Genomic DNA, 57,671 nt, shown 5'->3' on the forward strand with positions numbered 1-57,671 from the left:
AAAAAGAATTTTTATAATTAACCTACTGTTTAATTTTCAAAGTTCATTTATTTTCTCGCCCTTTTCTTAAGGACAAGTAATACTATACTACCTTTCAAACAGTAAGTCAACACTTTTTATCAAATTTTTTTATTTTTTTACAAATTCTTTTCATATTCTTTTTTTAATTTTTCAATTATCTTTCTTTCTAGCCTAGATACAGTCATTTGAGATATCTCTAATTCCTTAGCTATAATTGACTGAGTCTTATCTAAAAAGAATCTATCTTTGAAAATTTTAACTTCTAGTTCATTTAAAGTTTCTATGAATTTATTTATAAAATCCATATTTTCTATATTTCCGAAACTAGTTTCTTCTTGTCCAATTTTATCTTTAAGTGTTATTTCTTTATCATCTGAATCATCATTACTAGATGTATCTAATGACATTGGCTGATATCCATAAGAAGCTTCTATTGCTTCTAAAACATCTTCTTCACTACACTCTAGGTAATTAGCTATGTCTATAGCTTTTGGGCTTCTTTTATTTTTTTGTTCTAAAAATAATTTAGCCTCACTTATTTTTTTACTTAATTCTTGTATTCTTCTTGGTACTTTAACTGTCCATACTTTATCTCTAAAGTATTTTTTAATCTCACCTATTATTGTAGGTGTTGCAAAACTTGAGAACTCATAGCCTTTTTCAATATCATATCTATCTATTGCATATATTAATGCTAAAGATGCAACTTGATATATATCATCAAAATCTACACCCTTGTTAATGTATTTTTTAGATAGTATATTTGCTAAATACATATGTCTTTCTATAAGAATATTTCTTATTTCTACGTTTTTGTCTTTGCTATATATATTAAACAATTCTTTAGTTGTCATATCCATATAGCTTGTAGCATTAGCTACGTTCCTCATTAAATACCAACTCCTAAATATTTAGTCATTTTGATTGTTGTACCTTCATCAGTATTAGATACTGTATTAACTTCGTCCATTAGCGTTTTAATTATAAATAATCCTAGTCCGCCTTCTTTTGGATTTGCTAAATCAGGTTCTTGTAATGAATCAACATCATATCCTTTGCCTTTATCTTGTACTTCTATTGCTAATCCATTATCTAATATAGTAAATTGAACTAAAAATTTATCGTCTAAACTATGCTTTATAGCATTTGTACATGCTTCTGATACAGCTACTTTTATATCTTCTATATCGTCTAAAGAAAAGCCTACTTTATTAGCTAATCCAGATACTGTTAACCTTATGATACTTACATATTCTGGATTGGCTGTAACTTCCATTTTTATAGTTTCTCGCTCCAAAACTTATCCCTCCACTTTAAATATTTTGTCTAGTCCTGTTATCGTAAATATTTTTTTTACATTTTTTCTAGCGTTTACTATATATATATCCTTTTCATTTACTTTTAATCTTTTAAGTACACCAATAAGAGCTCCTAGACCTGTAGAATCTATGTATTCTAAATTTGTAAAATCAATCTTTAAATCCATTGGTTTCTCTTCTATTAACCCATTAAGATGTTCTTTTACCTTATCAGCTCCAGCTACATCTAGCTCTCCATTTATTCCTACATTCCAAAAATTACTATCTAATCTTGATTCAATATTTACAGACATAACTATACCTCCTTATTTACTTTCTGAAAAATTTAAATGCTTTTGTTATATTAGTTATTCCGCTAGCTAAACCTACTATATCCTCTGTGCTTTTTGTAATAGCTGCAACATTTTCTATAGTTTCGTGGATGTATCTTTCATTATAATCGACTATTTTGTATGTTTTCTCAACAACTTTAGTTGCACTATTTATTAATTTAGCTAAATATATTGCAATTATTAATGCTGATACACCAAATAAAATAGCTCCTATTTGCCATCCCACTGCATCCATTATATATTATCTCCCTCTTCTTCAAAAGTCTTACTTATTATTATTTCATCTTCAACTATATTTACATCGTTAATATCACAGTCTTCCACTATATTAGAAATTTTATTTTTTACAGTTTCTATGGTTCCATCTAAAACTTCTCTCGGATTGTCTTTTATCTCATCCATTTTTTCTTTAGCTTCTTTTCTTAACTCAGATCCTTTTTTAGGCGCTAAAAATAAACCTAGTAAAAATCCAATTATCGATCCAAATAAAAAATATTTACCTTTATTTTTGCTCATAAATGATATCTCCTTTCGTATTTATATATTTATTATATCCATAATTATGCAAAAAGAATAGGGTTTGTACACCCTATTCTTCCATCTCTATCTTAGCAATTGATACTACATTTACTTCATCATCAGTCTTCATAAGCTTAACACCACTTGTTACTCTTCCAAATAAAGATATTTCATTTACTCTTAATCTTATTAATACACCATCAGAATTTATTATCATCATCTCATCGTCTTCATTTACCATCTGAGCTCCAACAATATATCCTGTTTTATCTGCTATATTATAAGTTTTTATACCTTTACCCGCTCTTATTTGAGCTCTATATTCCTCAATTGATGTTCTCTTACCAAATCCATTTTCACTAACAACTAATAAATCTGTTCCTTCACTACAAAGGTTCATAGCTACGACTTTATCATCTTTATTTAGAGTTATTCCTTTAACTCCCATAGCTGTTCTACCCATATGTCTTATATCATTTTCATCAAATCTTATAGACATACCATCTTTTGTAACTAATATAACATCTTCACTTCCGTCAGTTACTCTAACATCAATTAATTCATCATCTTCTCTTAATCCAATTGCTATTAATCCTGATTTGTTTATATTTTTAAATTCTTCACGTTTAGTTTTCTTAACTATTCCATTTTTAGTTGCTAATAATAAGTATTGAGCATCGCTAGTGTCATCAATAGAAATCATAGTTGCAATCTTTTCATCGCTATTTAATTGTAATAAGTTAACTATAGCAGAACCTTTAGCTTGTCTCTTAGCTTCTGGTATTTCATATGCATTTAATCTATATACTCTACCTTTATTCGTGAAGAATAATAATCTACTATGAGTTTGAGTAGTTATTAATTCTTTTATAAAGTCCTCTTCTCTAGTAGTAAGTGCTGATATACCTCTTCCACCTCTATTTTGACTCTTATAAGTATCTATAGGCATTCTCTTTATATATCCAAAGTGAGTAAGAGTTACGGCTACTTCTTCATTTTCTATAAGGTCTCTCATATCTATTTCGCCTTCAGCATGTCTTATCTCAGTTCTTCTTTCATCAGCATAATTTTCTTTTATTATTGATAATTCTTGTTTTATAACATTTAAAAGTAATCTTTCATCACTTAATATTTCTCTTAATCTATTTATTTTCTTAAGAAGCTCTTCATACTCAGCTTCTATCTTGTCTCTTTCTAAACCTGTAAGTCTTTGTAATCTCATATCTAAGATAGCTTGAGCTTGTACTTCTGAAAGATTAAATCTATTCATTAGTCCTTCTTTAGCTTCTTGAGTAGTTTTAGATCCTCTTATAAGCTTTATAACTTCATCTAAGTTATCTAGCGCGATTCTTAATCCTTCTAATATATGAGCTCTTGCTTCAGCTTTATTTAAGTCGAACTTAGTTCTTCTTGTAACTACATCCTTTTGATGTTGTACATAGTGATATAAAACTTGCTTTAAGTTTAATACTTTAGGTTCACCATTAACTAAAGCTAGCATTATTATACTAAATGTATCTTCCATTTGAGAGTGTTTGTAAAGCTTATTTAATACTATATTTGCATTAGCATCTCTCTTAAGCTCTATAACTATTCTCATACCATTTCTGTTACTCTCATCTCTTAAATCTGAAATTCCTTCAAGTTTTTTATCCTTAACTAATTCAGCTATTTTTTCAACTAACTTAGCTTTATTTACTTGATATGGTATTTCAGTTACAACTATTTGTTGCTTACCTTTAGCTAGTTCTTCTATGTATGCTCTAGCTCTAACCTTAACTTTTCCTCTTCCTGTTCTATAAGCTTCAGAAATATTTTCTTTACCCATTATTATCCCAGAAGTAGGGAAGTCCGGTCCTTGTATAAATTGTATTAAATCTTCAACGCTACATTCTTCATTGTCTATAAGATGTATTGTTGCATCTATTACCTCTCCTAGGTTATGAGGTGGTATAGATGTTGCCATACCAACAGCTATACCGTTAGATCCATTTACTAAAAGGTTTGGAAATCTAGATGGTAATACTGATGGCTCCTTTAAAGATTCATCAAAGTTTGGTATAAAATCTATAGTCTCTTTATCTATATCTCTTAATAACTCAAGAGCTAACTTACTCATTCTAGCTTCAGTATAACGCATTGCAGCTGGTGAGTCACCATCTATAGAACCAAAGTTACCATGTCCATCTACTAAAAGTCCTCTAGTAGAGAAATCTTGTGCCATTCTTACCATTGCTAAATAAACTGCACTATCTCCATGTGGATGGTATTTCCCTAGAACGTCCCCAACAATACGTGCAGACTTTCTATATGGTTTATCTGGTGTTAAATTTAACTCGCTCATTGAATATAATATTCTTCTATGAACTGGTTTAAGTCCATCTCTTACATCGGGAAGGGCACGTCCAGCTATAACACTCATCGCATAATCAATATACGAATTTTTCATCTCCTTACCTATTTCAATAGGGAGTATTCTATTATTTTCTTCCATTGATATTCATCCCCTCTCTTATATATCTAAGTTTCTAACGAATCTTGCATTTTCTTCTATAAACTCTTTTCTTGGAGCTACTTTATCACCCATAAGCATTGAGAATATTTCATCTGCCATAGAAGCATCTTCTATAGATACTTGTAATAAAGTTCTAGTTTCAGGATTCATAGTTGTTTCCCAAAGCTGTTCTGCGTTCATTTCTCCAAGACCTTTGTATCTTTGAAGTTCTATTCCAGTTCTTCCAAGTTGCTCAAGTAAAACATTTAATTCTTTATCTGAATATACATAGTATTCTTTCTTTTGTTTTTTAACTTTGTATAGAGGTGGTTGTGCTATGTAAACATATCCGTTCTCTATAAGAGGTCTCATATATCTAAAGAAGAATGTAAGAAGTAATGTTCTTATGTGCGCACCATCAACATCGGCATCGGTCATTATTACAATTTTATGATATCTAACTTTTTCTAAATCAAAGTCTTCACCTACACTACATCCAAATGCAGTTATCATATTTCTTATTTCTTCTGAAGATAATATTTTATCTAGTCTAGATTTTTCAACATTAAGTATTTTACCTCTTAGTGGTAATATAGCTTGTATATGTCTATCTCTACCTTGCTTAGCAGAACCTCCTGCAGAATCCCCTTCGACTAAGAATATTTCACTTTTCTCAGGATCTTTTTCAGCACAGTCAGCTAATTTCCCTGGTAAAGATGTGCTTTCTAGTACACTTTTTCTTCTAGTTAATTCTCTTGCTTTTTTAGCTGCTTCTCTTGCTCTTTGAGCTCTTAAAGCTTTATCAACTATAATTCTAGCTGTTGTAGGATTTTCTTCTAAGAATGCTCCTATTTCTTCAACAGTTACGCTATCTACTACTCCTCTTACTGCAGTATTTCCTAATTTAGTTTTAGTTTGACCTTCAAATTGAGGTTCTGGAAGCTTAACAGATATAACAGCTGTAAGACCTTCTCTTATATCTTCACCTAAAAGGTTTGAATCTTTTTCTTTTAATATTCCATTTTTTCTAGCGTAATCATTAACTACTTTAGTCATAGCAGTTTTAAATCCACTTAAATGAGTACCACCTTCGTGAGTATTTATATTATTTGCAAAAGAATATATGTTCTCTGTATAACCATCAGTATACTGTAAAGCTACTTCAACCATGTAATCTTTTACTTTTTTCTCTATATAAACTATATCAGGATGAATTCCAGTTTTAGTCTTATTTAAGTGTTTAACAAACTCTATTAAACCACCCTCATAGTGGAATTCTTTTTTCTTTTCTCTTCCTTCTCTTTTATCTTCTAAAACTATCTTAACACCTTTATTTAAAAATGCTAATTCTCTTAATCTATGTTCTAGTGTTTCATACTTATATTCAACCTCATCAAATATAGTTGCATCTGGTTTAAACTGTATTATAGTTCCTGTTACATTAGTTTCTCCTACAACTTTTATCTCTGAAGTTGAAACACCTTTTTCATATCTTTGTCTATAAACTTTTCCATCTTTATGAACTTCTGCAACTAACCATTCTGATAATGCATTAACTACAGAAACCCCAACTCCGTGAAGACCACCAGAAACCTTATAACCTCCACCACCGAATTTACCTCCGGCATGTAATACAGTTAAAACTGTCTCTAATGTAGATTTCCCAGTCTTTGGATGAACTTCTACAGGTATACCTCTACCATTATCCTTTACTAATATGCTTCCATCTTCATTTATAGAAACATATATATCTGAACAAAATCCAGCTAGAGCTTCGTCTATACTGTTGTCCACAATTTCATAAACTAAATGATGTAAACCTCTAGGTCCTGTTGACCCAATGTACATACCAGGTCTTTTTCTTACAGGTTCTAATCCTTCTAATACCTGTATCTGACTTGCACCGTATTCTTGTTTCATCTAGTTCCCTCCATTCTCTATACTAATTACATTTCCTTTTTCAATATTGAAAATAGTAGTATTCTCAGTATTAAATATCTTTTTGTGAGAAGCTTCTGCTGTTGTTATAAACATCTGAACTTTGTCTAAATTGTCTACTAGCAACTTTTGCCTAGTTTCATCTAATTCACTAAAAATATCATCTAACAATAAAATTGGATACTCTCCAACTTCATTATTTATTAACTCTATTTCTGAAAGTTTCAATGAAATAGAAGCTGTTCTCTGCTGTCCTTGTGATCCATAAAGCCTAACATCTAAACCATTTATACAAATTAATAAATCATCTTTATGAATTCCATATCTAGTAGTTCTAGTATCTATATCATGCTGACGGCCTTCTTTAAGCTTTTTTATAAATTTTTCATATACTGTCTCTACAGTATCATCTTCGGTAATATTTATTTGATTTTTATACTTTATTGTTAACTCTTCTAATTCATTGGTAAGCTTTTTGTGCATTTTACTTGATATAGATGCTATTTTCTTTATAAAATCTCGTCTTAAAATGTATATATAACTACCATATCTAGCCAAGCTTTCATCATAAACTGTTACTAAATCCATGTCTACATAGCTACTTTTTAATAGTTTATTTCTTTGAAATAATATTTTGTTATAGTTTGTAAGATAATTGTAGTATCTAGGAATAATTTGACTTATCTCTTTGTCTATAAACACTCTTCGCTCCTTAGGACCTTCTTTTACAAGTCTTAAGTCCTCAGGCGAAAATATAACCACGTTTAAATTTCCTAATAATTCATATATCTTTTCTATATTTATTTTGTTTATTTTTATACCTTTTTTATTATTTTTACCAATTCCTATTTCTATTAGACTCTTTCTATCATGTTTTGTAAAGTTTCCACCTATGTATAAGTTTTCACTTTCAAATTTAATAAGTTCTTTGTCTTTATTTGTTCTAAAAGATTTTCCAAATGATAGTAAGTATATAGCCTCTATAATATTTGTTTTACCTTGTCCGTTTTTCCCTATAAGTAAATTTATTTTTGGATTAAACTCTAAATATAGAGCCTCATAATTTCTAAAATTAATTAAATTTAAGCCATTTAAATACACAAAGGGCACCCCTTTTATAGTATCTTTATTTTATTTCCTTCTACTTCGACAATATCATTTGATCTTAATTTTTTACCTCTTCTAGTTTCTATTTCTCCGTTAACCTTTACTAGACCTTCTTGAATTAAGAACTTTGCATGTCCACCTGTAGATGCTATATCTACTAGTTTCAAAAATTGATCTAATTTTATAAATTCAGAATCTATAGTTATTTCAATCATTGATTTTTCCTCCTTTCATTATATCAAATATATATTAAAAAATTTCTTATACTCTTAATTGTTAACATATACTTAAAAATATATTATATCATAAAAACCCAACTTTTTCAGTTGGGTTTAATTTTAATTTATATATTAGAAGATATTCTTACTGGAAGTAATAAATAAGTATATTTTGTTCCATCTGTTGGCTTTATAATGCAAGGATTTACATTTGTTGTAAACTCTATAAATATTTCTTCACTATCTATTACCTTAAGTGCATCTAAGAAATATCTAGAGTTAAAAGCTATATCTAAATAATCTCCTTCTAGTTCTATCGATACTTCTTCATAAACATTACCTCTTTCAGTATTAGAAGTTATAGCCATTGAATTATCTCTTATCGATAATTTTATTAAGTTATTCTTTTCTGATTGTGAAAGTAATGATGCTCTTTCTATACTATTTAGTAATTCTTTAGTATTTACCTTAGCTCTAACGCCATATTCTCTAGGAAGAAGTTTTTTATAATCTATAAAGTCCCCTTCTAGTAATCTAGTTATTATTTTTGTTTCGTTAATTATAAAAATAGCATTTTTCTCATCAAATCCTATTTTTATAGAATTGTCTTCTGATGAAAGTAAACCATTTACATCATGAAGTGTTTTTCCAGGAATTATAACTTTTATATTATCCATCATATTGTTTATTTCGCTTGATCTTACAGCTAGTCTGTACCCATCAATAGCAACTAAGCTTATATTTCCATCAACTATTTCTAATAATTCACCCATTAGTATCGGTTTAGTCTGATCTTGAGAAATTGCAAAAACAGTTTGTTTTATCATATTTTTTAGTAAATCTTGAGGTATATCGTATAACTCATTTTTATGTACGTCTGGTAATCTTGGATATTCATCTGCCGAATCACCTTTTATCTTAAATCTTGAATTTAAACAGTTTATATAAACATTATTGTCTGAATCTGTTTCTATTTCAACAAAAGTATCAGGTAATTTTCTTATAATATCCCCAAAAAGTCTAGAATTAATTACTATTTCTCCTTCTTCTATAACTTCTGCTTGTGCATAAGTATCTATTCCTATTTCTAAATCATATCCTGTTAGGTTAACAGTATTATCTTTTGCTGTTAATAATATTCCCTTTAAAAGCTCTAAAGTTGTTTTTCCGTTAATAGCTTTTTGAACAATTCCTATTTTATGTGCAAGTATTTTTTGATTACAAATTATCTTCATTGTGGATAACCTCCTTAAGTGATTATATACAAAAATAAATTAAAAAACTTAGTAGTAATAATAGTAGGTGATGTTGATAATGTGGATAAGTATCTGAATCAAAATAAATACAAAGATATCAACATGTGTAAAAAATGTTAATATCTTTGTGTTTTTTTGTAGGATAATCTGTATATATTTGTTGCAAAAAAATATATATACATTTAATTAAGATGATATCCACATATGTATTGTTTATAATTTACCCTTTTAAATCTAATATAATTTTATTTACCTTTTCTTTAAAGTCTTCATTGTTTTCTATATCTTTAGCTATCTTATCATGGGCATGAATAACAGTTGTATGATCTCTTCCGCCAAATTCTTCTCCTATTTTAGGTAAAGATAAGTCCGTAAGTTCACGAGATAAATACATTGCTACCTGTCTTGGATAAGAAATGGATCTTGTTCTTTTTTTAGAATTAAAATCTTCCATTTTAACCGAAAAAACAGAAGATACTTTTTCTTTTATTCTGTTTACAGTTATTTCTTCATGTTTAGAAGTTGTTATTATATCTTTTAAAGCTTCAGATGCTAATTCAAAAGATATGGTTCTATTAGTAAGTGAACTATATGCAACAACTCGTGTAAGCGCACCTTCTAGTTCTCTTATATTTGATTTTATATTTTTTGCTATGTAAACTGTAACTTCATTAGGAACATCTATATTTTCCATTTGGGCTTTCTTTCTAAGTATAGCCATTCTAGTTTCAAAATCAGGAGCTTGAATATCAGTTATAAGACCCATTTCAAATCTTGAGCGAAGTCTATCTTCTAAAGTAGGTATTTCTTTAGGTGGTCTATCGCTAGAAATAATTATTTGCTTATTAGCTTCGTGTAATGAATTGAATGTATGGAAGAACTCTTCTTGAGTTCTTTCTTTTCCTGCTATAAATTGAATGTCATCTATTAAAAGAACGTCTACATTTCTATATTTGTTTCTAAATTCTTCATTTCTATCATCTTTAATAGAGTTTATAAGCTCATTTGTAAACTTTTCAGATGATACATAAACTACTTTTGGGTCTTTTTTTTGCTCCATTATATGATGACCTATTGCATGCATAAGATGTGTTTTTCCAAGTCCAACTCCACCATATAAAAATAATGGATTATAAGCTCTAGCTGGAGCTTCTGCTACAGCAACACAAGCAGCATGTGCAAAACGATTACTATTTCCAATAACAAATGTGTCAAAAGTATATTTAGGATTTAGATTAGGATAGTTCTTTTTAGATTTATTATCTTCTTCTATATTGTGGTCTTTATCTAAACCTTTAACTTCATTTTCACTTAGGACAAATTGAATATTATATTTTTTTAAAGAAAGCTGATTTACAGAACTTTCAATTAGATTTAGATATCTATCTTCTAATATTCCTTTTGTGAAGTCATTTGGAACTAATAGTATTAGTGTATTTGATTGTATTTGTAATGGCTTAATTTGTTTGAAAAAGGCATTAAAACTAGGGGGTGATAATTCACCTTTTATAAGTTGTAATGTCTTATCCCATAAAGAAACTATATCCATAATTTAAAACCTCCGAACGAAATAATTAACATTTTCCACAAAGTTATTAACAAAATTTATAATTTATTTAAAAAATCATTTTTATGCAAAAAAAATATGGATAAATATGTGGATAAACTGTAAAAAATAAAAAAGACCTAATAATTTATAGAAAATATAAACAATATGTATATAAAGTTATAAATAATATCAATAATAATAAAAATATAGGTTATAACAAAAGTATTATCTTTTACATTAAAAGTTATGCACATTTTTATCCACAACTTGTGAATAAATTTAATATGTTAATAATTTTTATGAACATTATCAACAAGTATATTTATAATATCAGAATATATGTCAAACTTCAATGATTTATATACAATTTATCCACAAAATTAACGGTTTGTTGATAAAAAAGTCAACAAAATTAACTTAGCCGCAATCCTCAAAAAGGTTGCTAAAACTACGTCAAAAATACGTTGACAATCAGCTTAAAAGGATTTATAATTGTACGTGTTATGCTTACTTTGAGGGTAAAGTTATTATTTTTATAAACGGAAAAAACAATCTTGAAAGGCGGTGCAAAAAATGAAAAGAACTTATCAGCCAAAGAAAAGACAAAGAAAGAAAGAGCATGGATTTAGAAAGAGAATGAAAACTTCTAATGGAAAAAATGTTCTAAAAAGAAGAAGAGCTAAAGGAAGAAAGAGATTAACTCATTAATTTTAAAAAAAGGCTGCTGAAAAGTAGCCTTTTTGTGTAAAAAATTATAAATTTAAAGCTGTGTTTTAGGAGGATTTAGTATGGATTTCAAGAATACTAAAGGTATAAAAAAAGACTCTGATTTTAGAAAAGTATACAAACACGGCAAATCTTTTGCAAATAAATACTTAGTAATGTATATATTGGATAATAAATCAGACTTTAATAGAGTAGGATTTTCTGTTTCTAAGAAGGTAGGTAAAGCCAATATTAGAAATAAAGTAAAAAGAAGAATAAGAGAAAGTTTTAGGTTAAATTGTGATCAAAGTATAAAAAGTGGATATGATCTAGTATTTATAGCTAGAATATCTAGTAAAGATGCTGAGTATAGTGATATAGAGAAGTCAATTAAAAGTTTAGTAAAAAAAGCTAAGCTTAATAATGAGGGTTAGAAGATATGGGGGATTAAATTGAATCAATTATATAACTTACTAAAGAATATAAATGTTTATGCAACAAAGATTTGTATATATATAGTAAGGTTTTATCAAAAATACATATCTCCTTTAAAAGGACCTACTTGTAGGTTTTATCCTACTTGCTCTCAGTATGCAATAGAAGCTTTAAAAAAATATGGGGCACTAAAAGGGTCTTATTTAGCTATAAGAAGGATATTAAAGTGTCACCCTTTCCATCCTGGAGGATATGATCCTCTAAAATAATTTTAAGTGAAAAAGACACTTTGGGAGGTACTAAAATTGAATTTAATTAGTAACTTATTAGGACAAGTTCTTAAATTTATATTAGAATTTGTGACTAACTATGGTTTAGCGATAGTATTATTTACTGTATTTGTAAAAATATTATTATTACCACTAACAATAAAGCAAACAAAATCTATGAAGGCTATGCAAGATATACAGCCAAAGATAAAAGAAATACAAGAAAAGTATAAGAGTAAACCAGAAAAACAAAATCAAGAGATAATGAAAGTATATCAAGAAGCTAAAATAAATCCAATGGCAGGATGTTTACCATTATTAATACAATTTCCTATATTAATAGGTCTTTATAATGTATTAAGAAATCCAGTTACATATGGAGTTTTTGCTAGTAATGCTGCACAAAAAGCTGCAGATACAGGGTTTTTATGGATGCCATCTTTATCATCACCAGATAAAACATTAATAATAGCTATTTTAGCTGGTGCAACAACATTAATAACACAAATGTTAACTATACCAAAAGACCAACAACAAGGGTCTATGAAATTTATGACATATTTTATGTCAGCTATGATGGTTTGGTGGGGTATAAGTTTCCCAGCTGGTCTTGCATTATACTGGACTGTAAGTAACTTATTCCAATTAGCTCAATACTACTTAATAATGAATCCATTAAAAGCTAAGCTTGCTAATTCTGGGGAGGGTGTAGTAGATGAAACAAAGCCTAGAAATAAAAAGTAAAAATATTGATGATGCAATATCAAAAGCTTTAGGACAGTTTAGCGTAAGTAGAGAAGACATTGAAGTAGAAGTTATTAAAGAACCAACAAAAGGATTCCTAGGATTAATAGGAAGTAAAGATGGTATATACAAAATAACTATTAAGAAAAAAGAAGAAGTTATAAAAGAAGTGGATATTAACACTGATATTAAAATTGAAACAAAACAAGATCTAACAGATATCGATGTAGCTAAAGGTTTTATATTAAATATAATAAATAACCTAAATATAGATGCACAGATAGATATTAGACAAGAGAAAAACGTTATAAAGGTTAATATAACAGGAAAAGATGCAGCTTGCTTAATTGGAAGAAGAGGGGAAACTTTAGATTCTATACAATTTTTAGCAGGACTAGCATTAAATAAAGCAAATAAAGATTCACATTGTAAAATTCTTATTGATATAGAAAACTATAGATCAAAGAGAGAAGATTCTTTAATAAGATATGCAAATAAGGTAGCTAGAGAAGTAGCTAAGACTAGAAAAACTAAGAAGCTAGATTATATGAATCCATATGAGAGAAGAATAATTCACTCAACACTACAAAATGATAAGTTTGTAAAAACTTATAGTGAAGGTGTAGATCCATATAGAAGGCTTGTAATAGAATATAAAAAGCAATAATAAAAACAAACCTCCTAATATATAGGGGGTTTTATTTTTGAAAAATATTATATATAATAGTTAGATTGAGGAAATAATTTAAAATATATAAGAATAATTAGAATACATGGTATTATATTAAGAGGGTTTATATAAAATTTTAGTTATGTATTATTACAAAATAAACTTTAAAATGATAAAATAATACCTTAAGGTTTATGAATAAAATATAGGATAAAGAGGTGATAGGTTTGTTTATAGACGATACTATAGCTGCAATAGCAACAGCTCCTGGTGAAGGTGGAATCGGAATAATAAGAATAAGTGGAGAAAAGTCACTTCAAGTAGCAAATTGCATATTTAAGTCAATGTCAGGAAAAAAGATAGAAGATTATAATAAAAGAACTTTAATATATGGACATATATTAGATGGAGAAAAGATAATAGATGAAGTTTTAGTAGCTTATATGAAAGGACCAAATTCATATACTGCTGAAGATGTAATAGAAATAAACTGTCACGGTGGATTTATTTCTGTAAAAAAGATATTGGAATTAATTTTATCTAAAGATGTTAGATTAGCGGAACAAGGTGAGTTTACTAAGAGAGCTTTCTTAAATGGAAGAATAGATTTAGCTCAAGCTGAAGCAATAATTGATGTTATAAATGCAAAAACAGATATGGCACATACAGTAGCTCAATCACAATTAGAAGGGTCTTTATCTAAAAAAATTAAGGATTTAAGACATAATATAACAGAGATGCTAGCTCATATAACTGTTTCTATAGATTTTCCAGATGAGGATGTTGAGCATATAACTTACAATACTTTAAAAGAAAAATCACTAGAATTACAAAAAGAGATAAATAAATTATATGATACTGCTGAAAGTGGAAAAATTCTTAGAGATGGGCTAAAAACTGTAATAGTTGGTAAGCCAAATGTTGGTAAGTCATCATTATTAAATGCTGTACTAGGAGAAAATAGAGCTATCGTAACAGATATACCAGGTACAACTAGAGATGTAATAGAAGAATTTGTAAATATAAAAGGTATACCTTTAAAAATAGTTGATACAGCTGGAATAAGAGAAACAGAAGATGTTGTTGAAAAAATTGGTGTTGAGAAATCAAGAGAATTTTTTAATTCAGCAGATTTATCAATAGTAGTTTTAGACTCTTCAAGAAAATTAGAATCAGAAGATATAGAAATTTTAGAATCTGTTCAACCTAATAAAACTATAGTTTTATTAAATAAAACTGATTTAGATCAAGTTATAGATATAGAAAAAGTAAAAGAATATATAGACGAGGAAAATATAATAAATATATCAGCATTACAACATGAAGGTATAGAGAGGATACATGATAAAATAGAGGATATGGTATTTGCTGGATCAATTAAAAATTCATCAGATTTAGTAGTAACAAACTCTAGACATAAAGATGCACTTTATAAAGCAAAGCAATCTATAGCTGATGCTATAATGGCTATTGAATCATATATGCCACTAGATTTTATTGAAGTGGATTTTAAAAATATATGGGATTATCTAGGATATATAAATGGAGATACGGTAACAGAGGATTTATTAGATACAATATTTAGTAACTTCTGTATAGGAAAATAATCATATAATGTTTTTCGTGAAACATTAGTGTTTATCATGAAAGGAGAACATATGTTAAATTTTGATGCAGGAAATTATGACGTAATAGTAGTTGGAGCAGGACATGCAGGATGTGAAGCTGCATTAGCTACAGCAAGAATGGGACATAAAACATTAATTATAACACTTTCTTTAGATTCTATAGCACTATTACCATGCAATCCTTCTATAGGGGGAACTGGTAAAGGTCAATTAGTTAAGGAAATAGATGCCCTAGGTGGACAAATGGGTATAAATATAGACAAAACATTTATACAAAGTCGAATGTTAAATACAGCAAAAGGACCTGCTGTACATTCTCTTAGAGCTCAAGCAGATAAAGGTAGATATCATGAAGAAATGAAAAAAACTTTAGAAGATGAGCCGAATTTAGATATAGCGATGGATGAAGTTGTAGATATATTAAGTGAGGGAAATGTTGTTAAGGGTGTTATAACAAAATTAGGATGTATATATCATGCTAAAGCTGTAATATTAGCGACAGGAGTATACTTAAACTCTAAAATATATATGGGAGAAGTTTCATTTAATGAAGGACCTAATGCACTTGGATACAGTAGGTATTTAACTGATAAACTTGTTGATTTAGGATTAAGAATGAGAAGATTTAAAACAGGAACTCCTGCTAGAATACACAGAGATAGTATAGATTTCTCTGTTATGGAAATTCAAGAGGGAGATAAGCGTGTGACTCCATTCTCATTCTTAAATGATGAGTTATCTAGAAAACAAGAACCATGTTATTTAACAAGAACAAACATAAATACTCATGAAATAATAAAAGAAAATTTAGGTAGATCACCTATGTATGCAGGACAAATAGATAGTACAGGAGCTAGATATTGTCCATCTATTGAAGATAAAATAGTAAGATTTAGTGATAAAGATTCACATCAAATATTTATCGAGCCAGAAGGTGAAAGTACTAAAGAAATGTATATTCAAGGTATATCAACAAGTTTACCTTATGAAGTACAAATTCAAATGTATAAGAGTGTAAAGGGTCTTGAAAATGCTAAAATAATGAGACCAGCTTATGCTATAGAGTATGATTGTATAGATCCAACACAATTAAAAATAACTCTAGAAATAAAAGGTGTAGAAAACTTATTTAGTGCAGGACAATTCAATGGAACATCAGGTTATGAAGAGGCAGCTTCTCAAGGATTAATAGCAGGGATAAATGCAGCATTAAAGATACAAGGAAAAGAACCATTTGTTTTAGATAGATCAGAAGCTTATATAGGTGTTTTAATAGATGACTTAGTTACAAAAGGAACTAACGAACCATATAGAATGATGACATCTAGATGTGAATACAGATTATATTTAAGACAAGATAATGCAGATATGAGACTTACTCAAAAAGGTTATGAAATGGGTCTTGTAGATGAAGATAGATACAAAAAATATTTAGAGAAAAAAGAACTTATAGAAAAAGAATTAGAGAGATTAAAAACTGAAAGAATTACTCCTAAAGATATAAATCATTTACTAGAAGAAAAAGGAGCTTCTCCTATAAAAGTGGGATATTCTCTATATGAATTCTTAAAAAGACCTGAAGTTGACTATGAAATGATAGAAGCTGCAGGTAAAGGAGCTGGAGAAGATATTCCATACGCTATAAAAGAACAATGCGTAATTATGACTAAATATGAAGGTTATATAGATAAACAGTTAAAGCAAATAGATCAGTTTAAAAAACTAGAAAATAAAAAGTTAAGTGAAGACTTAAATTACTCATCTATAGATGGATTAAGAATAGAAGCTAGACAAAAACTGGATGCAATAAAACCTATATCAATAGGACAAGCGTCTCGTATATCTGGAGTATCACCAGCTGACATATCAGTTTTACTTATCTATCTTGAGCAACAAAGAAGAGGTAGAGGTGAAAGAAATGAATAATGCTGAAATACTAAAAAGTGGTATCGAAGAATTAGGAATTAACTGCAAGGATGAAACTATAGAAAAGTTTAAGATATATAGAGATATATTAGTTGAATGGAACCAAAAGATGAATTTAACTGGAATAGAGGATGAAAAAGAAGTGTATATAAAACACTTCTTAGACTCTGTTGCAGCAGTTAAAAATGGATATATAAAAGATGGAATGTCTATAATTGACGTTGGTACTGGAGCAGGATTTCCAGGGTTACCATTAAGAATTTGCTTAGAAAATACTAAAGTCACACTTTTAGACTCTTTAAATAAAAGAATAAACTTTTTAGATGAAGTATGTAAAAATATAAAAATTGATAATGTAGAATTAATACATGGAAGAGCAGAAGACTTTGGTAAGGATGAAAATTATAGAGAGCAATATGACATAGCTACAGCTAGAGCAGTTGCTGGATTACCTATTTTAATGGAATTTTGTGTACCTTTTATAAAAGTAGGTGGATATTTTGTATGCTTAAAAGGTCCAAATGCAGATACAGAATTAGAAGAATCTAAAAAAGCTATGGAAGTATTAGGACTAGAGTTTGTAGAAAAAATAGATGTTAAACTTCCTGATACAGATTTAAATCATAACATAGTTGTTTTCAAAAAAGTAAATAGTACGCCAGCAAAATATCCAAGAAAAGCTGGAAAACCAGTAAAAAGCCCAATAAAGTAGAATAGAAGTGCATTATTTCCAAAGAAATATTTTAAAATATAGAGCAAAAAAAATATTTTAGAAGGAATATGTAACTAAATGCAGAAATATTATACACATAAGTAACTGAGGTAATTTCGTGTTTTAAATATATTTAGTTTTGGATGAGAGAGGGATGTTATGGAAGATAAAAGAGTTATGGAGATACCTATAAATAATATAGTTCCAAATCCATACCAACCAAGAAGAGTATTTTCACAATCAGCATTAGAAGAATTAAGTGAATCTATAAAGGTATATGGTATTTTACAGCCTATAACTGTTAGGAGTAAAAGTAACGATGAATATGAACTAGTAGCAGGAGAAAGAAGACTTAGAGCATCTAAGTTGGCTGGACTAGAAACTATTCCTGCTATAATAAATAATATGTCTGATGAATCTTCAGCTGTATTAGCACTATTAGAGAACCTACAAAGAGAAGATTTGAATTTTATAGAGGAAGCTATGGGCTATGAAAATTTAATAAAAGAACATTGCTTCACGCAACAACAACTTGCACAAAAACTAGGAAAAAATCAATCTACAATAGCTAATAAAATTAGAATACTAAGATTACCAACAGATATAAAAATAAAGTTAGTAGAAAATAGCTTAACAGAAAGACATGCTAGAGCTTTATTAAAATTACCAGATGAAGAAATGATGAGAGAAGTTTTAGATAAGGTAATAAAATCAGACTTAAATGTTAAGAAAACAGAAAAGCTAATAGCAGATATACTAGAAGATCTTAAACAACCTAAAGGTAGTGAAGATAAAAAGCAAACTGTCAAAGGAATAATGGGAATGAGAATTTACCTAAACACTATAAAACAAGCTTATGAGGCTATAACTAATACAGGGTTAGAGGCTAAGTATAAAGAAGTTGATAAAGGTGACCATATTGAGGTTGTTGTAAAGATTCCTAAAAAATAAAAGATTACTGCTTAGCAGTAATCTTTTTTTAAAAGGTTAAAGGGGGTAAGACTTATGGGAAAGGTAATAGCAGTTTTTAATCAAAAAGGTGGAGTTGGAAAAACAACTACAAATGTTAATTTAAGTGCTAGTGTAGCTAAAATGGGAAAAAGAGTTTTAGTATTAGATTTAGACCCACAAGGAAATTCTACTAGTGGATATGGAGTAGAAAAAAATGAAGTTGAAAACACGATTTATGAAGTATTAATAAACAATGATAGTATTGAAGAAGCAATAATTAAAACTGAATTTGAAAATATAGATATAGTTGCATCAGCAACAGAATTAGCTGGAGCAGAAATAGAGTTTACAAGCATAGAAGAAAGAGAATATATATTAAAAAAGGCAATAGATAAAGTAAAAGATAACTATGATTACATATTTATAGATTGTCCACCATCTCTAGGGATGTTAACTATAAACTGTTTAACTGCCGTAGATAGTGTTTTAATACCTATACAATGTGAGTATTATGCATTAGAAGGAGTAAGTCAGCTAATGGAAACTATATCGCTTATAAAAAGAAGTCTAAATCCTAATTTAGAAATACAAGGCGTAGTTTTAAGTATGTTTGATGGAAGGGCAAACCTGTCTATTCAAGTAGTTGAGGAAGTAAAAAAATATTTTAAAGGAAGTGTATATACTACTTTAATACCTAGAAATGTAAGACTTGCGGAAGCTCCAAGTCATGGCAAACCAGCTATTTATTACGATGCTAGATGTAAAGGTGCAATAGCATACTTAGAATTAGCAGAAGAATTTATAGATTTAGAAGAGGATGTGATATAGAATGGAAAAAACGACAAGACGTTCAAATAGATTAGGAAAAGGCCTAGGAGCATTGATTCCTACTATAAAAGAAGAGTTAGATTCAAAAGATATTGTTAATATAGATATAAATAAAATTTATGCAAATCCAGATCAACCAAGAAAGGTTTTTGATGGAGAAAAGATAGAAGTTTTATCAAGTTCTATTAAAAATTATGGAGTACTTCAACCAATAGTTGTAAAACCAGATGATTCTGGAAAGTATATGATAATAGCTGGAGAAAGAAGATACAGAGCATCTAAAAAAGCTAAATTAAAAGAAATGCCAGCGGTCATAAAAGATATACCCATGAAAGATTTAATGGAAATTGCATTAATAGAAAACTTACAAAGAGAAGATTTAAATGCTATAGAAGAAGCTTTAGCTTATAAAAGTTTAATAGACCATTATAATGTTACTCAAGAAGAAATATCTGAAGCTGTAGGAAAGAGTAGACCTCATATAACAAATACATTAAGACTTTTAAATTTAAGTAAAGAAGTAATGTCAATGGTTGAAGATAATAGAATTACCCCAGGACATGGTAAAGCATTACTTAGAATACCAGATCATAATATACAATTACAAATAGCTAATAGAATAATGGAAGAAGAGTTATCTGTAAGAGAAACTGAAAAATTAGCTAAAAAAATCCTAGAAAATGAAAATATAGTTAATGAAAAAAAGATAAAGCAAAAAGATATTTATATAGTAGATGTAGAAGAAAGATTAACTAATATATTTGGAACAAAAGTAAACATCTCAAAAGGGAAGAAAAAAGGAAAGATAGAAATAGAGTATTATAATGACGAAGACCTAGATAGTATAGTATCATTATTATTAGAAGGACAAGAAGCATAAGAGAGGGGACTTAATATGATTTACTTAGATAATGCAGCAACAACATTTCCAAAGCCAAGACAAGTATATGAAGCAGTTTTAGATTGTATGGAAAACTATGGAGCAAATCCAGGAAGAGCAGGACATAAGTTAGCTATGAGAGCAGGAAGAGAAATATATGAATGCAGAGAAAATATAGCTAAGCTTTTAAATGTATCAAATCCTATGAGTATAGTATTTACTCATAATGCAACAGACTCTTTAAATCTTGCTATAAAAGGAGTTGTTAAGTCAGGGGATCATATTATAACAACGAGTATTGAACATAATTCAGTAATAAGACCTATAAAGGCATTAGAGAAAAATGGTGTAGAAAATACAATAGTTAAGTGTGATAAATATGGGCATTTAGACCCTAATGATATAAAAAAAGCAATAAAGCCTAATACAAAGCTAATTGTTACTACTCATGCATCAAATGTATGTGGGACAATAGTGGATATAGAATCTGTCGGAAACATAGCTAAGGAAAATAATATATTATATTTAGTTGATGCATCACAAACATTAGGTGTATATGATATTGATGTACAAAAAATTAATGTTGACATGATAGCAGCACCAGGACATAAATGTTTATTAGGACCACAAGGAACAGGTATGCTATACATTAGAGATGGATTAGAAGTAAATATACTTAAAGAAGGGGGAACAGGAAGTAATTCAGAAGATTTATTCCAACCTAATATGATGCCAGATAGATATGAATCTGGAACTCATAATACACCAGGTATAGCAGGGTTAAATGCTGGAGTTAAGTTTATTCTAGAAACAGGTATAGACAAAATTAGAAAACATGAAGAAGAATTATGTGAATATATGTTAACTAAGTTAACTGAAGTTCCTAATATAAAAATATATGGACCTTTAGATAGTAAAAAAAGAGCAGCAGTAATTTCTATAAATATAGGAGATATAGATTCAGGAGAAGTAACATTTATATTGGATGATATGTATGAGATTGCTACAAGATCAGGAATACATTGTTCTCCTCTTGCTCATAAAACATTAGGTACACTTAGACAAGGAACTGTAAGATTTAGCCTTGGATATTTTAACACAAAAGAAGACATAGATAAGGCTGTAGAAGCTTTAAAACATATAGAAAAAGAAATTAATATGTAGAAATTAAGAGAGATTTGCTTATAGTTAAAAACTTTAAGTGAGTCTCTTTTTTTATAAAAAAACTCATAAAAATTTGTAAAAAAACTATGATAACTTGTAAAAATATAAAAATATATTGCAGATTAAGTAAATAAATTAGTGTATTTATAATAAATATAAGTTATAATTTCATTATAAGAAAATGTTTTCTAAGGGGGACAGGTATGGAAATTCTAAGCTTAGGAGAAAAGATTAAGAAATTAAGAAAAGAAAAAAATTTAACATTAAAAGAATTAGCTGGAGAAAGAATAACTGCAGCACAAATAAGTCATATAGAAAGAGATAAATCTCATACTAGCTATGAATTATTAGAATACTTAGCAAGCCGTCTTGAAGTGAGTGTAGATTATTTACTAGAAACTAAAGAAATGCAAGCCAAGAAACTAACAGATAATTTAATAATACAAAGTGAAATATATATAAGATGTAAAGATTTAGAAAAAGCTAAAAGTGAAATAAATAAAGTAATGTCGATATGCACAGAATACCAACTTATAGAAAATTACGGTAAATGTAACTTATTGCTGGCTACTATAAATTTAAAGCAAAAAGACTATAATGCAGCTATAATTAATTTTGAAAAATCATTATATTTCTTCATACAAAATAATGATAAAGAAAATATAGCTAAGTGTTATATAAATATAGGAAAAATATACATAGAAGAAAAGTTCCATAAAGGAGCACTAAGTAACTTTAAATTTGCTGAAGATATATTAGAAGAAAATAATATAAATGATATGAACTTAAAAAAAGATTTATATAGTAATATGTCATTTTGTTATACACAGTTAAATAAGGATGATGAAGCATTAGAATATATAGATAAAATTAAAAATTTAGATATTATAGTTAACTCAAAAGAAGAAGCTCAATTAATAGTATCTAAAGCTAATAAACTAATGGGTGTAGGAAAATATGAAGAAGCAAAACAACAATTTAAGATTGCATTAGATTTATTAGATGAAGAAGATAATAAAACTGATTTGGCTAACATATACCTAAGAGTTTGTGAAGTATATGAAAATATAGGTAATAATGAAAGAGCATTAGATTATTCAAAAAGAGCATATGATATAAAAAAATATGATGAAGATGAATGTACTGTAGATATAATAATAAAAATAATACAGTCATACATAAAGTTAGAAAATTATGATGAAGCTAGAAAATATTCTAAATTAGCATTGGCAAGTGCAATAAAAAATAAGAATAAATATTTTGAATATCAAGCACTTAAGTTTTATTCTCAAATATACAAAAGTGAAAAAGACAATAAATTAGCAATAGAATATTTACTAAAATGTATAAGTATAATAAAAGATTTAAATGACAGAAAAACTCTTGCAGATTTATATATAGAGTTAGGTCAATTATACTCAGACATATCTAAAGAAAAAGAGCTTGAGTATTATCAAAGAGGTGTTTGTTTATATAAAAATCTAGAAATTATTTAAAATGACTCTTTTAAAAAGGAGTCTTTTATTTTTATATAGAAAATATTAAGTATTAAAAATGATATGGAGGAAAGCCAATGAAAAAAAAATGGATACTAGTAGTAATTTTATTACTTATAGTATTAATAAATCCCAACAAAATTGGCAACTTGAGTAATATCCTAAATAAAAAATCTGTAGAATTAGAGAATATAAAAAAGGTTAATATAAATAAAAATAGCAATTATGTAGAGTACAATAAAAACTTAGTTTATTATGATGGGAATTCATTAAAAAGTATAAATAGTAGTGGAAAAGAAATTTTTGATGTAGCATTTAGTCAAAAGAATTTAAAGTTAGATAGCAATAGATTTATAGATATATTGGATAAAGATAGAAATATAGTATATAGCGTAGATAAAGAAGGTAAAGTTGTAGTTAAAAAAAGTATGAATAAAGATGGATTGTTATATAAAAGCATAGATAATGATTCATATGTGTATGCATATAAAAAAGATAATAAAAACATAGTTAATATATATGATTATGAGTTTAAATTAGTAAAGTCTATTAATGAAAAAGGTATTGTAACAGATATAGGTTATTCGGATAAAGGGATTTATGTCGTATCTATAAATACTGAAGATAAGTTAAAAAGTACAATAAATTGTTATGATTACAATGGAAATTTAAAAAATACAAAAAGTATAGATAATTCTGTGATACTAGATCTTATTATATATAAAAATGATATATATATAATTGAAAAAGATAAGATAAGTAAAGTTAATAATGAACTAAAAACCGTAGAAGAATTTAAAGTTAAAGATATAAAACATTACAGTAATATATATAAAAATAGCATTTATATTATAGAAAATGACAATAAAATCAAATATATTGACAAAGGTATAGAAGATATAAAAATATATATTGAAAATTTAAAGGGAATAGTAAATATTAAAGATTCATTTATTATGTACAGTGACAATAAAATAATGAATAACAAAGGTACTGAATTGAAAACATTTGATGAAAATATAAAAAAAGTGCTTTTTATACCAGATAATATGTTAGTAGTAGAACTAGAATCCTGTATACAAATAATAAATTTAAAATCATAGTCTAATATGATAAGGTAGAGTTAGTTTATAGAAATAATCTATAACAAAATATATTTAATTATGTTAAAATTAAGGAAGTATCATATTTAAGGAGATGAGTATTTATGAGAATAGAGTTAGATGCAAGAGGATTAGCCTGTCCTAAACCAGTTATAAATACTAAGAAAGAACTAGATAATATTGACCAAGGGGTAGTAGTAGTAACTGTAGATAATGAAATGGCTAAAGAAAATGTGTTAAAATTAGCAAAATCAATGAACCACCAAGCTAATGTTTTAAAATCAGAAAAAGATTTAATTTGTATAGAGATTATAAAAGGTGAAAATGTTATAATAGAAGAAAAATCACAAGAGTCTTTATCAGATACATGTATATTTATAAATTCAGATAAAATAGGAAATGGAAACGATGAATTAGGACATGTTCTTATGAAAGGATATATATATACTTTAACAGAAAGTAAGCCATATCCAAAGAGTATATTATTTGTTAATAGTGCAATAAAGTTAACAACAGAAAATGAAGCAACAATAGAAAATCTTAAGTTATTACAAGATGCAGGTGTAGAGATATTATCTTGTGGAACATGTTTAGATTATTACGGATTAAAAGATGCTTTAAAAGTTGGAACAGTAACAAATATGTATACAATTGTAGAAACAATGAACAATTCATCAAAAACTATATCTATATAAATAATAAAGACTACATGACAAGTTTATGTAGTCTTTATTTATGTATAAAATTAATATATAAAGACATGGAAAGGAAGAACAAACAATGAATGAAATGTATATAGTAGCATTTAACTCAACTCATCATGCAATAAGAACAGATAAAGTTTTAAATGAAAAAGCTATAAAGGTAACAACTTTACCGACACCTAGAGAAATAAGTTCTAGTTGTGGAATATCAGTTAGGTTTTTAGAAAAAGATATGGATACAGTAGTAGAAACATTAGAAGAAAATGAAATTTTATATCATGGAATTTTCAAAGTCACTAGAGTAAGTGGAGGACAAAAAGAAATAACTAAGTTAAGATAGGAGTGATATTAATGCCAATGAAATTAAATATAGGAGATGTTGTTGAATTAAAAAAACAACATCCATGTGGTTGTAAAGATTTTAAAATAACTAGAGTAGGTATGGATTTTAAAATAAAATGTTTAAAGTGTGAAAGAGTAGTACAATTAGATAGAGAAACTTTAGAAAAAAGAATAAAAAAGGTAAAAGACTTGTAAAAATCGCCCTTTATTTGCTATAATTAAACTGGGAAAACATTTACCAAGGGGGGAAACTTAATTATGGCTATCAAATTTGCAAAAAGAATGGATGGATTAAAAGGGTCTGAAATTCGTGAACTTTTAAAGTTAACGGAAAAACCAGAAGTAATATCTTTTGCAGGTGGACTTCCGGCTCCGGAATTATTTCCAGTAGAAGAAATGAAGGAAATATCGAGGCTAGTATTAGAGGAATCAGGAAAAGAAGCTCTTCAATACACAACTACAGAAGGGTTTGGACCTTTAAGAGAACAAATAGCTGAAAGAATGAACAGAAAGTTAAAAACTGACATTTCAAAAGATGACTTACTAATAACAAGTGGATCTCAACAAGGACTAGATTTTGCAGGGAAGATATTTTTAAATGAAGGGGATGTAGTTTTAGTCGAGAGTCCATCATATTTAGGAGCATTAAATGCTTTCAAATCATACTGTCCTACATTTATAGAAGTACCAACTGACAACAATGGAATGATAATTGAAGAGTTAGAAAAGATATTAGAATCAACAGAAAATGTAAAGATGATATATGTTATACCGGATTTCCAAAATCCAACAGGTAAAACATGGTCTATGGAAAGACGTAACAAATTCATGGATGTCATAAATAAGTTTGAAATACCAGTAGTAGAGGATAATCCATATGGGGAATTGAGATTTGAAGGTGAAATATTACCATCTTTAAAATCAATGGATGAAAAGGGGTTAGTTATATTCTTAGGTTCTTTCTCTAAGATATTCTGTCCAGGATATAGAATAGGATGGGTTTGTGCATCACCACAAATACTTTCTAAATTTGTATTTGTTAAGCAAGGAGCAGATTTACAAGCATCTACAATATCTCAGAGAGAAGTAAGTAAATTTATAGAAGTTTATGATTTAGATGCACATGTTGAAAAGATAAAAACAGTTTATAAAAAGCGTAGAGATTTAATGTTATCAACAATAAAAGAATACTTCCCAGAAGGAATAGAATATACACATCCAGAAGGTGGATTATTTACATGGATAGAGTTACCAAGCCATTTGGATGCTAGAAAGATAATGGAAAAATGTTTAGAAAATAATGTAGCTTATGTTCCAGGAGGGTCATTCTTCCCTAATGGAGGTAAGGAAAATACATTTAGACTAAACTATTCTAATATGCCAGATGAGAAGATAGTTGAAGGTGTTAAGAGATTAGCTGAAGCATTAAATGAAGCTCTTTTAGAAAATGCAAATATATAGATAAAAAAAGGAGTGACCTATTAGGTCACTCTTTTTTTAGGGGAGATTGGGATGAAATATGTTTAAGTTATGGGGTCTATATTATTATATTTAACAAAAATTAAAATTTTATACGTTTATAAATTTTTATTTATATAGATTACGATATATTAAATTTTAGAAAATAGGTTTAAAATAAAATTAAATTGACAATTTGTTTTATAAGTGATAAAATGTGTAAAGTATGAGATTTTAATCTCATTTCTCTGCTCTGCGTAGCAGAGCCGTAAGTCCAAAGGGAGGTGAATCGTGTGAGAAATTATGAATTAGTTTTCGTAGTAAAGCCTAATGCAGATGAAGAAGTAAGAACAGCTGTATTAAACAAAGTTAAAGAAGTTATAGCTACTGAAGGTGAAGTTGAGAAGGTAGATGTTTGGGGTACTAAGAAATTAGCATACCCAATAGCTAAGTTCACTGAAGGTCACTATGTATTAGTTAACTTTAAGGCTGGTGTTGATGTTCCAAAGGAATTAGACAGAAACTTAAAGATAAACGAGAACGTAATAAGACATATGATAGTTGTTGCTTAATAACTACTATATAATTTTTACGTAAATAGGCGGTGTTTTAAATGAATCAAGTTGTATTAGTGGGAAGATTAACGAAGGATCCTGAGTTAAGATATATCCCAGGAACAGGAACAGCCGTTGCAACATTCACTATTGCCATTGATAGAGATTATGCTAAAAAAGATGGTAGTAGAGAAACTGATTTTATACCTGTTGAAGTTATGGGAAAATCTGCTGAATTTTGTGCCAACTATATATCAAAAGGTAGACTAGTTGCCCTTCAAGGTTCTATAAGAGTGGACAATTACCAAACTCAATCTGGCGAAAGAAGAACTTTTACTAAGGTTAGCGCGAGAAATATACAAGCCTTAGATAGCAATAAAAATAGATCGGATAATCCATATCCAAGTCAAAATCAAGGTTTTGAGCCTAGCTTTGAACCAAGTTTTGAACCTACAGGATTAGATCCTCAAGGATTCCAAGCTATAGATGATGACGATATACCATTCTAAAAAGGAGGGAAACTGATATGATAAACAAAAAGAGACGTAAGAAAAAAAGAGTTTGTCAATTCTGTGCAGATAAAAATGCTAAGATAGACTACAAAAACACTCAAAGATTACAAAAATACGTAACTGAAAGAGGTAAAATATTACCTAGAAGAATAGCTGGTACTTGTGCTAAGCATCAAAGAGAATTAACAGTTGCTATAAAGAGAGCTAGAAACTTAGCTTTATTACCATATACATTAGACTAAGAAAAGGACGAGCCTTAAGGCTCGTTTTTTTATTGGTTAAAACTACTATGATTTATGATATAATGTTTATATATTAAGGAGGGGGGAAATAGTGAGACTAGATAAAAATTCAGAGATAACAAAGAATATAAAGATAATTGAATGGATGAAAACCGAATTAATTATTAGCTTAGGAGATTTGTTTAACCTTTTATTTAAAGGAACAAGATCAGTAGATCAAATATTACAAGATACTTTAGCTAATATAATTATGGTTACATACTTACTATCAAAAAGACTTGGGATTAGTTTTAAAGAAATAGATTATAAAATTAAGGAAAAGATAAAAGAAGGAATAGAGGAAGACCATAGCGTGGAGAGATGGTATGGAGATTTATCTAATCTTAAAAATTACCTAGATAACAGGGAGTGATATTAAATTGAATGATAAAACTAAATTAACTCAAGCGGCTATATTAACAGCTGTAGCTATAATTTTTTGTATTGCTACTGCATATATTCCGTTTTTAGGGTTACTTATGGTTGTTATTCCTGTTCCATATGCAATAATAGCAACAATGACAGGACATAAATATGCATTAATATCAGCTATAGCCTCTTTTTTCATATTAATATTAACCGTGAATTTTGTATATGCTTTAAATTTAGTTTTAATGAGCATGTTACCGGGGATAGCAGTTGGATATATGATTAATAAAGATAGTAATATAGAGGATAGGAATAAAAACTTTAAACCTATATTCTTTGGGACGGTAGCTTTTTTAATATCTACAATTGTATTTTTTACAATATCTAAAGCTTTATTTAATATAGACTTAATAGAGCAATTTTCAAAGATGTTAAAAACAACTGTAGAAACTCAATTTGCTATTATGGAAAGTACTAATATTATACAAAAAGGTGATATAGCACCTAAAGATATAATTAATGTTATGCAAAATACGATACCAACTATGTTATTTGCATGTAGCATAATTGCTTCGCTAATTACATATTATGTAGAAGCTTTTATTTTAAGAAGAATAAAAAGATTGAATTATAAGTTACCAAAGTTTTCAGATTTTTATTTACCAGGAAATGCTATAATAACATCTTTATTATTATATTTGCTAACAATGTTTTTATCGATGTTAAATATAGGCTTATATACAGATGCAATAATATTAAATTTACAATTAATATTTAGTATACTGTTTTTACTACAAGGTATATCTGTATCTATATATTTTATAAAAGAATGGAGAAAAAAATCACCAAGCAAAATAGGTTTTGCAATAATGGCTGTATTTTTATTATCAGGATCAATGATTTTAAGCTTTGTAGGAATGCTAGATAGTGCAATTGACTTTAGAAAGGTGAGAAACTACAAATCCACTTAGGAGGGTAGAAATGTTTGATAAGTCGACCTTTAAATTTAATATGCCAGAGATAAATGTATATATAGTGGTAATTGGAATCCTTAGTCTTATACTAATGTATTACAACATATATATAGGATCTATTGTATTTATAGTTTTTATATATATTGTTTTTCATAATTGGAGAATAAGAGATATAAGAAGGAGAGAATGGAATAAATACATTCAAGATTTAGCTGTAGATATTGATGAAGTTACTAAAAAAGCTATACTAAATCTACCAATGCCTTTATGTATATTAGAATTTGATGGTAGTATTACATGGTATAACACTAGGTTCTATGAAATGACAGAAAAAGAAGATACCTTAGGTATGAATATAGAAAATCTTGTTAAAAATATAGATTTAAGAAAAGTTTTAAATGAAAATAAAGAATTATATACAAATATAAAGTACAAAGATAGAGATTACACTATAGTATATAATGTGATAAAAAGTGATCAAGGTGAAAAAGCTAAGTATTTAATGATGCTTTATTGGATTGATAAAACAGAATATTTAGATTTAGAAAGTAAATATAACCAAGAAAAAAATGTAATAGCAACTATACAAGTAGATGGATATGATGAAGTTTTACAAAGTGCACCAGAAGAAAGAAGACCATTAATCAATGTAGAGATTGATAAAATCCTGGCTTCTTTAGAAGTAAGCTGTAATGGAGCTCTTGAAAAAACTTCAAAAGATAAATATTTCTTAGTATTAAGTAAAAATGAACTTGATAAATTAGAAGCTGATAAATTCTCTATTTTAGATAAAATAAGAGAAATAGACCAAGAAAATAACTTACCTGTAACTATAAGTATTGGTATAGGAATAGAAGGTAAGACAATTAATGAAAACTTCAAGTTAGCTCAAGGAGCATTGGATTTGGCTTTAGGTAGAGGTGGAGATCAAGCTGTAATAAAGACAAAAGATAAATCTATTTTCTACGGTGGTAAATCAAAAGCAGTAGAAAAGAAAACTAAAGTTAAATCAAGATTAATAGGTCATGCTCTTAGAGAGATTATATTAGAAAGTAAAGAAATATATATAATGGGACATAAATATCCAGATATGGATGCTATGGGGGCAGCAGTAGGAATTTATGATATATGTAAATCATGCAATAAAAATGCCAATATAGTATTAAATGCTTCTAATGATTCTATAGATGAATTTGTCAATAGAATTAAGAACTCTAACTATTATACTAATGTCTTTATATCTAAAGATGATGCTATAAAAAACTGTACTAAGGATACATTGGTAATTGTAGTTGATACACATAGACCAAACTTTACAGAATGTCCTGAATTATTAAAGATATCTGAAAAGATAGTTGTAATAGATCATCACAGAAGAGGTGTTGAATTTATAAATGACACTGTTCTTTTATTCCATGAAACTTATGTATCATCAACTTGTGAGATGGTGACAGAATTAGTTCAGTATATGGAAGAGGATGTAAAAATAAATAAATTAACAGCTGAAGGATTACTAGCAGGAATAAGTTTAGATACAAAGAACTTTGCATTTAAGACTGGAGTTAGGACGTTTGAAGCAGCATCATATCTAAAAAAAGCAGGAGCAGATACTATAGAAGTAAAAAAATTATTTAATTCAAATCTTGAAGATTTTATAACTAAAGCTGAAATAATACAAAGTACTAAAGTTATAGACAATAAGATTTGTTTAGCTTACTGTAATGCTGATATAAATAATATAAACATAGTTGTGGCACAAGCTGCTGATGAACTTTTAAGTATAAAAGATGTAGAAGCATCATTTGTTTTGGGTAAAACAAAAAGTGGTACTATTTTTATAAGTGCTAGGTCTTTAGGATCTATCAATGTACATGTTTTAATGGAAAAGCTAGGTGGCGGTGGCCATATTGATATAGCAGGAGCTCAACTTGAAAATGTGTCCTTAGAAGAAGGTTATAAGATGGTATCAGATATCATAAAACAGTATCTAGAGGAGGAAGAAGAGTAATGAAAGTTATATTATTAAAAGACATAAAAGGAACAGGAAAAAAAGGAGATGTAAAAGAAGTTAGTGATGGATATGCTAGAAACTTTTTATTTCCTAAAAAATTAGCTGTTCAAGCAGGTAATACAGAGTTAAAAGAATTAAAAGAAAAACAAACATCTCAAAAAATAAAAGAACAAAAAGAATATGAAGCAGCAGTTGAATTAGGAAAGAAAATGGAAGAGATGAATGTAACTATATACTCTAAAGCAGGAGATGCTGGAAGATTATTTGGTTCAATAACTTCTAAAGATATAGCTGCTCAAATAAAGAAAGAACATGGAATCGAAGTAGATAAAAGAAAAGTTATGTTAGATGAGCCTATAAGAACTTTAGGATCAAGATTTGTTGAAATAAAAATACATCAAAAAGTTGTTACTAAAATGAGAGTAGATGTAAAAGAAAAACAATAAGAAGACACTAGAGGTGAGATAAATGGAGGATATAGGTAGAATTCCTCCACATAGTGTGGAGTCTGAGCAGTCTATATTAGGGTCTATACTATTAGATAAAGAGGCAATAATTACTGTTACAGAAACTATTCAGCCGGAAGATTTTTATAAAGAAGCACACAAGATAATCTATGAGTGCATGATGAAGTTAAATAATAAAAATGAACCTATAGACTTAATAACTCTTACAGAGGAATTAAGAAAACAAGGTCATTTAGAAGATGTAGGAGGAATAAGCTATATAACTAGTTTATCAACAATAGTACCTACAACTTCAAATGTAAAATATTATTCAGATATAGTAAAAGAAAAATCAGTTTTAAGAAAACTAATAAAAGTATCTAATGATATACTAAATTTAGGATATGATAGTTCTACAAAAGTAGAAGATATTTTAGAAAAAGCAGAAAAACAAATATTTGATATATCTCAAGAAAAATCTAGTGAAGATTTTCAGTCTATAAATTCAGTACTTATGGATACCTATGATATGATAGAAAGATTATATACTAATAAAGAAGAAATAACAGGTATAACAAGTGGATTTGAAGATCTAAACAAAAAGATTAATGGATTACAAAGAACAGACTTAATACTTATAGCAGCTCGTCCTGCCATGGGTAAGACTGCATTTTCACTAAATTTAGTTCAAAATGCAGCTCTTAAGGGCAATGCATCTGTAGCAGTATTTAGTTTAGAGATGTCAAAAGAACAATTAGTTCAACGTATGCTATCTGCACAATCTCATGTAGAGTTAAAAAAGATAAAAAATGGTAATTTAGATGAAAATGATTGGCCTAGAATAATAGATGCTATGTCAGTTTTATCTAATGCTAACATATATATAGATGATACTCCTGGTATAAAAATCAGTGAACTAAGATCAAAATGTAGAAAGCTAAAGATTGAAAAAGGTTTAGATTTAATACTTATAGATTACCTTCAACTTATGGAGGGTGATAATAATAATGAAAGTAGACAACAAGAAATATCTAAAATCTCAAGATCTTTAAAGATAATAGCTAAAGAACTTAACTGTCCTGTAGTAGCATTATCACAATTATCACGTGCACCAGAACAAAGATCAGATCACAGGCCTATGTTATCCGACTTAAGAGAATCTGGAGCTATAGAGCAAGATGCTGATATAGTAATGTTTTTATATAGAGATGAATATTATCATCCAGATTCAGAAAGAAAAAATATAGGTGAAGTTATTATAGCCAAAAACAGACATGGTGAAACTGGATCTGTTGAATTAGTATGGTTAGGTGAAATTCAAAAATTTGCAAACAAAGCTAGAGAAATGTAATAAGAATATCCACATGTTGATAATTTTATAAAATATATCACTTGTGGATATTTTTAAATTTATCAACAATTATACTTAGAAAAGGTTATCCACATTTTCCACAGTACAATTGTTGATAAATGTGGATAAAAAAAGCAAGCGATTTAGCTTGCTTTCTTATTAATTAGTATAAATTATTTTAACGGGGGAGAAAAAATGATAAATATAATATATATATATCCAAATACAGACTTTATAAACGGTGAAATTAATATATGTAGAATTATTGATGAAAAAATTAAGGAAACTTTGGTTATCTATGGAATAAAAAATAATAAAAATTTAAAAATATACATTACAAACACCATGACAGGAGATAATAAATTAATAAAGGAAATTGATAATTTAAATGAATTTAAAGAAAGTATATTGTCTAATGAAATTAAAATAAAAAGCCTAAAAGATTTAGTAGGAATAGAAAAATACATACTAAATAAAATAGGTCAATAAAAAAGGTTTTGAAAATAAAGCGAATGTTTGGTAAAATAAAAAAGTAAGTGTTCGAATAAAAAAATAGAGGTGAGTTAATATGAAGACTGTTGCTATAGTAGGCTCTCAATGGGGAGACGAAGGTAAAGGTAAAGTTATAGACTATTTAGCTACACAAGCTGATGTAGTAGTAAGAGGACAAGGTGGAAACAACGCAGGGCATACATTAGTTGTTGATGGAAAAAAATATGCACTACACCTAATACCATCAGGGGTTTTAAATCCTGAAACTATAAACGTAATAGGTAACGGAATAGTATTTGATCCAAAAGGATTTTTAGAAGAGTTAGCTAAACTTAATGCAGATAATATAAATACTAAAAATATAAAAATAAGTGATAGAGCACATGTTATATTCCCATATCACAAAGAATTAGATGCTTTAGCTGAAGAAGCTAGAGGAGATAACAAAATAGGTACTACTAAAAAAGGTATAGGACCTTGTTATATGGATAAAACAGAGAGATCTGGAATAAGAATATGTGACTTAATGGATAAAGATATATTTGCTAAGAAATTAAAAGCTCAAATAGAAGATAAAAATAAATTAGTTAAAAATGTATATGGAGCTGAAGGTTTTGACTTTGATGCTATATACAATGAGTACTTAGGGTATGCAGAGCAAATAAGACCTTTCGTAGATGATACTTCAGTTATAGTATATGATGCTATAAAAGCTGGAAAGAAAGTATTATTTGAAGGAGCTCAAGGTACATTACTAGATTTAGATTTAGGTACGTACCCATATGTAACATCATCTCACCCAACATCAGGAGGATTCTCTATAGGAGCAGGTGTTGGACCTAACATGATAAAAGATGTTGTAGGTATAGTTAAATCATATACAACTAGAGTTGGAGAAGGACCATTTGTTACAGAGTTAAATGATGAAACAGGTGATAGAATAAGAACTCAAGGAAGAGAGTTTGGAACAACTACTGGTAGAGCTAGAAGATGTGGATGGTTTGACGCTGTAATAGTTAGATATGCTGCTAGAGTAAACGGATTAACTAGTATATCTTTAATGTTATTAGACGTTTTAACTGGATTTGATACAGTTAAAATATGTACATCTTACAAAATGGGAGATAAAATATTAAAAGAATTCCCAGCTTCATTAGAAGACTTAGCTAAGTGTGAGCCTATATATGAAGAATTAGAAGGATGGTCAGAAGATTTAACAGGTATGGAAACTTATGAAGAACTTCCTGAAAATGCTAAGAAATATATAGCTAAGATAGAAGAATTAGTTGGAGTTAGTGTTGATATGGTTTCTGTTGGACCAAACAGAGCTCAAACTATAATAAGAAAGAATATATTCTAATTTAAAATATAAAAAATAGTTAATGCTTAGCATTAACTATTTTTTTATTAGTTTATGTATATAAAATTTTTAATATTTTTTTGAAATGTTACTTATATTATATATAAAAAAGTAATAGAAATTTCTAGGTTGAAAATAAAAATAAAATAAAAACTAATAATATTTTTTATTAATTTAACAAAAAATGCATAGAGAAAATGAGATTAAACCATTGAAAAATAGGGTATTTATATAATTTGGTTAAAAAAATAAAAAAAATTTTAAAAAAGTGTTGACGAAAGTTAATAAAGCTAATATAATAATATTTGTTGATACGGCGAACGAAAAAAGTCGAAACAACATCTCAGCAAAGATGATCCATTAGCTCAGTCGGTAGAGCACCTGACTTTTAATCAGGGTGTCCCGCGTTCGAGTCGCGGATGGATCACCATTTTTTATGGCTCATTGGTCAAGCGGTCAAGACACCGCCCTTTCACGGCGGTAACAGGGGTTCGATTCCCCTATGAGTCACCAATAATGTGGGATTATAGCTCAGCTGGGAGAGCACCTGCCTTACAAGCAGGGGGTCACAGGTTCGAGCCCTGTTAATCCCACCAATAATGCGGCCTGGTAGTTCAGCTGGTTAGAATGCCAGCCTGTCACGCTGGAGGTCGAGGGTTCGAGTCCCTTCCAGGTCGCCAAATTTTATATATGCTAGTGTGGCTCAACGGTAGAGCAGCTGACTTGTAATCAGCAGGTTGTAGGTTCGATTCCTATCACTAGCTCCATAAAAAGATGATCCATTAGCTCAGTCGGTAGAGCACCTGACTTTTAATCAGGGTGTCCCGCGTTCGAGTCGCGGATGGATCACCATTTTTTTATGTTAAAATTAAATAAGGCCCATTGGTCAAGCGGTCAAGACACCGCCCTTTCACGGCGGTAACAGGGGTTCGATTCCCCTATGGGTCACCAGCATTTGGGATTATAGCTCAGCTGGGAGAGCACCTGCCTTACAAGCAGGGGGTCACAGGTTCGAGCCCTGTTAATCCCACCAGTAAAACTCTTAGATTTTATCTAAGAGTTTTTTTATTTGTTAGGAAATTTAGTTAACTTAAAATATTGGTAAAACTTGTGTATAATAAGGATATAAATATATATGGAAAATAGGGGAGAATATGATACAAATAGTTTTATGTGAAGATCAAATTCAACATCAAAAAACAATAGAAAAGTTTCTTCAAAAAATCTTAGGGGAAAATAACACTGAGTATAATTTAAGAATCTACAAAAGCGGAGAAGAACTATTAAATGACTATCCCAAAAATGTAGATATATTTATACTTGATATTCAAATGGAAAAAATAAATGGAATGGATGTTGCTAGAAAGATAAGAGAAATAGATAAGAACAAACCTGAAATAATTTTTACAACATCACTTGTTGAATATATACAAGAGGGGTATGAAGTAAGAGCTTATAGATATTTATTAAAGCCTATAAAATATGAAAATTTAAAAAAACACATTTTAAGTTGCATAGATGAAGTTATAAATAAAAAGGATAAATTTATATTAATTGAAAATAAAAATGAAACTTACAAAATAAAAATAGAAGAAATAACATATATTGAAATTCAAAGAAAAGATATGAGTATACATACAGAAAGTAAAATATATAAAACGAAAATGACTATGGATAAAATAGAAAAAGAGTTAAAAAATTATAATTTTTATAGATGTCATAAAAGTTTTTTAGTGAACATAGATTATGTAGAAAATATAAAACAATATGTAGCTATACTTGATAATAAAGAAGAAGTACTGGTAAGTAGACATAGATTCAAAGATTTTAAACATAAATTTTTAAGTTCCTTAGGAGAAAAATTATGTTAGAAACTGAATTAATGTCAAGGTTAGTTATAGGAATATCAATATTTGTTGAATATTTTATTTTTATAAAAATATTAGATTCTCTAGAAAAAAGGAAATATGAAAAAAAATACTTAGATATTATATTTTTGCTAATTGGAATTTTAGATTCTATAATTCTATTTAATAGATCAACTCAGTATTATGATTTTATAAATAATTTAAAATGGATAGCATTTATTTTATTTACAAAGTTAAATTACAAATTGAGTAATTTTAAAGTATTATCATATTATATGATTTATACTATGGCATATTATATAACTTGGGAATTTGTATTTTCGATAGTTTTTTTTCTTGTAACAGGACAATCCATGCATGCAAGTAGTACATCAGAAAATAATTTTAATATTATATCGATTATAGAAAGTACGATTATAATTATTATAAATATAAGTTATATATATAATAAAAATATTAAAAAATATTGATAAGGAAAAAATAAATATAATGCTTATAATAGGATGTGTATTAAGTAATTTTATTATAGCATTTGTGAATAGTTTACCTAGATTTATATATAATATTAGGATTGATTATTATAATGAACTTACTGCATTTAATATAAATATAACTCCTAGATTGTCTTTTATAAATGGCATTTTACTTTTAATGATAGTTTTAAAAACTATTAAAGATATTAAAGAAAAAAGTGAAGAAAATTTATTAAAAGAAAAAGTAGATATGCAATATAATTACTATTTAAATTTACAAGAAACTCAAAATAAGGTAAAAAGACTTTATCATGATATGAGTAACCATATGATGTGCATTAAGAGTATGAGTTCTGAGAAAGAAGATGTAAATAAATATATAGATGAAGTTAGTAAAGAATTAAATGGAATTAAAGAAATATATAATACAGGGAATATGATATTAGATATTGTATTAAATGAAAAACAAGTTGATTGTAATGAAAATAATATAAATTTATTTTGTGATATTAATTTTTCAAAGTGTAATTTTATAGAAATGATAGATGTATGTAGCATATTTTCAAATATACTAGACAATGCTATAGAAGCTTGTAATAAGATAAAAAATGATGAAAAATATATAAAAATAAGAGGAACTTTTGTAAAATCATATTATGTTATAAGATGTGAAAATTCTAAAGTAAATAAAGTAAAAATAAAAAATAATAGAATAATAAGTAGTAAAAAGGATAAATTTATTCATGGAATAGGTTTAAAAAGTGTTAAATCATCATTGAAAAAGTATGATGGAGAATTAGAAATAGAGGATTTCGAAGATAAATTTTTGGTACAAATTTATATACCGATAGATAAAAACATGACAGTTGGGATTTAAAAAATACCAGTTGTACTATATATATTGAAGCAAAAAAAACAAGGTGTTATCTTTAAAACATAAAAGATAACACTTTATTTTTTACAAAAAATCATTAAAAGTGTTATATAAAGGGTGTAATTATAAAAGGGAGGTTATATTTTGAAGATTAGTTTAAAATTAGCGATTGCTTATATGAAAGAACAAAAGGGAAGAACTATTGCACTAATAACAAGTATAGCATTAGCAGTAATATTAGTACTTACGTTAAATGTCATACCAGAAACAAAAAGTAAACTAGAAATAGAACAAGCATATAAAAACTTTAGTGACTATCATGTTGAGTACAATGGATTAAAAAGTGATATAGTGAATAAATTAAAAAAAGATAAAGAAGTAACTGAAATTAATGATATTTTAGGATTGGGCGAAATCGTAGGTAAAAATGGAATATTATTACAGTTAAATTCATATAGTAAAAATTTTTTAGATTCTTATGGATATAAATTAATAAAAGGAACTGAGCCTAAGAATGCAAATGAAATAGTTTTAGAAGAGAAAGCATTAAAAGAAATGAATTTGAAGGATGATTTAAATCAAGAAATTGACTTTAAAATTGTAAAATATTATGTAGATAAAAATAATGAAAATCAAATATTCAGCAAGGATAAAAAATTTAAATTAGTGGGTATAGTAAAAAAACCAGAGGGATATTATACAAATTCAGATGGGCACACAAACGAAAATGAATATTATGTAGTAAAGGGTTTTACAAAAGATAACCTTAATGAAGAAATTTTACCAAATAACTTAGTCACTCATAATGGTACTTTGTATCTAAATACATCTAAACCTGATATTGGAAAGTCCTATGAAATGATAAACAAATATGGTTTATCTGAATCGAATTTCATGATAAATGCATCATTAACACAAGCTTTAAGTAATTATGAGATGTCAAAAGAAACTCTATATACAAAAAGACAAAAGTTATATCCTATGTTGTCAGCAACTTTAGTTATATGTAATATATTTAGTATTGTTTTAATAGATATGACAAAACAAATAGGAATATTAAGAGCAATAGGTCTATCTAAAAACAAAGTAAGACTTATGATAATTATGGAAAGTATTGTAGTTTTATCATTAGGACTTTTATGTGGATTTTTATTAGGAATATTAGCATCTTATTTAGGCTTTGCTATTATTTATGGAAAAATTGTAAATCTGTATTTAAGTAAAGCTAGTATATTAGAACCTATGATAATGGCTAGTATAGCTGTGTTAATATCTAGTTTAGTTCCAATATATAAAAGTGGAAAAATATCTCCAATAGAAGCAATTAGAACTAGTGATAAAATTAATAAAAGACAAAAAAATAGATTTTACTATAAATTAATAAGAAAAATATTTGGGTTTACCGGAGAGATGGCTTATAAAAATTTATGGAGAAATAAAGTTAGAACTATATTATGTGTTATATCTATAAGTTTAGGTGGGGTGCTTTTTATAGATACGATAGCTATGGGAAAGAGTTTAGATAATAGTTTAGATAATAGTAGTATGCCTGTTATGATGATGGGAAAGAGTGATATAAAGTTAGCTCATAATGTCAATAATGCAGATTCTAATTTTACAAAATATAGTAAAGCTGAAATAGAAAAAATTTCAAAGATAAAGGAAGTACAAAGTTTAAATCCAATTATGGAATTAAATGGATATTTTCTGATAAATTCTGATGATTTAACAAAAAAATATAAAAGTTCAAATGGTATAGATGATGAAAATAAAAAATTAGAAGAATATTTAGAAGTTGAAGGACATAGTAACGATAGCTTAAAAAATTTAGATAAATATATTGAAGAGGGAAAAAATATAGATAACAAAACTAAAGGAAAATATCCAAAAGCTTTAGTAACAAATTATTTTTATTCTATTCAAGATGCATCTCCTCATACTAAGTTACTCAACAATATTAAAGTAGGAGACTTGATAGATATAAAAATACCAGTTATAAAAAATAACAAACTAGAATATAAAAATGAAAAAGTAGAAGTTACTGGAATTTTAAATGGAGACTATGTATTAAAAGAAGGTGGCCTTTCAGGCGGAATGAAAGTTGTTTTAAATGAAGATGATTTTAAAAATATAAGTGGGCGAGAAAATTACAATAAGTTAAATATTCAGATTGAAAAAGGTAGCGATAAAAAAGCTGAGAATGAAATAGAAAAGGTTATAAAAAACAACCCATTTTCAAAAATTGAAAGTAAGTATAATTACAAAAACTTATATATAAAACAAACTGAAAAAAACACAAAAGAAACATTAGTAATCGTAGCTTTAATACTTTTAATATCTTCTATAAATATATTATGTATAATAAAAGCTAATATAATGACTAGAATGAAAGAACTTTCAACATTAAGAGCAATAGGTATGAGTAGTAAAAAGATTAAAAGTATGATTATAAAAGAAAATTTAATGTATGCAATATTTGCATCTATATTATCGAGTGTATTTGCAACTCATAGTATTTACGAATTTACAAAAATGGTGAATGAAATACACAGACAAGGATTAGGTACAAATGAGACTATGATGTTTAAATTACCAATACTTGAAAGTATAGAGTTCTTAATGGCATCTATAATAATGTGTTTAATGGCAGTATTTTTATGTAAAAAGAAAATAGAAAAAATAAGTATAGTAGAAGGGTTAAATACAAATGAATAAAGGTGGGGATTTTATGATGAATATATTAGATATAATAAATTTAAATAAAACTTATGGTAAAGGTGAAAATAAAGTACACGCATTAAAAGATATAAATTTATCTATAGAAAAAGGAAAATTTACAGCTATAATAGGTCCTAGTGGAAGTGGTAAAAGTAGTCTTTTAAACTGTATAGCAGGACTAGATAATATATCATCAGGAAAAGTTCTTTTAAATGGAAAAGATATTTCAACTTTAAGTGAAAATAAGCTATCAAAATTAAGAAGTGAAGAATTTGGATTTATATTTCAGAATTTTAACTTAATACCAGTTATAAATTTATATGAAAATATAATACTTCCAATATCAATAGATGATAAAAAAGTAGATAAAGAATATATAGATAGTATAGTTGATAAGCTAGGACTTAAAGATAAAATTAATAAATTTCCAAATGAATTAAGTGGAGGGCAACAACAAAGGGTTGCTATTGCAAGAGCTCTAGCTAATAAACCAAAAATTATTTTTGCAGATGAGCCAACAGGAAACTTAGATAGTAAAACTACAGAAGAAGTAATGGATTTATTAGAAAGTTGTGTTAAAAAATTTGGACAAACATTAGTTATGATAACTCATAATAATGAAATTGCTAAAACAGCAGATGTTTGTATTGAAATTAAAGATGGACAAATAATAAAAAATTCACAAAAATAATCAAAAAAATAGCTAAGATAGAAAATAACTATATTTTCTACTTAGCTGTTTTTTGTTCCCATCTTAAATCATTACCTATAAACTTAACCATTCTAAATCTGTCAAACACTCTAGAGAATATTCTTTGAGCATAAATATCGCCTAATTGCATAGGTGATAAATTAGTTGAAATTATAGTTTTCTTTCCTGATAACAATCTAGTATTTAATATGTTAAATAACTCACTGTTAGTAAAAGAATTGGTAAGCTCTGTTCCTAAATCATCTATAATTAATAAATCACAATCAAATAAATTATTATAATTATCTTTAGTTATATGATCATGTGTATTTTTAAACTTATAATCTTCTATAATCTCAAACATTTTAAATGCAGTTTGATAAATAACTAAATGACCTTTATCTAAAAGTTCTTTAGCAACACAGTTACACATAAAACTTTTACCTAAACCAGTATCTCCATAGAAAAGCATGTTTTCATCATTATCTTTATCGAAGTTTATAACAAACCCTTCACATATAGATAAAATTTCTAATATATTTTCTCGTGGAGATAAACCAGAAGACTCATCTCTTTCGTTAGAAAAAATAGAATCATCAAATGTTGAAAAATTTTGATGATGTAAAACTCTTGATAAATTTGACATATTATAAGCTTCATTTACTATTCTTTGCTTTAAGCAATTACATTTACGTCCATTTGATAAAAAGCCTGTATCTTTACACATAATACAATCATGTTTAAGATTTAGATATCCCTTTGGAACTTTATTATCTAGAAGCATAAGTTCTTTTTTTTGTTTTAATTCATCCATTCTTAACTTAGCTTCATTTAAAATAGATTCTTTATCATTTGGGTTTAGCAAAACTAACTTAGCAAGTTTTAGACCTATTTGTCCAATTTCATCGTCTATATCTTTAATTTCAGGTATTCTAGAATAAACTTTCTTTTTTCTTTCATTTAATTCACGTTCAGATTGTTCTCTTTTTCTTTCATAGGAAGTAAGTATTTCTCTTAATGTTGATTCTTTCATGTAATCACCTACCTAAAATAAATTATCTAAATTTACCTTTTTGACTTTCTTGAAGTATTTTCTCTAATTCATCAGGACTATATTTAGTAAAAGTCTGATTTATATTATGGAATCTAGTTTTAACTTGCTTAGCATTATTTTTAGATTCATTTGAATTAGCTCTTTTTATATCTGATTTACGTTTAAATTCATCTTCAGATACTCTTAAGTCTTCTAATGTTTTAATATTTTTTTCATTCCAACTTTTAACTATACCATTAATATAAGATATAGAAGGATTAGAGATATTTTTAGACTTAGAACAAGCTTCTAAAATAAGTTCTATATCAAATTTATATTTATCAAACCAAATATCCATAAGTTCTTTCTCAGATCTTGTAGGTTGTCTAGAAAATCCAAGCTCATTAAATACTGTTTTATACATCATAAATCTTTTGCTTCTTTCAGCAAAACTATTTTGTACTTCTTCAGGAGTATACAGATTAGCATCGTACCAATTTCTAATAATTCCTTCTATATAACTTACTGGTTTAGATGTTCCTGTTTGCTCTTTAACATGCTCATAAGCACATAATATCATATCTGTACTCATATTATACTTGTCCATCATATCCAAGATTGAGATTTTTTCACTAGGTTGAAGATGTCTACCAATAACTTGATTTATACAATTAAACATTTTTCTAACTTGAAGATTTTCACCTGCAGAAACAATACTATTAACGTCAGATTTTATAGAGTGATTCTGATTTAATATATTATCCATATATATTTTTTTCAAATCTAAAAATTCTATTGAAAAATTAAAATCATCACTACCTTCATTATTATGCTTTTTAACTAATTTTTTTTCTTCCCAGAAATCCCAAGCTGCTAATACATCAGATAAGGGTATATTTAAATTCCTTGCAATAGAATTATTATTAAATTTAGGGTTAGAAGTCATATCGCAAGCATATCTAAATCCTAAAAGATAAACTTGTACGTATAATCCATTAGCCATTGGCATAAATATATCTATAAATATGTTATCAATAGTAGTTTGGCCTAAATCTATTTCATTGACTTCTTTAAAAAACATTTTATCACCTCAAATTGATTATATCATAAAATCTATTACAAATTTATGATGTAGATAATTAAAAAAAATATTCATTAAACACAAAGGGGAGGAATTTAATTGATTATTGACTTTAGAAAAAAGACTAGAATATTTATATCTTTATTTATGGTAATTACTATTTTTGTGGGAGGTATAATTTATTTTAATAAAGAAAAATATACACAAGTTTTAAACATTAAAAATGAAGCTAAAAGTAGTTATACTATGGATGTAATTCTTGAAGATGAAAGTAAAAGGTTAATGTGTAATCAAAATATAAAGTATATAAATAATCAAAATAAAAATCTAAAAAGTTTATATTTTCATATATACCCAAATGCCTTTTCAAATGAAGAATTTACACCATTTGAAAAATCACAAATGAAACAAGCATATCCAAATGGATTTAATGAAGGATATATAGATATTCAAAACATATTAATTGGAGATAAAAAAGTAAAATATACTATAACAGGTGAAAAAGAAGATATCTTAGAGTTAAAATTAGACAAACCACTAAAGCCTAATGAGACAGTATCTATAGATATGAAATTTAATGTAAAAATTCCAAATTCAATAGGTAGATTTGGATATGGGGATAATACAATAAATGTTACAAATTGGTTTCCTATTGCCTGTGTATATGATGATAAAGGATGGAACAACAAAAGCTATGAAACAATAGGTGACCCATTTTACAGTGATACTAGCGACTTTAAAGTGACAATATTAGCTCCTGCTGAGTATAAAATCGGGGCTACAGGAAAGGTTATTGAATCTAAAACTGATAATAAAAAGTCAATGTATACAATTGAAGCTAAAAATGTACGTGATTTTGCTTTTATACTAAGTAAAAAGTTTAATGTAAAAAAAGATTATGTAGATGATATAGAAATAGTAACATACAATTTAAATAATAAGTTTTCAAATTTAGCTACTAAAATATCTAAAGAGTCAATAGATATATTTAATGATATGTTTGGGAAATATCCTTATAATATATATTCAGTTATAGCAAGTGATTTTTATATAGGGGGAATGGAATATCCTACATTGTCTATGATAGATGAAAGTTTGTATACAAATAAAAATAAATTTTTACTAGAGTATGTTATAGCTCATGAAACAGCTCATCAATGGTGGTATAGTGTAGTTGGAAATGATGAAGTTAGTGAGCCATGGCTAGATGAAGCCTTGACAGAATATTCAACAATACTATACTTTGAAAAAAAATATGGGAAAAGTATGGCAAATAATTTAATGGATACTATGTCTACACAAACAAAATCTTATTCTAGTAAAGATATTTTTAAACCTTGCGATCAGTATAAAAATTCAACAGAATATAGTTTGAATGTATACACTAAAGGAGCTGTTATGTTTCATCAAATAAGACAAGAAGTTGGAGATAAGGTATTTTTTAATGTTTTAAAAGAATATTACAATACATATAGATTTAAAAATGTGAATGGAGCTCAATTTGTTGAGTTGTGGAAAAAAAACGGAGTAGATATAGACAATATAATAAACAAATATAAATAAATTTAAGTTAGAGTCTTAAAAAATTTTTTAAGGCTCTAATTTTTTGGTATAATATAATTCATGATTATTAAAGAAAGAGGTGACCGCATGCTAGAATATAGTTCTATAGGAAGTGGGAGTAGCGGAAATTGTCATTATATTGGATATAAGAATACTAAGGTTCTAGTTGATGCAGGCCTTAGCGGTAAAAGAATAACAACTAATTTAAAAGATTTAGATATAGATATAAATAAAATAAAGGGAATATTTATAACGCATGAACACTCAGATCATATAAAAGGTGCAGGAATATTATCTAGAAAATTTGATATTCCTATATTTGCAAATGTAAAAACATGGTGTGCAATGAAAGATAAGATAGGGGATATAAAAGATAAAAACATGAAGGTTTTTGAAAATGATAAAACTTATTCTTTAGATGATTTAATAATAAGACCATTTTCAACATCACATGACTCTGCTGATTCTGTAGGATATAATTTCTATAATGATAAACAGGAAAAGCTATCTATAGCAACGGATATAGGTTGCATAACTGAAAATTTAAAAAAACATTTATATAAATCAAAACTAGTAGTTTTAGAGTCTAACTATGACCCTAATATGCTTATGATGGGATCTTATCCATATGCATTAAAGAAAAGAGTTATGTCTGAAACAGGACATTTATCTAATGAAGAAGCTGCAAAGTTTTGTGTGGAACTAGTAAATCAAGGTACAGAGTCTATATTGCTTGCACATTTAAGTAAAGAAAATAACTTCCCTGAGTTAGCATATGAAACGTCTAAAGGTGTATTATTACAAAATAATATGATAATTGGGCAAGATCTTAAGTTAGATGTTCTTTTAAGAGAAGATGCATCAGATATATATAAATTATAATGATTGGAGAAATTTATGAATATAACTGTAATAAGTGTAGGTAAGCTTAAAGAGAAGTACTTAAAGCTAGGGATAGAAGAATTTAGTAAAAGATTATCTAAGTATTGTAAATTAGATATGATAGAACTAGATGATGAAAAATGCCCTGAGAATCTAAGCGATAAAGACATGGAAATTGTTAAAAATAAAGAAGGTAATAAGATTTTAAGTAAGATAAAAAATAATAGTTATGTTATAGCTTTAGCCATAGATGGAAAAAATTTATCATCTGAAGAATTAGCTAGTACTATTAGTAACTTAGCTGTCAGAGGCAATAGCCATATAACTTTTGTTATAGGTGGGTCTTTAGGTCTTTCAACGGAAGTTTTAAAAAGAGCTGATTATAAGTTATCTTTTTCTAAGATGACCTTCCCTCATCAATTAATGAAGTTAATACTTTTAGAACAAGTATATAGATCTTTTAGAATAAATAACAATGAACCGTATCACAAGTAAGGTAGCGCGGATGATAAGAGTAAAAATTTAGATATATAATTTAGATCTTAGTTATACTTAAAAAATAATTAGTACGATAATATATGTATAGATAATATCGATAAAAGTATATTACTAAAAATTATAATTGTTAGTATGAGGAGTGATTATACATGGATATGCTTACCAATTTCAATAAAGTTATGGAGTATATAGAAATGCATTTAGAAGAAGAAATAGACTTTAATATGGTTTCAAAGATTGCAGGAGTATCTGAGTATCATTTTAGAAAGATGTTTTCGTATCTTTCAGGTATGACACTTTCGAGCTATATAAGAAAAAGAAGGCTATCTAAAGCAAGTTTTGATTTAATGCAAAAAGATATAAAAATAATTGATATAGCTATAAAATATGGATATGATTCAGCAGATGGATTTAGTAGGGCATTTAAAGAATGGTTTGGTGTGAATCCTTCAGAGATTAAAGATGCTAAGAATCTTAAAGTATTTCCTTGTATGACTTTTCAATTAACTATTAAAGGAGGAAGTAATATGAATTATCGTATTGAAAAAAAAGAAGCTTTTAAATTAGTAGGAGTTAAAGGTCAAGTTCCTATTGTGTTTGAAGGTATAAATCAAGAAATAATGAAAATAGCACAAAGTATAACAGAAGAACAAAGAAAATTATTACAATCATATAGAAATGAAGATGTTAAAACTGTTGTTAACGCTTCATTTGATTTTGATGATAAAAGGTATGAAGAAAAAGGTAACTTAAATCACTTAATTGGATCTATAACTACTCTAGATATAGATTTTGGTGAATTTGATGTTGTAGAAGTTCCTGCTTGTACTTGGGCAATTTTTTCTTGTAAAGGACCATTTCCAACTGTATTTCAAGATACATGGGGAAAAATTTTATCTGAATGGTTGCCATCTTCAAATTATGAATTAATAAACGTTCCAGAAATATCTTTCAATAGAGATATGTCAGATATGCAAAATGTTTATAGCGAAATTTGGATTGGGGTAAAAGAAAAGTAATTAGAACTGAAATTTTATTCTATATCACAGTTAAAGGTACCTTGAATAATTTAAGGTGCCTTTTGATACTTATTTAGAATAACTATTAAGGAACCGTATCACAAGTAAGTGCGAACTTTACCAAAATTGGATATATAAATGAAAGGTAGGTCTGCTTTAATTCTGCAATGAAACTCACAAAAATCTAAAATTTGAATTTTTGTAGGTTATTGTAGTTTTATTCATAGGTTCTTCGTTTTTCACCTATTTCAGCAAATTAGAATTTGTTTTTTCTAATCTATAGTATTGAAAGAAATTGTAAAACATTCCACAAATATATTTTTTATATTCATTTCAGATTTAGGTTAAAGTTAGTAGTTATTCTTTTGTGTATATAAGTTATTTGAAGTAATAAAGTTTCAATTGAATTTGGATAAATATGAATATAAAAGTATTGAAAAAAAATAAAAGTTTATATATAATGTAATTATACTAAAATATAAACATGAAAAATATAAATGTAAAGGAGATGTAAATATGCGCAAAGAGGTAGTTTTTAACTAAACTAACTGAATAAGGATTATTTTAAAAAGTATATGAAAAAAATCTTGGATAACTCAAGGTTTATTTGTGGTAGAAACAATTATTAATAATATTGATATTACCATGTCTATTTGTGTACTCTAAAAATAATCAGTATTATAATGAGCATATTACATCTTTATTTGAAGAATAGGAAAACTGTGTTCTAAACACGGTATTTTTATGCCTATTTTTACTATATTTATAGATATGATATAAGACTTTAATTTGCATAGCTTAATCATAAGTTATATAAATTAAAGTTGTATATTTCATGTTTATATTTAGGTTATATAATTATGAGGCTGTAAGTGAATTATGTTCACTTACAGCTTTTTTTATTTAAGGAGATTATTTTGATGATTTATATATTTAAATATGAAGATTATGAAAAACAAATAAATTTTTTTAAAAATACTAGGATGGTGATTATTAATGGTTAATAAACTTTCAGCATATAAAACTTATTTATTATTTTCAGCTATTACAGCAATGTGTTTTTCACTAGTAGCTACAGTTATGATAGTGTATCACATTGAAACGGTGCATTTAAATCCACTTCAGCTTATACTTGTTGGAACTACTTTAGAAGTAGCATGCTTTATATTTGAAATTCCTACAGGAATAGTTGCAGATGTGTACAGTCGTAAACTATCTATTGTTATTGGTGTAGTTTTAACAGGAGTGGGATTTATTTTAGAAGGTTCTATTTCTAGTTTCGTTTTCGTACTTGTAGCACAGATTGTATGGGGATTAGGTTCTACTTTTATTAGTGGATCTGTTGAAGCTTGGATTGCAGAAGAAGAGAAAGATAAAGATTTGGATAAAATTTATATAAAGGGAGCACAAGCAGGACAGATAGGATCGGTTATTGGAATAGTACTAAGCACTGTAATAGCTAATTTATCTGTAAGACTACCTATTATAGTTAGTGGAGTCTTATTTATAATTCTTGCATTATTTTTATGGTTATATATGCCAGAAAATAATTTTAAATCATCTGCTCCAGAGGATTTAAATACTTTTAAAAAGATGGGATATACCTTTAAATCTGGTCTTAAATTTATAAAAAATAAACCTATAATTATAATTTTGCTTTCAGTAACTTTATTTTATGGATTATCCAGTGAAGGTTATGATAGACTTTCTAATATGCATTTTTTACAAGATACTATGCTTCCTAAACTTGGAAACCTTAAACCAGTGACTTGGTTCGGAATTTTTGGAATTGCAGGAATGATATTGAGTGCTATAGTAATGCATTTTATGGAAAAGAAGCTTAAGGATGATGATAAGAATAAAAATGGAAAGCTGTTATTATGTATAAATATATTTTATATATCATTTATGTTCATATTTGCTATTACAAAAAGATTTAACTTAATGCTAATAGCTTATTTAGCGACAAGTACCTTTAGAACTATAAATGAACCTATATTTAGTGCATGGCTTAATGGACATATAGATGACAAGGCCAGATCTACTGTACTTTCTATAAATGGACAAATAAATTCCTTAGGTCAAATTTTAGGTGGACCAATTATAGGAATCATAGCTACAAATATTTCAGTGAGTATGGGTATAGCATGTACTTCGTTATTAGTAACACCGGTATTAGTGTTATATATTGTTGCTATGATAATGGATAAAAAGGTGGTTGATAGAGTTGGAGGTATTGATTATGAAGAAAATAATTAATATAGGAATCGTAGCACACGTGGATGCAGGAAAAACAACTATAACAGAAAACTTATTATATTATAGTGGAGCTATAAAATCAGTTGGAAGAGTTGATTTAGGCAATACACAGACGGATTCTATGGAGCTTGAGCGTAAGAGAGGGATTACCATTAAATCATCAACCATATCTTTTAATTGGAATAATGTCAAGGTTAATATTGTTGATACTCCAGGACATGTGGATTTTATTTCGGAAGTTGAACGTTCATTAAGTGTTTTAGATGGAGCGATACTAGTTATATCAGGAGTAGAGGGTATTCAGTCACAAACAAGAATATTATTTGAGACATTAAAGGAGTTAAACATTCCAACAATAATTTTTGTAAATAAGCTAGATAGAATTGGGGCAAATTTCAATAAAGTATTTGAAGATATAAAGAAGAATATGTCCAATAAAGTAGTTAGATTACAAGAAGTATATGATGTAGGAAGCAAAGCTGTTTATATAAAAAAACTATTTGATACATGCATGATAAATGATGATGCTATTGATGTTTTATCAGACTTAGACGAAGCATTTTTAGAAAGATATATTGGTGGAATAGAACCTGATAAAGAAGAAATACAAGAAAAGCTTTCATTATATGCAAGTGAAGGAAGTCTATATCCAGTATTTTGTGGTGCGGCAGCAATTGGACTTGGAGTTGAAGACTTATTAGATGGAATTTGTAGTTATTTTCCATTTGCAGGTGATGATTGTGAAAGTGATTTATCTGGAGTAGTATTTAAAATCGAAAGAACAAGTAAAAATGAAAAGAAGGTTTATGTAAGATTATTTGGAGGAAAAATATCTGTAAGAGATAAAATTCAAGTACCTAATAAGGAGATAGCAGAAAAAGTAAAGAAAATTAATAGGTTAGAAAATGGGGGAGTTGTTGAAGCACAGAGGATAGAAGCAGGGGATATAGGTATTTTATATGGACTTACAAGTTTCCAAGTGGGAGATGTTATTGGAATTTCAAATGATAAAATTAAAAATATATCTATAGCTAAACCAGCATTAAAAACAACAATTTCTGCAATTGATAAAGAAAAAAATCCAGAGCTATTTAAAGCATTAACATTACTTGCAGAGGAAGATCCACTACTAGAATTAGAGATGAATGACATAGATAAAGAAATTTATGTCAACTTATTCGGTGAAGTTCAAATGGAAATACTAAGTTCCATGTTAGATGATTTATATGGAATAAAAGTAGAGTTTTCGAATATTGAGACTATCTATAAGGAAACACCTAAAGGTTTTGGAGCGTCAATAATGCATATGCAGGAAGACTTAAATCCATTTTGGGCGACAGTAGGCTTAGAAATAGAACCAGCAGGGAGAGGCGAAGGTCTTAGGTATATTTCTAATGTTTCAGTAGGGTCATTGCCAAAATCTTTTCAAAATGCAATTGAAGAAGCAGTTATTAAGACAAGTAAACAAGGATTATTTGGATGGGAGGTTACAGATGTAAAAGTCACTCTTAGCTGTGGTGAATTTTTTAGTCCAGCCAGCACTCCAGCAGATTTTAGAAATGTGACACCTATGGTATTCATGGAAGCATTATATAAAGCACAAACTGTTTTATTAGAGCCATTACATGAGTTTGAGTTAAAGATTCCTCAAAATGCTTTAAGCAAAGCGGTATGGGATTTAGAAACTATGAGGGCAACCTTTGATAATCCTATTGTTATAGGGGATGAATTCTCAATAAAGGGATTAATTCCAGTAGAAAATTCAAAAGAATATAAAATGAAAATAGCTTCATATACAGAAGGTAGAGGAATGTTTGTGACAAAATTTTATGGGTATAAGGAAGCTTCAGCTGAATTTTCAAAAGCACGCAAAAAAACAACGTATGATCCATTGAATAAAAAAGAGTATTTGCTTCATAAACTAAACGCAATTAGAGATTAAATTTAAATAGATAAGTTAAATTTTTATATGTAGGATTTAAATATAAGACATTCAAAGCCTAAAAGTAAAGGAAGGGTCGTCTGAAGAAGATGAAGACCCTTCCTTTTTTCATGTTACTATGCTTAATTGTAAGTGCTTGAAATTTGTAATATAATGTAAATAAAGTTTTTAATAATAAGGGGACGGCACAAATGAAAATCGACTTTAAAATAACAAAAGATGACTATATAAGCTTCAATTTACATCATTTAGAAAACTCGAAATCACAGAAAAGTACATTTAACATACTTAGATATGCTGTACCCATAGTACTTTCTATACCAATCTACTTTACAGGAACGGGGATATTTAATCAACCGAGTATATATTGGATTATAGTAGCGATAGTTTTTTTAGTCATTTGGATTTTAACATATCCTAAGCAATACAAAAAATTAGTAGCTAAAGAAACTGATAAACTCATAAGTTAAGGAGATAATTCATCAATATTTGGAAGTAAGACTTTAGAAATTATTGATGGGACAATAGTAGTAAAAGGGGATTCTATATCAGAAACAGTATCGTTAGAAAGTATAAAAGATGTAAAAGTTTACGAAGATATGATCCTTATATATATAAGTGGATTTGTAGCTCATATAATTCCAAGGAGATATTTAGATAAAGAAATAGAGAAAGAACTTATGAAAGAGCTTAAAAAATGTAAGGCTTTAGAACAATTAAAGTAAAACGTGCTCCTTTGGAGGTGTAACGGAGAACCGTATCATAAGTAAGAGAGCACTTTATATAAATAAAAAATACTTAGTATGCTAATGCTAAGCATATTTAGAAAATTTATTTTTATGAAAATTATTAATTAAAGCTAAAGAAAAAAGCACTAATCTTTGTAATATAGAGTGCTTTTTTTAATTTTAATTAATAATTAGTTGCGTGCGCAACAATTTGGTGTTAAACTATAATGGTTGCACACGCAACTAATTGAAAGGTGGAATAAATATGAATAAAGATAAATTTAAAAATAAGAGACATATAGGTAAATATATTTCTCAATTATATAGAAAATCAAGTGTATTTATAAATCGTGAAGTATCCAAGTATGGTATCAGATCAGGACATCTTATGTTTTTAATGGATTTATATCTTCAAGATGGAAAAAATCAAGAAGAAATATCAGAAAGATTAAAAATAGATAAGGCTACAACAGCTAGAGCTCTAAAAAAATTAGAAGAACAAGATTTTATAACAAGAGTAAAAGATAATAATGATAAAAGATCTAATAAAATTTACTTAACAGATACATCAAAAAAATTTAAAGAAGATGTATATAGTGTTTTAGATGATTGGAATCAACAAATTAGTAAGAGTTTAACTGAGGAAGAAGAAGAAACTTTAGTAAATTTACTTGAAAAAGTATGTAGAAATATAAATGTATAGGGAGGTTACTAATGAATAATAATGAGAATATTTTAGGCACAGAATCCATAAGTAAATTATTATTAAAATACTCTATACCAGCAATTATAGGTATGATGGTAAATGCACTTTATAATGTTGTAGATAGAATATTTATTGGAAATATACCAGGTGTTGGACCTATGGCAATAACAGGACTTGGAGTAACAATGCCAATAATGACGATAATAATTGCATTTGGAATGCTTGTTGGAATAGGTGCAGTTACAAATACATCTTTAAAATTAGGAGAAGGTAAAAGAGAAGAGGCTGAAGAAATTATAGGAAATGCTATAACTTTAGCATTAATAATAGGTTTAATATTAACTATAATTGGAGCGGCATTTTTAAATAAAATACTTACAATGTTTGGTGCTAGTGAAGGTACTTTACAATATGCAAAAGATTATATGAGTGTAATATTAATAGGTACTATATTTAGTATTATGGCGATGATGTTTAACAATTTAATAAGAGGAGATGGAAATCCAAAACTTTCAGCTATTATAATGGCTGTAGGATGTTTTACTAATATAGTATTAGATGCAGTATTTATATTTGTGTTTAACATGGGCATACAAGGAGCAGCACTTGCTACTATAATATCTCAAGGAATTACAGCCATATGGGGATTTTTATATTACTCAAAAGGAAAATCAAATGTAAAATTTAAAAAAGAAAATTTAAAATTAAATAAAAAAATGGTATTAGCAATATTCGCAATAGGAGGATCTCCATTTGCAATGCAACTTGCTACAAGTTTAGTTCAAGTTACGATTAATCACTCACTAAAAATTTATGGAGGCGATTTATCAATAGGTGCAATGGCAACTATAAGTTCAATAAATATGATATTTGTGATGCCTGCTTATGGATTCGTACAAGGAATGCAACCAATAGTAGGATTTAACTACGGAGCTAAAAAATATGACAGAGCGAAAACGACTTTAAGAATAACTTTGGTAGCATCTACTGTGGTATTTATACTAGGAGCTTTATTTGTACAAGTTGCCCCACAAGTTTTAGTTGGTATGTTTAATAAAGATGCACAACTTATGAGTATAACTGTAAACGGGTTAAGAAAATATTTATTTGCATTGCCGATAATAGGAGTATCAATTGTAGGTACTAACTATATACAATCAACAGGAAATGCAAAGATGGCAATGTTATTAAGTTTATTAAGACAAGTTATAGTATTAATTCCTATGGTTTTAATATTACCTAAGTTTTTTGATTTAAATGGAGTTTGGTTTGCTCAACCAACTGCAGATATTATATCGTCAGTTATAACAGGTATAGTCTTACTTAAAGAGATAAGAAAATATACCTTGAATCAAGAAGTTGAGCTAGTTGAAGCCGTATAGTAGAAAAGGGAGTATTTTAATGCAAAGGCATTAAGATACTCCTTTTTATTTAATAAATTTACTTGAATAACATTATATATTAACTGATAAGATATACTAAAAGTTTGTATATAAAATTAGTAGCATTCTCCTTAAAGATGAATACCATAATATTGGAGAGGAGATGATTAAAAATGAGTTTAGAAAAAAATAATAATAGAGATGCACAAAACTTACGTGATAAATGTGAAAGATTTATAAATTATCATACTATGTTCACAATGCAAGATGGAAGCAAATTTGATGGAATTATTGAAGGTTTAGATGGTGATTGTGTTATTGTGTTAGTTGGTGAAGATGTAATAGAACAAGAAGGTGCAAATCAATCTAATTTACAAAGACAACAGGGACGTCCTAGAAGATTTAGAAGATTTAGACGTAGACGTATCCCACTTTCTAGTTTACTTACATTATCATTATTAGCTTATCCTTTTATCGCGCCACCGTTTCCTTTTTAGACATTGATATTTAAACTATAAATTAGAATTATGATAGCAAAAACTGCATTACTAATCGGTGATGCAGTTTTGCTATTATGAAATTTTATTTAAGGTTATATATAATAGATTTTAGTTTAAGTATTTTTGAGTATAATAATTATTAATAAAGTTTATTAATAATTATTAGTACGTTTACATATAGGGTATAAATTTAAATATAGATATTAAATTTATCAGAGATAGGGTGAAGAATATATGAAGATTAAATTATATGTAGATCGGATAGATAGATGCGATATGACATTAAAAAATATAGAAAATTATACTAAGAAAAGGTAAGAATTTTTAAAAATAAAATCATAGGAGAATTAAGTAAATGGAAATCTTATATTTTATTGTCGCGGCCTTTTCTACTATAATAGGATCATCTGTTGGATTAGGAGGCGGAGTTATAATCAAGCCAGTATTGGAAACTTTAAGCGATTATTCTCTTCCTACAGTTAATTTATTGTCATCTTCAACTATATTTGTAATGTCTATAGTTACTGTAGTTTATCAATTAAAGAAAAAGGACAAGATAAATCTTAAAAATACAATTGTAGTTGCTCTAGGATCTATGGTTGGTGGAGTTATAGGGCAAAAGATAATGAATTTTATGGCTAAAAAAGGGATTAATATGGAGATTGTTAGTAATATTCAAAATATAATTTTGATAGTTATACTAATAATTGTTTTTATTTATATGAAAAATAAAGATAATATAAAAAACTATAATATAAATAACATTTTATTGATTGGATTTTTAGGAATATTTTTAGGATCTATATCTGCATTCTTAGGAATTGGAGGAGGGCCACTTAATGTAGCTGCTTTTACTATATTATTTTCTATGTCAACAAATGAAGCAGCAAGAAACTCTATAATAGTTATATTTTTCTCTCAAGGATCAAAAATTCTTTCAGTTGCACTGACAACAGGGTTTTCTAGTTATAAGCTAGAAATGTTACCTTTAATGATGGCAGGAGGAGTTATTGGTGGAATTGTTGGCTATAGAATAAATAAGTCTGTTTCAGAAAAAAATATAATAAAAATATTTGATACTGTACTTATAAGTATAGTTTTACTTAATGTATATAATATATTTAAATAAATTATTAATATTATATGTTTTAATAAGTTAAATTCAATGAAAGTTTGTCAATATCAAAAGACTATGATATTATATAAACCTATGAATAATTAGGAATAATAATGAACGGAGGAAATTAAGTTATGGAAAATTTACCAAATTGCCCAAAATGTAATTCAGAATATACTTATGAAGATGGAAGTCTTTTAGTTTGTCCAGAATGTGCTTATGAGTGGACTTTAGAGTCTTCAAATGAAGAAGAAAATGTTATAAAAGATGTAAATGGAAATGTATTAAATGATGGAGATGCTGTAACAGTAGTAAAAGACCTTAAAGTAAAGGGAAGCTCATCATCTATAAAGATAGGAACAAAAGTAAAAAATATACGTTTAGTTCCTGATGCAACTGATGGACATGATATTGAATGTAAGATAGATGGATTTGGAGCTATGAAATTAAAGTCTAGTGTTGTTAAAAAAGCATAATTAAATTTAAGAATACAATCAAAATACAAATAATAAAAGCACTAATCTTTAAAAAAAGATTAGTGCTTTTATTATGATATTTGGTATCACGCTAAGAATTAAACTTATAACGCTACCTTATATCGTAATTATTATATTTCTAGTATAATATAGTAATAGAATTGAATCAATAATAAATAATAAAAAATAATAATAAGTAATAAAGATTAAATTAAGAGGTGAAGAATTTGTTTTTAGAGGAAAGGTATGAAAAGATTATTGAAATAATTAAGGCAAATGGGAGAGTAAAGGTTAAAGATTTATCTAATTTATTTGAAGTTACACAAGACTGTATTAGAAAAGATTTAAAAGAATTAGAATCTAGGGGTCATTTAAAAAGAGTTTATGGTGGAGCTATTTTACAAAGAAACTATGATGAAATTAAAAATATTGATAAGAGAAAAAATATTAATATAGAAGAAAAGAAAGCTATAGCATCAAAAGCAATTAACTTGATAGATAATAGTGATATAATATTTTTAGATGTTTCAACTAATAATTTGGAGATTGCAAAGGAGTTAAATAAAACAAATAAAGAAGTTACTGTAGTAACAAATATGATAGAAATTGTATTAGAATTAAGAAGTAATAAGAATATAAAAGTGATTTGTATTGGAGGAGAATTCAATAAAGAAGTAGGAGCTATAGTAGGAGCTGCAGCTGATAGGTATATAAGAAATTTTATTTTTGATAAAGCATTTATA

The 57,671-nt window shown here is 27.6% G+C and carries 60 protein-coding genes and 8 tRNA genes (1 of these 68 running past the window's edge); 55 read left to right on the plus strand and 13 right to left on the minus strand.

Annotation, left to right across the window (positions count from 1 at the left end; all coding sequences use genetic code 11):
* Positions 1–137: 137 nt before the first annotated feature.
* From ABFX13_RS10040 to dnaA, 11 genes are all read right to left on the minus strand, one after another.
* Positions 138–911, minus strand: coding sequence for a SigB/SigF/SigG family RNA polymerase sigma factor (locus tag ABFX13_RS10040; protein ID WP_346045555.1), 774 nt, complete (start codon positions 909–911; stop codon positions 138–140).
* Positions 911–1,318, minus strand: coding sequence for an anti-sigma B factor RsbW (gene rsbW / locus ABFX13_RS10045; RefSeq protein WP_346045557.1), 408 nt, complete (start codon positions 1,316–1,318; stop codon positions 911–913). Before rsbW ends, ABFX13_RS10040 begins: the two co-directional genes overlap by 1 nt.
* A gap of 3 nt (positions 1,319–1,321) precedes the next feature.
* Entirely contained in the window at positions 1,322–1,633 is a 312-nt protein-coding gene (locus ABFX13_RS10050) for an STAS domain-containing protein (RefSeq protein WP_346045559.1), read from the minus strand.
* Between the two features lie 16 nt (positions 1,634–1,649).
* A complete protein-coding gene (locus ABFX13_RS10055) occupies positions 1,650–1,907 on the minus strand; it encodes a DUF948 domain-containing protein (protein WP_346045561.1) in 258 nt (85 codons plus the stop codon).
* Positions 1,907–2,188, minus strand: a complete 282-nt coding sequence (locus ABFX13_RS10060) for a YtxH domain-containing protein (RefSeq protein ID WP_346045563.1) — start codon at positions 2,186–2,188, stop codon at positions 1,907–1,909. Before ABFX13_RS10060 ends, ABFX13_RS10055 begins: the two co-directional genes overlap by 1 nt.
* Before the next feature lie 73 nt (positions 2,189–2,261).
* Positions 2,262–4,685, minus strand: coding sequence for a DNA gyrase subunit A (gyrA, locus tag ABFX13_RS10065; protein WP_187006690.1), 2,424 nt, complete (start codon positions 4,683–4,685; stop codon positions 2,262–2,264).
* Positions 4,686–4,703: 18 nt separating this feature from the next.
* Positions 4,704–6,605 (minus strand): DNA topoisomerase (ATP-hydrolyzing) subunit B, encoded by a 1,902-nt coding sequence (gyrB, locus tag ABFX13_RS10070; RefSeq protein WP_147547674.1) that lies wholly within the window; start codon positions 6,603–6,605, stop codon positions 4,704–4,706.
* Positions 6,606–7,724, minus strand: a complete 1,119-nt coding sequence (recF, locus tag ABFX13_RS10075; protein WP_346045565.1) for a DNA replication/repair protein RecF — start codon at positions 7,722–7,724, stop codon at positions 6,606–6,608.
* A 14-nt stretch (positions 7,725–7,738) separates the two neighbouring features.
* The gene (yaaA, locus tag ABFX13_RS10080) at positions 7,739–7,945 is read right to left on the minus strand and encodes a S4 domain-containing protein YaaA (RefSeq protein ID WP_147547670.1); all 207 of its coding nucleotides are present in this window, start codon (positions 7,943–7,945) and stop codon (positions 7,739–7,741) included.
* 128 nt (positions 7,946–8,073) lie between these two features.
* Complete coding sequence (gene dnaN / locus ABFX13_RS10085) at positions 8,074–9,183, minus strand: DNA polymerase III subunit beta (RefSeq protein WP_346045570.1); 1,110 nt, start codon at positions 9,181–9,183, stop codon at positions 8,074–8,076.
* A gap of 241 nt (positions 9,184–9,424) precedes the next feature.
* Positions 9,425–10,753, minus strand: coding sequence for a chromosomal replication initiator protein DnaA (dnaA, locus tag ABFX13_RS10090; protein ID WP_346045573.1), 1,329 nt, complete (start codon positions 10,751–10,753; stop codon positions 9,425–9,427).
* A 573-nt stretch (positions 10,754–11,326) separates the two neighbouring features.
* On the opposite strand from dnaA, the gene rpmH reads away from it, so the two are divergent.
* The 41 genes from rpmH (at position 11,327) to ABFX13_RS10295 (ending at position 41,742) form a co-directional block, all read left to right on the plus strand.
* The gene (gene rpmH, locus ABFX13_RS10095) at positions 11,327–11,461 is read left to right on the plus strand and encodes a 50S ribosomal protein L34 (protein WP_021428024.1); all 135 of its coding nucleotides are present in this window, start codon (positions 11,327–11,329) and stop codon (positions 11,459–11,461) included.
* A gap of 80 nt (positions 11,462–11,541) precedes the next feature.
* A complete protein-coding gene (gene rnpA, locus ABFX13_RS10100) occupies positions 11,542–11,892 on the plus strand; it encodes a ribonuclease P protein component (RefSeq protein ID WP_346045575.1) in 351 nt (116 codons plus the stop codon).
* Between the two features lie 48 nt (positions 11,893–11,940).
* Positions 11,941–12,162 (plus strand): membrane protein insertion efficiency factor YidD, encoded by a 222-nt coding sequence (gene yidD / locus ABFX13_RS10105; protein ID WP_330677287.1) that lies wholly within the window; start codon positions 11,941–11,943, stop codon positions 12,160–12,162.
* A 36-nt stretch (positions 12,163–12,198) separates the two neighbouring features.
* Positions 12,199–12,906, plus strand: a complete 708-nt coding sequence (locus ABFX13_RS10110; protein ID WP_346045578.1) for a YidC/Oxa1 family membrane protein insertase — start codon at positions 12,199–12,201, stop codon at positions 12,904–12,906.
* Positions 12,878–13,573 (plus strand): RNA-binding cell elongation regulator Jag/EloR, encoded by a 696-nt coding sequence (jag, locus tag ABFX13_RS10115; RefSeq protein ID WP_346045580.1) that lies wholly within the window; start codon positions 12,878–12,880, stop codon positions 13,571–13,573. The genes ABFX13_RS10110 and jag overlap by 29 nt, the downstream gene beginning before the upstream one ends.
* 230 nt (positions 13,574–13,803) lie before the next feature.
* Positions 13,804–15,183, plus strand: a complete 1,380-nt coding sequence (gene mnmE, locus ABFX13_RS10120; RefSeq protein WP_346045582.1) for a tRNA uridine-5-carboxymethylaminomethyl(34) synthesis GTPase MnmE — start codon at positions 13,804–13,806, stop codon at positions 15,181–15,183.
* 51 nt (positions 15,184–15,234) lie between these two features.
* A complete protein-coding gene (gene mnmG / locus ABFX13_RS10125; protein WP_346045584.1) occupies positions 15,235–17,130 on the plus strand; it encodes a tRNA uridine-5-carboxymethylaminomethyl(34) synthesis enzyme MnmG in 1,896 nt (631 codons plus the stop codon).
* Positions 17,123–17,842, plus strand: coding sequence for a 16S rRNA (guanine(527)-N(7))-methyltransferase RsmG (gene rsmG, locus ABFX13_RS10130; RefSeq protein ID WP_346045738.1), 720 nt, complete (start codon positions 17,123–17,125; stop codon positions 17,840–17,842). The genes mnmG and rsmG overlap by 8 nt, the downstream gene beginning before the upstream one ends.
* Before the next feature lie 159 nt (positions 17,843–18,001).
* The gene (gene noc, locus ABFX13_RS10135; protein ID WP_346045586.1) at positions 18,002–18,793 is read left to right on the plus strand and encodes a nucleoid occlusion protein; all 792 of its coding nucleotides are present in this window, start codon (positions 18,002–18,004) and stop codon (positions 18,791–18,793) included.
* Positions 18,794–18,847: 54 nt separating this feature from the next.
* On the plus strand, positions 18,848–19,621 hold the full coding sequence (locus ABFX13_RS10140) for a ParA family protein (protein ID WP_346045588.1): 774 nt from the start codon (positions 18,848–18,850) through the stop codon (positions 19,619–19,621).
* Position 19,622: 1 nt separating this feature from the next.
* Positions 19,623–20,501: a ParB/RepB/Spo0J family partition protein gene (locus ABFX13_RS10145; protein WP_346045590.1), complete on the plus strand. Its 879-nt coding sequence runs from the start codon at positions 19,623–19,625 to the stop codon at positions 20,499–20,501.
* Between the two features lie 15 nt (positions 20,502–20,516).
* Positions 20,517–21,665: an aminotransferase class V-fold PLP-dependent enzyme gene (locus ABFX13_RS10150; RefSeq protein WP_346045592.1), complete on the plus strand. Its 1,149-nt coding sequence runs from the start codon at positions 20,517–20,519 to the stop codon at positions 21,663–21,665.
* A gap of 203 nt (positions 21,666–21,868) precedes the next feature.
* Complete coding sequence (locus ABFX13_RS10155; protein ID WP_346045594.1) at positions 21,869–23,161, plus strand: helix-turn-helix domain-containing protein; 1,293 nt, start codon at positions 21,869–21,871, stop codon at positions 23,159–23,161.
* A 77-nt stretch (positions 23,162–23,238) separates the two neighbouring features.
* Positions 23,239–24,264, plus strand: coding sequence for a hypothetical protein (locus ABFX13_RS10160; RefSeq protein WP_346045596.1), 1,026 nt, complete (start codon positions 23,239–23,241; stop codon positions 24,262–24,264).
* A gap of 104 nt (positions 24,265–24,368) precedes the next feature.
* Complete coding sequence (gene yedF, locus ABFX13_RS10165) at positions 24,369–24,959, plus strand: sulfurtransferase-like selenium metabolism protein YedF (RefSeq protein ID WP_346045598.1); 591 nt, start codon at positions 24,369–24,371, stop codon at positions 24,957–24,959.
* A gap of 85 nt (positions 24,960–25,044) precedes the next feature.
* Positions 25,045–25,308, plus strand: a complete 264-nt coding sequence (locus ABFX13_RS10170) for a putative Se/S carrier protein (RefSeq protein WP_147547637.1) — start codon at positions 25,045–25,047, stop codon at positions 25,306–25,308.
* Positions 25,309–25,319: 11 nt separating this feature from the next.
* Entirely contained in the window at positions 25,320–25,505 is a 186-nt protein-coding gene (locus ABFX13_RS10175; protein ID WP_147547635.1) for a DUF951 domain-containing protein, read from the plus strand.
* A 63-nt stretch (positions 25,506–25,568) separates the two neighbouring features.
* Positions 25,569–26,771 carry an aminotransferase-like domain-containing protein gene (locus tag ABFX13_RS10180; protein WP_346045601.1) on the plus strand — a complete coding sequence of 401 codons (1,203 nt, stop codon included), beginning with the start codon at positions 25,569–25,571 and terminating at the stop codon, positions 26,769–26,771.
* Positions 26,772–27,061: 290 nt separating this feature from the next.
* Entirely contained in the window at positions 27,062–27,340 is a 279-nt protein-coding gene (gene rpsF / locus ABFX13_RS10185; protein WP_147547631.1) for a 30S ribosomal protein S6, read from the plus strand.
* Positions 27,341–27,381: 41 nt separating this feature from the next.
* Entirely contained in the window at positions 27,382–27,831 is a 450-nt protein-coding gene (locus tag ABFX13_RS10190; protein WP_147547629.1) for a single-stranded DNA-binding protein, read from the plus strand.
* A gap of 17 nt (positions 27,832–27,848) precedes the next feature.
* The gene (rpsR, locus tag ABFX13_RS10195) at positions 27,849–28,076 is read left to right on the plus strand and encodes a 30S ribosomal protein S18 (protein WP_021127409.1); all 228 of its coding nucleotides are present in this window, start codon (positions 27,849–27,851) and stop codon (positions 28,074–28,076) included.
* A gap of 91 nt (positions 28,077–28,167) precedes the next feature.
* On the plus strand, positions 28,168–28,488 hold the full coding sequence (locus ABFX13_RS10200) for a MazG-like family protein (protein WP_147547627.1): 321 nt from the start codon (positions 28,168–28,170) through the stop codon (positions 28,486–28,488).
* A gap of 7 nt (positions 28,489–28,495) precedes the next feature.
* Positions 28,496–29,455, plus strand: coding sequence for a YybS family protein (locus ABFX13_RS10205; protein WP_346045605.1), 960 nt, complete (start codon positions 28,496–28,498; stop codon positions 29,453–29,455).
* Positions 29,456–29,465: 10 nt separating this feature from the next.
* Positions 29,466–31,466, plus strand: coding sequence for a DHH family phosphoesterase (locus ABFX13_RS10210; RefSeq protein ID WP_346045607.1), 2,001 nt, complete (start codon positions 29,466–29,468; stop codon positions 31,464–31,466).
* Positions 31,466–31,915: a 50S ribosomal protein L9 gene (gene rplI, locus ABFX13_RS10215; protein ID WP_346045609.1), complete on the plus strand. Its 450-nt coding sequence runs from the start codon at positions 31,466–31,468 to the stop codon at positions 31,913–31,915. Before ABFX13_RS10210 ends, rplI begins: the two co-directional genes overlap by 1 nt.
* 22 nt (positions 31,916–31,937) lie before the next feature.
* Positions 31,938–33,266 (plus strand): replicative DNA helicase, encoded by a 1,329-nt coding sequence (gene dnaB, locus ABFX13_RS10220; protein WP_346045611.1) that lies wholly within the window; start codon positions 31,938–31,940, stop codon positions 33,264–33,266.
* Between the two features lie 195 nt (positions 33,267–33,461).
* Positions 33,462–33,755: a hypothetical protein gene (locus ABFX13_RS10225; RefSeq protein ID WP_346045613.1), complete on the plus strand. Its 294-nt coding sequence runs from the start codon at positions 33,462–33,464 to the stop codon at positions 33,753–33,755.
* Between the two features lie 79 nt (positions 33,756–33,834).
* The gene (locus ABFX13_RS10230) at positions 33,835–35,118 is read left to right on the plus strand and encodes an adenylosuccinate synthase (protein ID WP_346045615.1); all 1,284 of its coding nucleotides are present in this window, start codon (positions 33,835–33,837) and stop codon (positions 35,116–35,118) included.
* Positions 35,119–35,472: 354 nt separating this feature from the next.
* Positions 35,473–35,548: transfer RNA gene (locus ABFX13_RS10235), tRNA-Lys, on the plus strand.
* A gap of 8 nt (positions 35,549–35,556) precedes the next feature.
* Positions 35,557–35,631, plus strand: a tRNA-Glu gene (locus ABFX13_RS10240).
* 7 nt (positions 35,632–35,638) lie between these two features.
* Positions 35,639–35,714 (plus strand) — tRNA-Val (locus tag ABFX13_RS10245).
* A 7-nt stretch (positions 35,715–35,721) separates the two neighbouring features.
* Positions 35,722–35,798: transfer RNA gene (locus ABFX13_RS10250), tRNA-Asp, on the plus strand.
* 12 nt (positions 35,799–35,810) lie between these two features.
* Positions 35,811–35,885 (plus strand) — tRNA-Thr (locus ABFX13_RS10255).
* A 9-nt stretch (positions 35,886–35,894) separates the two neighbouring features.
* Positions 35,895–35,970, plus strand: a tRNA-Lys gene (locus ABFX13_RS10260).
* Positions 35,971–35,994: 24 nt separating this feature from the next.
* Positions 35,995–36,069: transfer RNA gene (locus ABFX13_RS10265), tRNA-Glu, on the plus strand.
* Between the two features lie 6 nt (positions 36,070–36,075).
* Positions 36,076–36,151: transfer RNA gene (locus tag ABFX13_RS10270), tRNA-Val, on the plus strand.
* 121 nt (positions 36,152–36,272) lie between these two features.
* The gene (locus ABFX13_RS10275) at positions 36,273–36,989 is read left to right on the plus strand and encodes a LytR/AlgR family response regulator transcription factor (protein WP_346045617.1); all 717 of its coding nucleotides are present in this window, start codon (positions 36,273–36,275) and stop codon (positions 36,987–36,989) included.
* On the plus strand, positions 36,983–37,456 hold the full coding sequence (locus tag ABFX13_RS10280) for a hypothetical protein (protein WP_346045619.1): 474 nt from the start codon (positions 36,983–36,985) through the stop codon (positions 37,454–37,456). Before ABFX13_RS10275 ends, ABFX13_RS10280 begins: the two co-directional genes overlap by 7 nt.
* Positions 37,457–37,520: 64 nt before the next feature.
* A complete protein-coding gene (locus ABFX13_RS10285; protein ID WP_346045621.1) occupies positions 37,521–38,336 on the plus strand; it encodes an ATP-binding protein in 816 nt (271 codons plus the stop codon).
* A gap of 141 nt (positions 38,337–38,477) precedes the next feature.
* Complete coding sequence (locus tag ABFX13_RS10290; protein ID WP_346045623.1) at positions 38,478–41,048, plus strand: ABC transporter permease; 2,571 nt, start codon at positions 38,478–38,480, stop codon at positions 41,046–41,048.
* A gap of 16 nt (positions 41,049–41,064) precedes the next feature.
* Positions 41,065–41,742: an ABC transporter ATP-binding protein gene (locus ABFX13_RS10295; protein WP_346045741.1), complete on the plus strand. Its 678-nt coding sequence runs from the start codon at positions 41,065–41,067 to the stop codon at positions 41,740–41,742.
* Between the two features lie 37 nt (positions 41,743–41,779).
* Here ABFX13_RS10295 and ABFX13_RS10300 read toward each other — a convergent pair whose 3' ends face one another.
* Positions 41,780–42,775, minus strand: coding sequence for an ATP-binding protein (locus ABFX13_RS10300; protein WP_346045625.1), 996 nt, complete (start codon positions 42,773–42,775; stop codon positions 41,780–41,782).
* Positions 42,776–42,797: 22 nt separating this feature from the next.
* Complete coding sequence (locus ABFX13_RS10305) at positions 42,798–43,856, minus strand: DnaD domain protein (protein ID WP_346045629.1); 1,059 nt, start codon at positions 43,854–43,856, stop codon at positions 42,798–42,800.
* Positions 43,857–43,955: 99 nt separating this feature from the next.
* Between ABFX13_RS10305 and ABFX13_RS10310 the strand changes: the two genes are divergently transcribed.
* From ABFX13_RS10310 to ABFX13_RS10375, 14 genes are all read left to right on the plus strand, one after another.
* On the plus strand, positions 43,956–45,419 hold the full coding sequence (locus tag ABFX13_RS10310) for a M1 family metallopeptidase (protein WP_346045634.1): 1,464 nt from the start codon (positions 43,956–43,958) through the stop codon (positions 45,417–45,419).
* 87 nt (positions 45,420–45,506) lie between these two features.
* Positions 45,507–46,301: an MBL fold metallo-hydrolase gene (locus ABFX13_RS10315; RefSeq protein ID WP_346045639.1), complete on the plus strand. Its 795-nt coding sequence runs from the start codon at positions 45,507–45,509 to the stop codon at positions 46,299–46,301.
* A 15-nt stretch (positions 46,302–46,316) separates the two neighbouring features.
* Complete coding sequence (gene rlmH, locus ABFX13_RS10320) at positions 46,317–46,796, plus strand: 23S rRNA (pseudouridine(1915)-N(3))-methyltransferase RlmH (RefSeq protein ID WP_147547607.1); 480 nt, start codon at positions 46,317–46,319, stop codon at positions 46,794–46,796.
* Positions 46,797–46,948: 152 nt separating this feature from the next.
* A complete protein-coding gene (locus tag ABFX13_RS10325) occupies positions 46,949–47,818 on the plus strand; it encodes an AraC family transcriptional regulator (RefSeq protein WP_006440993.1) in 870 nt (289 codons plus the stop codon).
* A gap of 996 nt (positions 47,819–48,814) precedes the next feature.
* Positions 48,815–50,077 (plus strand): tetracycline efflux MFS transporter TetA(P), encoded by a 1,263-nt coding sequence (gene tetA(P) / locus ABFX13_RS10330; RefSeq protein ID WP_006440994.1) that lies wholly within the window; start codon positions 48,815–48,817, stop codon positions 50,075–50,077.
* Positions 50,061–52,019, plus strand: a complete 1,959-nt coding sequence (gene tetB(P) / locus ABFX13_RS10335) for a tetracycline resistance ribosomal protection protein TetB(P) (protein WP_006440995.1) — start codon at positions 50,061–50,063, stop codon at positions 52,017–52,019. The genes tetA(P) and tetB(P) overlap by 17 nt, the downstream gene beginning before the upstream one ends.
* A 191-nt stretch (positions 52,020–52,210) precedes the next feature.
* Positions 52,211–52,489, plus strand: coding sequence for a hypothetical protein (locus ABFX13_RS10340; RefSeq protein ID WP_006440996.1), 279 nt, complete (start codon positions 52,211–52,213; stop codon positions 52,487–52,489).
* Between the two features lie 54 nt (positions 52,490–52,543).
* Entirely contained in the window at positions 52,544–52,744 is a 201-nt protein-coding gene (locus ABFX13_RS10345; RefSeq protein WP_259371730.1) for a YcxB family protein, read from the plus strand.
* A gap of 268 nt (positions 52,745–53,012) precedes the next feature.
* The gene (locus ABFX13_RS10350; RefSeq protein ID WP_147547605.1) at positions 53,013–53,450 is read left to right on the plus strand and encodes a MarR family winged helix-turn-helix transcriptional regulator; all 438 of its coding nucleotides are present in this window, start codon (positions 53,013–53,015) and stop codon (positions 53,448–53,450) included.
* 11 nt (positions 53,451–53,461) lie between these two features.
* A complete protein-coding gene (locus ABFX13_RS10355; protein WP_147547603.1) occupies positions 53,462–54,835 on the plus strand; it encodes an MATE family efflux transporter in 1,374 nt (457 codons plus the stop codon).
* 251 nt (positions 54,836–55,086) lie between these two features.
* Positions 55,087–55,332 carry a hypothetical protein gene (locus ABFX13_RS10360; protein WP_346045644.1) on the plus strand — a complete coding sequence of 82 codons (246 nt, stop codon included), beginning with the start codon at positions 55,087–55,089 and terminating at the stop codon, positions 55,330–55,332.
* Between the two features lie 358 nt (positions 55,333–55,690).
* Positions 55,691–56,464 carry a sulfite exporter TauE/SafE family protein gene (locus ABFX13_RS10365; RefSeq protein WP_147547598.1) on the plus strand — a complete coding sequence of 258 codons (774 nt, stop codon included), beginning with the start codon at positions 55,691–55,693 and terminating at the stop codon, positions 56,462–56,464.
* A 122-nt stretch (positions 56,465–56,586) separates the two neighbouring features.
* A complete protein-coding gene (locus ABFX13_RS10370; RefSeq protein WP_147547596.1) occupies positions 56,587–56,928 on the plus strand; it encodes a zinc ribbon domain-containing protein YjdM in 342 nt (113 codons plus the stop codon).
* 227 nt (positions 56,929–57,155) lie between these two features.
* A protein-coding gene (locus tag ABFX13_RS10375) for a DeoR/GlpR family DNA-binding transcription regulator (protein ID WP_346045650.1) crosses the window boundary here: on the plus strand, positions 57,156–57,671 show its 5' portion. It continues 210 nt past the right edge of the window; only the first 516 of its 726 coding nucleotides appear in the window; it begins with the start codon at positions 57,156–57,158; the stop codon falls past the right edge of the window.

Source organism: Paraclostridium tenue, from assembly GCF_039521565.1.
Lineage (GTDB): Bacteria > Bacillota > Clostridia > Peptostreptococcales > Peptostreptococcaceae > Paraclostridium > Paraclostridium tenue.

What these genes read in the sequence shown, in the direction of transcription:
- ABFX13_RS10040 (WP_346045555.1), bottom strand. Translation starts at nt 911, where the DNA reads ATGAGGAACGTAGCTAATGCTACAAGCTATATGGATATGACAACTAAA.
- ABFX13_RS10050 (WP_346045559.1), bottom strand. Translation starts at nt 1,633, where the DNA reads ATGTCTGTAAATATTGAATCAAGATTAGATAGTAATTTTTGGAATGTA.
- ABFX13_RS10055 (WP_346045561.1), bottom strand. Translation starts at nt 1,907, where the DNA reads ATGGATGCAGTGGGATGGCAAATAGGAGCTATTTTATTTGGTGTATCA.
- ABFX13_RS10060 (WP_346045563.1), bottom strand. Translation starts at nt 2,188, where the DNA reads ATGAGCAAAAATAAAGGTAAATATTTTTTATTTGGATCGATAATTGGA.
- gyrA (WP_187006690.1), bottom strand. Translation starts at nt 4,685, where the DNA reads ATGGAAGAAAATAATAGAATACTCCCTATTGAAATAGGTAAGGAGATG.
- gyrB (WP_147547674.1), bottom strand. Translation starts at nt 6,605, where the DNA reads ATGAAACAAGAATACGGTGCAAGTCAGATACAGGTATTAGAAGGATTA.
- yaaA (WP_147547670.1), bottom strand. Translation starts at nt 7,945, where the DNA reads ATGATTGAAATAACTATAGATTCTGAATTTATAAAATTAGATCAATTT.
- dnaN (WP_346045570.1), bottom strand. Translation starts at nt 9,183, where the DNA reads ATGAAGATAATTTGTAATCAAAAAATACTTGCACATAAAATAGGAATT.
- dnaA (WP_346045573.1), bottom strand. Translation starts at nt 10,753, where the DNA reads ATGGATATAGTTTCTTTATGGGATAAGACATTACAACTTATAAAAGGT.
- rpmH (WP_021428024.1), top strand. Translation starts at nt 11,327, where the DNA reads ATGAAAAGAACTTATCAGCCAAAGAAAAGACAAAGAAAGAAAGAGCAT.
- rnpA (WP_346045575.1), top strand. Translation starts at nt 11,542, where the DNA reads ATGGATTTCAAGAATACTAAAGGTATAAAAAAAGACTCTGATTTTAGA.
- jag (WP_346045580.1), top strand. Translation starts at nt 12,878, where the DNA reads ATGAAACAAAGCCTAGAAATAAAAAGTAAAAATATTGATGATGCAATA.
- mnmG (WP_346045584.1), top strand. Translation starts at nt 15,235, where the DNA reads ATGTTAAATTTTGATGCAGGAAATTATGACGTAATAGTAGTTGGAGCA.
- rsmG (WP_346045738.1), top strand. Translation starts at nt 17,123, where the DNA reads ATGAATAATGCTGAAATACTAAAAAGTGGTATCGAAGAATTAGGAATT.
- noc (WP_346045586.1), top strand. Translation starts at nt 18,002, where the DNA reads ATGGAAGATAAAAGAGTTATGGAGATACCTATAAATAATATAGTTCCA.
- ABFX13_RS10140 (WP_346045588.1), top strand. Translation starts at nt 18,848, where the DNA reads ATGGGAAAGGTAATAGCAGTTTTTAATCAAAAAGGTGGAGTTGGAAAA.
- ABFX13_RS10145 (WP_346045590.1), top strand. Translation starts at nt 19,623, where the DNA reads ATGGAAAAAACGACAAGACGTTCAAATAGATTAGGAAAAGGCCTAGGA.
- ABFX13_RS10150 (WP_346045592.1), top strand. Translation starts at nt 20,517, where the DNA reads ATGATTTACTTAGATAATGCAGCAACAACATTTCCAAAGCCAAGACAA.
- ABFX13_RS10155 (WP_346045594.1), top strand. Translation starts at nt 21,869, where the DNA reads ATGGAAATTCTAAGCTTAGGAGAAAAGATTAAGAAATTAAGAAAAGAA.
- ABFX13_RS10160 (WP_346045596.1), top strand. Translation starts at nt 23,239, where the DNA reads ATGAAAAAAAAATGGATACTAGTAGTAATTTTATTACTTATAGTATTA.
- yedF (WP_346045598.1), top strand. Translation starts at nt 24,369, where the DNA reads ATGAGAATAGAGTTAGATGCAAGAGGATTAGCCTGTCCTAAACCAGTT.
- ABFX13_RS10170 (WP_147547637.1), top strand. Translation starts at nt 25,045, where the DNA reads ATGAATGAAATGTATATAGTAGCATTTAACTCAACTCATCATGCAATA.
- ABFX13_RS10175 (WP_147547635.1), top strand. Translation starts at nt 25,320, where the DNA reads ATGCCAATGAAATTAAATATAGGAGATGTTGTTGAATTAAAAAAACAA.
- ABFX13_RS10180 (WP_346045601.1), top strand. Translation starts at nt 25,569, where the DNA reads ATGGCTATCAAATTTGCAAAAAGAATGGATGGATTAAAAGGGTCTGAA.
- ABFX13_RS10190 (WP_147547629.1), top strand. Translation starts at nt 27,382, where the DNA reads ATGAATCAAGTTGTATTAGTGGGAAGATTAACGAAGGATCCTGAGTTA.
- rpsR (WP_021127409.1), top strand. Translation starts at nt 27,849, where the DNA reads ATGATAAACAAAAAGAGACGTAAGAAAAAAAGAGTTTGTCAATTCTGT.
- ABFX13_RS10210 (WP_346045607.1), top strand. Translation starts at nt 29,466, where the DNA reads ATGTTTGATAAGTCGACCTTTAAATTTAATATGCCAGAGATAAATGTA.
- rplI (WP_346045609.1), top strand. Translation starts at nt 31,466, where the DNA reads ATGAAAGTTATATTATTAAAAGACATAAAAGGAACAGGAAAAAAAGGA.
- dnaB (WP_346045611.1), top strand. Translation starts at nt 31,938, where the DNA reads ATGGAGGATATAGGTAGAATTCCTCCACATAGTGTGGAGTCTGAGCAG.
- ABFX13_RS10225 (WP_346045613.1), top strand. Translation starts at nt 33,462, where the DNA reads ATGATAAATATAATATATATATATCCAAATACAGACTTTATAAACGGT.
- ABFX13_RS10230 (WP_346045615.1), top strand. Translation starts at nt 33,835, where the DNA reads ATGAAGACTGTTGCTATAGTAGGCTCTCAATGGGGAGACGAAGGTAAA.
- ABFX13_RS10275 (WP_346045617.1), top strand. Translation starts at nt 36,273, where the DNA reads ATGATACAAATAGTTTTATGTGAAGATCAAATTCAACATCAAAAAACA.
- ABFX13_RS10280 (WP_346045619.1), top strand. Translation starts at nt 36,983, where the DNA reads ATGTTAGAAACTGAATTAATGTCAAGGTTAGTTATAGGAATATCAATA.
- ABFX13_RS10295 (WP_346045741.1), top strand. Translation starts at nt 41,065, where the DNA reads ATGAATATATTAGATATAATAAATTTAAATAAAACTTATGGTAAAGGT.
- ABFX13_RS10300 (WP_346045625.1), bottom strand. Translation starts at nt 42,775, where the DNA reads ATGAAAGAATCAACATTAAGAGAAATACTTACTTCCTATGAAAGAAAA.
- ABFX13_RS10305 (WP_346045629.1), bottom strand. Translation starts at nt 43,856, where the DNA reads ATGTTTTTTAAAGAAGTCAATGAAATAGATTTAGGCCAAACTACTATT.
- ABFX13_RS10315 (WP_346045639.1), top strand. Translation starts at nt 45,507, where the DNA reads ATGCTAGAATATAGTTCTATAGGAAGTGGGAGTAGCGGAAATTGTCAT.
- rlmH (WP_147547607.1), top strand. Translation starts at nt 46,317, where the DNA reads ATGAATATAACTGTAATAAGTGTAGGTAAGCTTAAAGAGAAGTACTTA.
- ABFX13_RS10325 (WP_006440993.1), top strand. Translation starts at nt 46,949, where the DNA reads ATGGATATGCTTACCAATTTCAATAAAGTTATGGAGTATATAGAAATG.
- ABFX13_RS10340 (WP_006440996.1), top strand. Translation starts at nt 52,211, where the DNA reads ATGAAAATCGACTTTAAAATAACAAAAGATGACTATATAAGCTTCAAT.
- ABFX13_RS10350 (WP_147547605.1), top strand. Translation starts at nt 53,013, where the DNA reads ATGAATAAAGATAAATTTAAAAATAAGAGACATATAGGTAAATATATT.
- ABFX13_RS10355 (WP_147547603.1), top strand. Translation starts at nt 53,462, where the DNA reads ATGAATAATAATGAGAATATTTTAGGCACAGAATCCATAAGTAAATTA.
- ABFX13_RS10360 (WP_346045644.1), top strand. Translation starts at nt 55,087, where the DNA reads ATGTTCACAATGCAAGATGGAAGCAAATTTGATGGAATTATTGAAGGT.
- ABFX13_RS10365 (WP_147547598.1), top strand. Translation starts at nt 55,691, where the DNA reads ATGGAAATCTTATATTTTATTGTCGCGGCCTTTTCTACTATAATAGGA.
- ABFX13_RS10370 (WP_147547596.1), top strand. Translation starts at nt 56,587, where the DNA reads ATGGAAAATTTACCAAATTGCCCAAAATGTAATTCAGAATATACTTAT.